The sequence below is a fragment of the Comamonas sp. MYb21 genome, assembly GCF_037479395.1.
In the GTDB taxonomy this organism is placed as follows: domain Bacteria; phylum Pseudomonadota; class Gammaproteobacteria; order Burkholderiales; family Burkholderiaceae_C; genus Comamonas.
The window spans coordinates 89137-146656 of record NZ_JBBGZC010000013.1; the positions used below are offsets into that span (position 1 = coordinate 89137).

A 57520-nucleotide genomic window follows, 5' to 3' on the forward strand; every position below is an offset into this window, starting at 1 on the left:
GGCCGCGCCGGGCGCCCGCGGGGGGGGGCGCGGGGGGGCCCGTCCCCCTCCCCTCCGCCGCGGGGGCCGCTCCGCCCCCCCCCCCCCGGCCCTTGCTGGTGGTGATCGATGATTGGCAGAACATGGGCGACATGCGCGCGGGCGCGGCGCTGCAGACCTTGCTGGATTTTGCGCCGCCCGCCTTGCGGCTGGTGATCGTCTCGCGCAGCATGCCCCAGCTGCGCCTGGCGCGCCTGCGCGACCAGGGCTTGCTCGAAGAGATCGGGCCTACCGAGCTGCGCTTTACCCTGGAAGAGGTGCAGCAGTTTCTGCAGGCCCGCCAGCCGCGCAGCACCAGCCCGGCCGTGGCGCGCCAGCTGCTCGAGGTAACCGCTGGCTGGGCCGCTGGCCTGCAGCTGCTGGCACTGCAGCCGCGCACGCCCGCGTCGCCGGTGCAGAACGCGCAGGACTTTACCGCCTACTTCAACCGCGAGGTGCTGTGCCGGGTCGACAAGGATGAGATCGATGCGATGACGCGGCTGGCTGCGGCGCGCAGCTTCAACCAGGCGCTGGCGATCACCATCGCTGGCGAGCCCGTCGGCCCCGCCTTGCTCGAGCGCCTGCAGCGCGAGAACCTGTTTGTGCTGCCGCTGCAAGATGCCGACAGCCAGGGCTGGTACCGCTTCCATCCGCTGTTTCGCGAGCTGCTGCTCACCCGCTTCCAATCGCTGCCGCAGGCCGAGCGCCAGCGCACCCACGCGGCCCTGGCGCAATGGCTGGGCGCCCGGCGCCACCTGCGCGATGCCGTGCACCATGCGGTCGAGGCAGGGGACATGGACCAGGCCGTGCACTGGGTGGAGCGCTGGGCGCGCGAGCTGTTTTTGAACGGCCAGCTGCAGCAGCTGGTGCGTGCGGTGTCCGAGCTGCCGCGCGCCACCGTCCATGCGCGTCCCGCGCTGCTGCTGTGGCTGGGCTGGACCCAGCTGTGCTACTACAAGCTCACCGCCTGCCATGAGACCTTGAATGCGCTGCGCGCGCAGCTGGGCGAGCGCGACCATGAAGGCCGCGCGCATTGCGTGCTGCTGGCCTTCTCGCTGGCCTTGCAGGAGGACGACCTGGGCACCGCGCAGGCCTTGCTGCCCGAGCTGATGTCCATCCAGCAGGGCGATGATGCCGTGCTGGTGGGCGGCAAGCGCAATCTGCTGGGCTGGATGTATGGGCACAGCGCCGAGTACGACAAGGCCCGCGAGGTGCTGCGCGGCTCGCCCCCGCTGCGCGACGACGGCTCGCCGCTGCTCGATTCGGCCTTTGGCCATTTGATGACCGAATCGCTGCGTGGTCTCTCGTGGCTGTATGCCGGCGATGTGCGCCAGGCCGAGCCGGTGCTGCGCGAGGCGCTCGCCCATGCCGAAAAGGCGCTGGGCCGCCACAGCGAGATGGCCTGCAATGCCGCCGCCTACCTGGCGGCCGTGCTGTATGAGACCAATGAGCTCGACGAGCTGCGCCAGCTGCTCGATGGCCGGCTGGACACCACCGAGCGCGTGGTACTGCCCGATGCGCTGGTGACCGTGGCCCTGGTCTGCGCGCGCCTGAGCCGGCTGGACGGCAACCCGCTCGAAGCGATCGAGGGGCTGGCGCGGATCGAAGAAATCGCGCAGCGCCGCTCGCTGGACCGGCTGCTGGCCTTTGCGATGGGCGAGCGCGTGCGCTGCCTGCTGCAGATGCGCGACAGGGAAGGCGCGCGCCAGATGCTGCGCCAGATTGAGCTGCTGGCCCAGCGCCATGCCGATGCCCGCAGCCCCGTGAGCCTGCGCATCACCGGCATGGCCCGCTACACGCAGGCGCTGTACCACGAGGCCAACCTCGACGACCGTGCTGCGCTGGAGGCGCTGGGCGAGCGCGGCAAGGACGACAGCGCGCTCTTGCAGCGGCGCGACCGCTGCGCCACCTTGGTGCTGCGCGCCCTGCTGCTGAGCCGCCTGGGGCACCAGGACCAGGCGCTGGAGGTCATGCGCGATGCCTTGCTGCAGGGCCAGCAGTTGGGCCTGGTGCGCAGCATTCTGGACTTGGGCGAACCCGCGCTGGTGCTGGCCGGGGCCTGTGCCCAGGCCTTTGGCGCCTCCGATCCCTTGCTCGCGTTTTATGTGGAGCGGCTGCAGCAGCAATCGCAGCGCTACCGTGCCCAGCCGCAGCCCGCCGATGCGGGGCTGAGCGAGCCTCTGTCCGAGCGGGAGCTGGAGATCCTGCGGGCGCTTGCGCACAGCATGTCGAACAAGCGCATTGCCCAGGTGCTGGGCATCTCGCCCGAGACCGTCAAATGGCATCTGCGCAATGTCTACGGCAAGCTCAAGGTGGTGGGGCGCGATGATGCCGTGGCCCGCGCGCGCGACCTGGGCCTGGTGCAGGGCTGATCGCCAACAACGCAGGGGGAAACCCGAGCCACCCACATCGGGTGGGGGCAGGGTGGGGCGGCTGGCCCCATGATGGCTAAAAATAGCAAAGACAGGAGACAAGCCATGTTCATGCCCCATCGCCAGGCGGATTGCGCACCTGACCCCCTCTGCAGCCTCTGCAGCATCGCTGTAGTGCTACGCCGTCCTGCGCGCAGCTAAGCGCCCGTTTCTCCAACGTCAACACCGCGATGCCGTCTGCGGACGGCCGGGGCGCAGCTTTGCCTGCACGCCATTGCAACCCACCCAAACTCCTTGCTCGATGACCTCCTCCAGCACCCCCTCTAGCCACCCGCAAGCCTTTGACCCAGCCCGCCTGGACGATTTTCTGCGCGCGCAGTTGCCAGGCTTGCAGGGCGAGATGGCGCTGCAGGCGATTGGCGGCGGGCAGTCCAACCCGACCTTCTTTGTGAGCTATGGCAGCCGGCACATGGTGCTGCGCAAAAAGCCCGCTGGCGAGGTATTGCCATCGGCCCATGCGGTGGACCGCGAGTACCGCGTGATGAAGGCGCTGGCAGACACGGCGCTGCCCGTGCCGCAGATGCTGCTCTACCACGCGGGCAGCGATGTGGTCGGAACGCCCTTCTACTTGATGGAAAAGGTCGAGGGGCGCGTCTTCAACGACAACGCGATCGCCGGCATGCGCCCGGCCGAGCGCCGCGCGATCTACCTGGCGATGGCCGACACCCTGGCTACCCTGCATGCGGTGGACTGGCGCGCCGCCGGCCTGGAGGGCTTTGGCAAGGAGGGCGGTTTTTTTGAGCGGCAGTTGCACCGCTGGCAAAAGCAGTGGGATCTGTCGCGCATTGCGCCCAACCCGGCCATTGATGAGTTGTTGGCCTGGCTGGGCGCCAACCGCCCCAGCGATGACGAAACCACGCTGACCCATGGTGATTTCAAGCTCAACAACCTGCTGTTCCACCCCACCGAAGCCAAGGTGGTCGCGGTGCTGGACTGGGAGCTGTCCACCCTGGGCCATCCGCTGGCCGATGTGGCCTTCAACACCGTGGCCTGGCGCACCCTGCCCGAGGAGTTTGGCGGGCTGCGCGGGCTGGATCTGGCAGCGCTGGGTATTCCGTCCGAGTCCGACTACCTGGCGCATTTCTACCAGCGCGCCGGCCGCAGCGATCCGGCCCGCCAGGCCGCGCCTTTCCACTGGGCCTTTGCGTTCATGCGCTGGGCCGTCATCTTTGAAGGCATTGCCGCCCGCGCCGCGCGGGGCAATGCGGTGGCCGACAACGCCTCGGAGGTGGGCGCCATGGCCCAGGCCCTGGCCCGGCGCGGGCTGGAGGCCATCGATGCCCCAGCGGCGGTGTTTTGAATTTTTACCGAGGAGAAGCTCTTGAACTTCCAGTACCCCGAGGACACGCAGCAGATGCAGCGCACGCTGCGCCAGTTCATGGAACGCCATGTGCTGCCCCGCTACCACGACTACGAGCGCATCGCCGCCACCGGCGCCTACCCGACTGAAGTGGTTGAGCCGCTCAAGCAGCTGGCGCGCGAGGCTGGCTTGTGGAACCTTTTTCTGCCCGGTCTGCGCGACGATGAGCCCGGCACCCGCATGAGCAATATGCAGTACAGCCCGCTGGCCGAAATCATCGGCCGGGTCTACTGGTCGGCCGAGGTGTTCAACTGCAATGCGCCCGATACCGGCAACACCGAGCTGCTGCACCTGTTTGCCACGCCCGAGCAGCACGAGCGCTGGCTCAAGCCTTTGCTCGACGGCAGCATCCGCTCCTGCTTCTCGATGACCGAGCCCGATGTAGCCTCGTCCGATGCCACCAATATCTGCACCACCATCCGCCGCGAAGGCGATGAGTACGTGATCAACGGCCGCAAGTGGTTCACCACCGGCGCGCTGCACCCCAACTGCAAGTTCGCCATCGTCATGGGGGTGAGCGACGAGAGCCCCGATGCGCCCCGCCACCAGCGGCATTCGATGGTCATCGTGCCGCTGGACACGCCGGGCCTGAACATCGTGCGCAACGTGGCGATCATGCACCACCATGCCCCCGAAGGGCACTGCGAGGTGACCTATACCGATGTGCGCGTGCCTGTCAGCAACCTGCTGGGCGAGGAGCACAGCGGCTTTGCGCTGGCCCAGGCGCGCCTGGGCCCCGGCCGCGTGCACCACTGCATGCGCACCATTGGCCAGTGTGAGCTGGCGGTCGAGATGATGTGCGAGCGCGCACTCACCCGCCGCGCCTTTGGCAAGCACCTGAGCGATTACGCCAATGTGCAGGACTGGATCGCCCAGTCCCGCGTCGAGATCGACCAGGCGCGGCTGCTGGTGCTGCAGGCGGCCTGGAAGATGGACATGTTCGGCAACAAGGCGGCGCACGTCGATGTGTCGGCCATCAAGCTGGTGGCGGCGCAGCTGCAGACCCGTGTGCTGGACCGCGCCATCCAGGTGTTCGGCGCCATGGGCATCACGCCCGATACCCCCCTGTCCTACCTCTGGTCCTGGGGCCGGGCGATGCGCTTTTTTGACGGACCGGACGAGGTCCATCTGCGCGCCATTGCCCGCGCCGAGCTGGCCCGCGCACGCGACAACCTGGGCGCCACCGCCGCCTTCTACAGCACCAGCCATTGAAAAGCTTGCGATGACCTATCCCGACCAGAAACCCGACGGCAGCGTGCTGCACTGGCGCAGTGGCGCCGTGGCCCATATCCGCTTCAACCGCCCGCAGGCGCTCAACGCCATTGACCGTGGCATGGCCGCCGCCTTTCACGAGGCCTGCCAGGACATTGCCGCCGACCCGCAGGTGCGTGCCGTGCTCATCACAGGCGAAGGCCGGGCCTTTATGGCCGGTGGCGACCTCGATGAAATGCGCGCCGATCCGCAGCAGGCTGCTGCGCAGCTGATTGCTGGCATGCATGGCGGCATCCGCCTGCTGACGGCCTTGCAGGCGCCCGTGGTCTGCGCCGTGCAGGGCGCGGTGGCGGGGGGCGGCCTAGGCTTGATGCTGGCCTGCGACCTGGCTATTGCCGCTGAGGGCACGCGCTTTGGCGTGGCCTATCCGCTGATAGGCGCAAGCTGCGACTGCTCTACCTCCTGGGGCCTGCCGCGCGTGCTGGGCCTGCGCAAGGCGATGGAGCTGGCGCTGCTGGGCGACAACCTGGAGGCCGCCGAGGCCCTGCACCTGGGCCTCGTCAACCGCGTGGTCGCCAAGGACAGCCTGGCTGCCGAGGCCGAGGCCCTCGTGCAGCGCCTGGCCCAGGGACCGACCCATGCGCTGGGCCATATGAAGCAGCTGCTGCGCAGCGCCCTGGAGCGCGGCCTCGACGCCCACCTCGACCAGGAAGCGGAGAGCTTTACCCAGTGCGCCGGCACGGCCGATTTTCAGGAAGGCATCAGCGCCTTCCGCGAGAAGCGCGCAGCGCAGTTTCAAGGCCGTTGAGCCGTTGATTGATCCACCCATTCATGAACGCAAGCCACAGGCATCCTATGAAGACACGTATTACGCAATTGCTGGGCATCCGCTACCCCATCATCCAGGGCGGCATGCAGTGGGTGGGCACGGCGGAGCTGGCGTCGGCCGTCTCTAACGCCGGCGGCCTGGGCGTGCTGACGGCGCTGACCCAGCCGACTCCCGAGGCGCTGGCGCGCGAGATCGCCCGCTGCCGCGAGATGACGGACCAGCCCTTTGGCGTGAACCTGACGATTCTGCCGTCGGCCAAGCCGCCCCCCTATGAGGCCTACCTGGATGCGGTCATCGACAGCGGTGTGCGCGTGCTGGAGACCGCTGGCAACAGCCCCGTTGCCTTTATCGAAAAAGCCAAGCGCGGCCATATGCGCATCGTGCACAAATGCACCAGCGTGCGCCATGCGCTGTCGGCCGAGCGCAATGGGGTCGATGCCGTCAGCATCGATGGCTTTGAATGCGCCGGCCACCCGGGCGAGGACGATGTGGCCGGCCTGGTGCTGATCCCGCTGGCCGCCCGGGCGCTGCGCATTCCGGTGATCGCATCGGGCGGCATTGCCGATGGGCGCGGGCTGGCCGCTGCGCTGGCCTTGGGCGCCGAGGGTGTGAACATGGGCACGCGCTTTTGCGCGACGGTCGAGGCACCGATCCACGACGACATCAAGCGCGCGCTGGTCAACGCTGGCGAGCGCGATACCCAGCTGATCTTCCGCACATTCCGCAACACCGGCCGGGTGCTGAAAAACGCGATCTCGGACCAGGTGGTGGCCACCGAGCGCCGGCCCGGCGGCTGCGAGTTTGCCGAGATCCACCCGCTGGTCGCCGGCCAAAGAGGCCGTGCCGCGCTGCACAGCGGCGACGTCGATGGCGGCCTGGTCTGGGCCGGCCAGGTGGTAGGCCTGGTGAACGATGTGCCCAGCTGCGAAGTGCTGGTGCAGCGCATGGTGGCCGAGTGCCAGGAGGCGCTGGCCAGCGCCGCGCGCCGCGCTGGCATGCCCGAGGCAGCCGTGCTGCAGGAGGCTTGATGACTATGACCGCGTCCACCCCCGCCACTACAACCACCACCCCCATCCCCACAGCCACCCCCCAGCTGCGGCTGGAAACCCATTACGACCAGCGTGAGATGCGCTGCTTTGCCGAGCGGCCCAACGATGTCATCCGCATGTGGCTGCAGGCCGCCCGGCGCCAACCTGAGGCCGAGTCCCTGGTCTGCGGCGCGCAGCGCCTGAGCTGGGCGCAGCTGCAAGACCAGGTGCTGCGCGTAGCGGCCGCTCTGCGGGCACGCGGTGTGGCCAAGGGCGACCGCGTGGCGCTGCTGCTGGGCAATGGCCCCGAGTTTGTGATTGCCTCCTACGCCACGATGGCCATCGGTGCGGTGGTGGTGCCGCTGAGCATCCGCGACCAATCGGCCGGCATTGGCTACATCCTGCGCGACTGCGAGGCGGTGGTGCTGGTCCATGACGCAGCGCTGGGCGCTGTGGTGGCCGGCATGGGCGAGACGCCGGCGCTGCGGCACCAGGTGGTGGTGGGCGGCGCGCCCGATGCCGCCCAGGCCTTTGCGCAGCTGCTGGCCCATGCGCCGCTGCCGCAGTGCGAGGCGCTGGATGAGGAAGACCTGGCCATGCTGGTCTACACCTCGGGCACCACCGGTTTCCCCAAGGGGGCGATGCTGACGCACCTGGGCATTGTGCATACCATCCTGCACTACGCGCAGGCGCTGGGTCTGGATGCCTCGGTGCGGGGCTGCGCGGTAGTGCCGCTCAGCCATGTCACCGGCCTGGTGGCGCTGATGGCGGTGACCCTGGGCCTGGGCGGCACCCTGGTGGTGGTGCCGCATTTCAAGGCGGCCGATATGCTGCCGCTGGCCGCCCGGGAGCGCATCAGCTTCACGATCATGGTGCCGGCGATGTACCAGCTATTGCTGCTGCAGGAGAACTACCGCCAGCATGACCTGTCGCACTGGACCGTGGGCGGCTTTGGCGGCGCGCCGATGCCGCCCGAGACCATAGACCGGCTGGCGCAGTGGCTGCCGGGGCTGCGCCTGTCCAACTGCTATGGCGCGACCGAGACCACATCGCCCGTAGCGGTGATGCCCGCGCAGCTGACGCGCACGCACCTGGCCAGCGTAGGCCTGGCGCTGCCTTGCGCCGATATTGCGGTGATGGACGACGATGGCCGACCCTTGCCGGCCGATGAGGTGGGCGAGCTCTGGCTCAAGGGCCCGATGGTGGCCAAGGGCTACTGGAACAACCTACAGGCCACGCAGGAGAACTTTGTGGCTGGCTACTGGCGCAGCGGCGATGTGGGCCGCATGGACGCGCAGGGCTTTGTCTATGTGATGGACCGGCGCAAGGACATGCTCAACCGGGGCGGCTACAAGATCTTCAGCGTGGAGGTGGAGAACGCCTTGTGCGAACACCCCGATGTGCTGGAGGCCGCCGTCGTGGCCAAACCCTGCCCGGTACTGGGCGAGCGCGTGCATGTGTTTGTGACCCTGCGCGACGACAAGTACACCGAGGCCGAGGCGCTGCGCCGCTTTTGCGCAGAACGCCTGGCCGACTACAAGGTGCCCGAGAGCTTTACCGTCAGCCATAGCCTGCTGCCGCGCAATGCCAACGGCAAGCTGCTCAAGCGCGTGCTGCGCCAAGAGCTGCTGGCCGCCCAGGCTTGAAGGAGGGCGCCCGCATGCCAAACGATGCCGCCACCCTGGAAACCCTGCAGCCGGGCATTGCCTTGCTGCGCCTGACGCGCGCCGCGCGCCTCAATGCGCTGAGCCTGCCCGATCTGCAGTTTCTGCATGCGCTGCTCGATACCTGCCTGGCGGATGCGAGCCTGCGCGTGCTGGTCATCAGCGGCGAGGGGAAGGGCTTTTGCGCCGGGCTGAACCTCAAATCCTTGCTGGATGAGAACGGGCAGCTGCCGGCCACCGTGCGCGAGAACATGGACTTGCAACAGCGCTTTGCCGGCCTGGTGCAGCGCCTGCGCGATACCAGCGTGGCGGTGATCGCCGCTGTCAACGGCGTGGCAGTCGGCGCGGGCATGGCGCTGGCCTTGGCCGCCGATGTGCGCTTTGCCGCGCAGCAGGCGGCCTTCCATGTGGGCGCCATCAAGATCGGCATCACCGCCGGTGAATGCGGCATCAGCTACCACCTGCCGCGCCTCATTGGTGCCGGGCGTGCCTTTGAGCTGATGCTGAGCGGCCGGCCCGTCGCTGCGGACGAGGCGCTGCGCATAGGCCTGGTGAGCGAGGTGCTGCCTGCTGCCGAGCTGCTGGAGCGGGCCTTGCAGTGCGCGCGCCAGATCGCCGCCCATGCGCCGTATGCCACCGCCCACACCAAGCGCCTGATGTGGCAGAACCTGGATGCCTCGAGCCTGGCCGCAGCCATCGAGCTGGAGAACCATGCCCAGGTGCTGGGTCTGATGACCGAGGATTTCCAGGAAGCCGTCCAGGCCTTTTTGCACAAGCGCAGCCCCGTGTTCACGGGGCGCTAAGGAGGGGATATGAACGATTTGCGGAACCCGCTCGCCCAAGACCATGATGGCCTGCAGGTGCCCCTCTGCCAGAGCGTGGACGATCTGCAGGCGCTGACTGTCACCGAGCTGTATGTCAGCCCTTGGGTGGAGGTGGACCAGCGCCGCATCGACCGCTTTGCCGAGGCGACCGGGGATTTTCAGTGGCTGCATGTAGACCCGGCGCGCGCGGCGCAGGAGTCCGGCTTTGGCGGCACGATTGCGCATGGCTTTCTCACGCTGTCGCTGCTCGGCAAGCACTACGAGGACTTTATGCCCGGGCTGCTGCCGTTTTGCGACCTGGGCATCAACTACGGCCTGAACCGGGTGCGCTTTATGCAGCCAGTGCGGGCAGGCAGCCGGGTGCGCAGCCGCTTTGTGTTGACCGACGTCAGCCGGGTCACCGGTGGTGTGCAGATGCTCTTTAACGCCACGGTAGAGCTGGAGGGCCAGAGCAAACCTGCCTGTGTGGCCGAGTCGGTGGTACGGCGGATGTTCAAGCAAGGAGGCGCGCGATGAAGGCTGTCGTCTGCGAACAGTTTGGCCCGCCATCGGTGCTGCAGCTGCGCGATCTGCCTGCGCTGCAGCCCGCGCCCGGCGAGGTGGTCGTCGCCGTCAAGGCGGCCGGCATCAACTACCCCGACACCCTCATCATCGAAGACCGCTACCAGTTCAAGCCCAGCCTGCCCTTCAGCCCCGGGGGCGAATTTGCTGGCGTGGTGGACGGGGTAGGTGCCGAGGTGCAGGGCGTGCGCCAAGGCCAGGCGGTGATCGGCTTTGTCGGCTGGGGCGCGTTTGCGCAGCAGATCTGCGTGCAGCCTGCTGCGCTCTTCCCCATGCCGGCCGGCCTGCCGTTTGAGGTGGCGGGCTCCCTCTTGATGACCTATGGCACGGCCTACCACGCGCTGCGCGACCGGGCAGACCTGGCAGCGGGCGAGACGGTGCTGGTGCTGGGCGCAGCAGGCGGTGTGGGCATTGCCTGCATTGAGCTGGCCAAAGCCCTGGGCGCAAGGGTGATTGCGGCAGCCTCGTCGCCGCAGAAACTGGCCGCCTGCCGCGCGCATGGCGCGGATGAAACCATCGACTACGAACGCGAGGACCTGCGCGAGCGGCTCAAGGCCATCACCGGTGGGCGGGGCGTGGATGTGGTCTGCGATGTGGTGGGCGGGCGCTTCAGCGAGCCGGCCCTGCGCAGCACCGCCTGGCGCGGGCGCTTTCTGGTGCTGGGCTTTGCTGGGGGTGAGATTCCGCGCATTGCACTCAATCTGCCGCTGCTCAAAGGCTGCGCCATCGTGGGCGTGTTCTGGGGCGACTACCTGCAGCGCGAGCGCGCCCAGGTGGTGGCCGACATTGAGGCGCTGGCCGAGCTTTACACCCAGGGGCGGCTGCGGCCGCTGATTTCCCAGCGTTTCTCGCTGGAGGAAACGCCTGCTGCGCTGGAGGCCGTGCGCCAGCGCCAGGCCATTGGCAAAGGAGTCGTCGTGCCCTAGCACCTACCCACCCCAGCATTTCCCGGTTTCCGTCTTGAACACCGGTGCCACGAGACAAGGGGGCAATAAAGCCCTCGGCGCCGATGTGAACCCCGGGGTGGCCCTTTGAACAGGTTCTCAGGGGGCTGCCCTTATCCAAACCACCTTTCCGAATGGATGAATCATGACGAATGCGAACACCTTGAGCGCTGATATAGCAGCGCAGGCCAGCGAGAGCGGAGCACCCGCCGATGCCAAACGCGCAGCGGTTTCGGGTTTTGTGGGCACCTTGATCGAGTACTACGATTTCAGCCTCTATGGCTATATGGCGGTGGTGATTGCGCCGCTGTTCTTCCCCAGCGGCGACCCCACGGTATCGCTGCTGGCCGCACTGGCGGTGTTTGGCACGGCCTACTTTGTGCGGCCGCTGGGCGGCATTGTGTTTGGCCATATCGGCGACAAGTACGGCCGCAAGACGGCGCTGCTGGGCACCCTCATTTGCATGGGCATTGGCAGCACCTTGATGGGGCTGCTGCCCACCTTTGAGCAGATGGGCTACTTCGCCACCGCCTTGCTGGTGCTGGTGCGGCTGCTGCAAGGCTTCTCGGCCGGTGGCGAAGTAGGGGGCTCGGCCACCTTTATCTCGGAGTCGTCACCCCCGCACATGAAGGCCACCTTTGGCGCCTTCACGCCGATGGGATCGACAGGCGGCTTTGCCGTGGCAGCGGCGGTGGCCGGTGCGGTCACCGCGCTCACCACGCCCGAGCAGATGAGCGCCTGGGGCTGGCGCATTCCCTTTTTGCTGGCGCTGCCCTTGACCCTGCTGTGCATCTGGGCCCGCACGCGCGTGCGCGAAACCTATGAGGGCAAGCCCGAGAAAAAGGAGCATTCGCCCATTGGCGCCGTCTTCCGCCTGCAAACCAAGGCCTTGCTGCAATCGACCGCGATCAGCGCCGCCACCAATGGCACGGCCTACATCGGCCTCACCTACATGAGCATCCACCTGGTCAAGCAGCTGGGCTACCCTGCTGGCAATGTGTACTGGGTCGCCACCTTGGCCATTGGCCTGTCGGCGCTGCTGATGCCGCTGGGCGGCTACATCGGTGACCGCATCGGCCTGCGCCGCCTGATGCTCGTGGGCCTGATCGGCTACATCATCCTGACCTACCCGATGATGGGCCTGATGGAGCGCAGCCTGATGGTTGCCGCCTGGGCCTATGTGGTGCTGATGCTCAACACCGTCGCCACCCAGGTCAGCGCCTACACCTTGCTACCCTTGTTGTTCCAGCCCCAGTACCGCTACACGGGAGTTGCCACGGGCTGGAATTTTGGCGTGATCATCGCGGGCGGCACCGCCCCCTATGTGGCTGTGAAGCTGGTGCAGATGACGGAGAACAAGCAGTCGCCCGCGTATTTTGTGATTGCGGCGGCCATCATTGGCTTGATTGGCGTGCTATCGATCCGCCGCGATGCAGCGCGTTCGGTGACCTGAGGATTGGACGCGCCAGTCCTGCGCCGAAGGGACGGTCACCGCCATCTGGCGGTGCTTGGCAGAGGGAGGGGGCGGGGCGGCCGCTCAACTCGCTTCAGTCTGCTTGGGGCGCGGGTGCTGCGATCGCTGTTGCGGTCGCCGCCGCAGCTTGCAGCTTGGCCAGGTGGCGCTTTCTCAGGCTGTCCGGGGTCTGGTCGCACAGCTGCTGGGTGGCGGCTTGCAAGGTGGGCAACAGCACGCAGGCGCCCGGCGAACTGCGGAAGGCCGTCTCCTGGACCTGGTGGACATAGTCCAGTTCGCCATCGCCTTTCTTGACGGTGTAGCGGAACTGGAATTGCGTGACGGCGGGCTTGTCCGCCAGCGAGCCGAGCACGGCCCCCAGTATCCCGACCGCCAGGTTGACCCCGACGGAGTAGTTGTGTCCACCGCGAATGGCGCGGTCAATATAGGCGGCGCTGGCGACGGCGCTGCCAATGGCCGCGCCCGCATGCGTGCCCGGTGTGGATTCATCGACCCCTTGCACATCAATGATGGTGCCGAACTCTGCGGCGGCGAAGTAGTCGATGCTGTAGTTCGCTTCCAGCAGCTGGCGCTCCGGCGCAGCCAGGTCATCCCATACCAGGCGCGACAGCTGCAGGGTGGGGCGCGGTGCCAGCAGGTACTTGTCCGATGGGCCCAGCGACACATCCTTGGACTGGTAGACGCTGGGCGCCAATTCGCCCTTGAGGTAGGCCCGGTACTCGCCCAGTGCCATCGTGCGCGAGCCACTGTGGATCCGCTCCACGGTCAGGTTGTCCCGGTTGACCGAGCAGACCAGCGGATCGCCATCAGAGACCATCGCGACATTCACCGCCCACTGGTCCGACAGATGCTGGTTGCCATCGTTCTTGGCGTCAGTGGCATTCGGAAACTCAGCCAGGCAAATCGCTGCATATTTCTCAAAATTCCGGGCGGCTTCGCGGCGCGAGGTCTCCACATCCTGGTAGATCTTCAGCTGCTCATCCTGGGACATGCGTCCCTGGTAGGCATAAGGCGTGCATCCCCCCAGCAGGACAAGGCTGGCCGCTGCGATCGCAATCTGCGTGGTGTTCATGTGCTATTTGTTATTTGCTAGTGGTTATTCGTTTGAATTCTTAGCGCGCAAAAGTCACGGGCATCGTTGCCTGGCCCGGTCACTGAGATACACCAAATAATCATTGAATAAAAACGAACTTGGTCCTGAGGAACAGGAGTGCTGTGCCCCATCCTAGCAGTATTTTTATTACATAAGCTTACGTTAATGCGGCTAGAGCAGCAGTTATCCAGCTGCAAAACGCCGCTATGCAGCCGTCTTTCTCGCTGGATGCCTTATGCGCCGCACAGCGCCGCCACCAACAGCCCCAGCGTGGCACTGCGGGGTGCGCCCTTGCGCAGCACCAGCTCATAGGGCTCGCTGCGCGATTGCAGGGTCAGATCGATGATGCCGACCAGGCCATTGCGCGAGAAGTAGGTCGCGATGTCGTCGGAGACCAGGGCCACCAGGTCGTTGTTGCGGCCGAGCATGGTGACGGTGGCCAGCGCCGAGGTGGTTTCGATCAGGTGCGAGGGGAAGTGCAGCCCCGCTTCGTGGAACTCGCGCTCGAGCAAGCGGCGCATGGGCATGCGGGCGCGGTAGACCAGCCAGCGGCTGTCCTGCAGGTCCTGCAACTGCACGGCCTTGGCGCCCATCGCAGGGTGGCGCACGCTGGCAATCACCGACAGCGACTCCTGCTTGATGAACAGCGACTCATAGACCTCGGGCGTGCGGCTGACCGAGGAGCGGCAGATGGCCGCATGGATCTGGCCGCGCTCGATCATGCCCAGCAGGGTTGCGCTGGTGTCCTCGATGATCTCCACCGACATATGCGGCTGGCGCGCGAGCACGTTCGACAGCGCATCGGACAGCAGCGGCACCGCGCCCATGATGGTGCCAATCGCCAGGTGGCCGCCCACGCCGCTGGCGATGGCATCGAGCTCAAAGCGCAGCTGGTTGATGTCCGACTGGATCAGGCGGGCAAAACGCAGCGCGCAGTGCCCGGCCTCTGTCGGGATTAACCCTCGGTTGGTGCGCTCGAACAGGTCCACCTGCAAGGTCGACTCCAGCTCGCGCAGCGCCTTGCTGGCGCCCGGCTGCGTGAGGCCGACTTTGTCCGCAGCGCCAAGCAGGGAGCCACTTTCCTCGATGGCGATGAGCAGGCGCAGCTGCTTGGCATGCAGGCGCGACATGACGGAATTGAGGCTGGGGATGCCGCTGGCCATGAGTAAAAGTTATATCGGTATGGGAAGCCGTCAGTGTACCGAATGGGCTGCGCTGCCTAGACTTCGGGCCTTCTGATAGCAATGGATATAACTGGTAAAACGTTATGGCTCTGATCAACTATGTGACCGAAGTGCGCTTTGGCGCCGGTGTGCTGGCGGAACTGAAGGATGTGTGCGAGAAGCTGGGTATTACCAATCCTTTGATCGTGACCGACAAAGGGGTGGAGGCGGCCGGCATCATCGACCAGGTCAAAGAGGCGCTGGGCGCGGCCCGTTTTGGCCTGTTCAATGGCACGCCGCCCAACCCGTCGGAGACGGCCGTGCGCGCCGGCGTCGAGGCGCTCAATAACAGCGCCTGCGACGGCATCGTCGCCGTGGGTGGCGGCTCATCGATTGACCTGGCCAAGGCGGTGGCAGTATCGGCCCGCCATGCAGGGCCGCTGCGCCAGTTTGCGCTGATCGAGGGCGGCGCGCTCAAGATCACTGCCGCCACCTTGCCCATCATTGCGGTGCCCACCACGGCGGGCACTGGCAGCGAAGTAGGGCGCGGCGCCATCATCATCCTGGACGATGGCCGCAAGGTCGGCATCCTCTCGCCCCATGTGATCCCGAAGGTCGCCATCTGCGACCCCAACCTGACCCTGGGCCTGCCCGCAGGCCTGACGGCCGCCACCGGCATGGATGCGATTGCGCACTGCATCGAGACCTTTCTGGCGCCCGCCTTCAACCCCCCGGCCGATGGCATTGCGCTCGATGGCCTCTGGCGCGCCTGGCGCCATATCGAGGTGGCCTTCCGTGACCCCGCCGATGTGGAGGCGCGCAGCAACATGATGAGTGCCTCGCTGCAAGGCGCGCTGGCCTTCCAGAAGGGCCTGGGCTGCGTGCACAGCCTCAGCCATTCGCTGGGCGGCATCAACCCCAAGCTGCACCACGGCACGCTCAACGCCATCCTGCTGCCAGCGGTGATCCGCTTCAACCGGGGCGCAGAGTCGGTGGTGCGTGAGGACAAGATCGCACGCCTGGCGCAGGCCATGGGCCTGGCCGATGGCGTGTCGGTGGAGGAGGCCCTGGTCACCAAGTCCCGCGCACTGCAGCTGCCCACTGGCTTGGCCGAACTGGGTGTAACTGAGGATCTGTTTGAGCGCATCGTCAAGGGCGCGCTGGCAGACCACAGCCACCGCACCAACCCGCGTGAGGCGAGCGCAGACGACTATGCCGAGATGCTGCGCCAGTCGATGTAATCCGGCAGTTTCAAAAAACAGACGCAAGCCCGGCCCGCCGCCGCAATGGACGGCTGGTCGCAGGCTTGCGCACAGGCAGACATTCATAAATCAACAACCCGAGGTGGAGACATGAGCAGCAGCTCTCTGAATCACACGGCCACGATGGCCGACAAGGAAACCATGGTTCCGGATGCGGAACGCCGGCGCGCGCTGATTGGCAGCGCGGTGGGCAGCACCATCGAGTGGTACGACTATTTCCTCTACGGAACCATGTCGTCCATCATCTTTGCCAAGCAGTTCTTCCCCAGCGACAACGCGCTGGTCAGCCAGATGCTGTCGCTGGCCACGTTTGCACTGGCCTTCCTGATCCGCCCGATTGGCGGCGTGATCTTCTCCCACATCGGCGACCGCATTGGCCGCAAGAAGACCTTGGCGATGACCTTGTCGATGATGGGCCTGTCGACCGTGCTGATGGGCCTGCTGCCCAACTATGCGCAAATCGGCATATTGGCCCCCATCCTGCTGACCGTTTTGCGTTTGATGCAAGGCCTGGCGCTGGGCGGCGAGTGGGGCGGTGGCGTGCTGCTGGCGGTCGAATACTCGCCGCGCAAGAAGCGCGGGTTCTACGGCGCGGTGCCGCAGACTGGCGCAGTGCTGGGCCTGGCGCTGGGCAATATCATCACCTCGCTGCTGAGCGCAAGCATGAGCGAAGAGGCCTTCCTGTCCTGGGGCTGGCGCATTCCGTTTGTGGGCTCCATCGTACTGGTGATGGTGGGCATGTGGATCCGCAATGCGGTGGGCGAGACGCCATCGTTCAAGAAAATCCAGGCTAGCCGCAGCAGCGCGCCCATTCCGATCAAGCAGACCCTGCAGTTCCACTGGCGCCAAGTGCTGATCGCCATCGGCGCCAAGGTGGTCGAGACCTCGACCTTCTTCCTCTACGCCACCTTCACCATCTCGTACATGATGGACCACGGCTTTGCCCGCTCGACGATCCTCAATATCGTGCTGGTCTGCGCGCTGATCGCCTTCCCCTGCATGCTGTTCTTCGGGCACCTGTCGGACAAGATCGGCCGCAAGAAGGTCTTTATCGGCGGCAGCATCGCCTTCATGCTCTGGATCTTCCCGTACTTCTGGCTGCTCGATCAAAAGTCCGTCTGGGCAGCGGCGCTGGCCGTCGGTGTGGGCCTGGGCATCATCTGGTCCAGCTATGGCGCGATGATCGGCACCCTGCTGGCCGAAGCCTTCCCGCCTGACATCCGCTACACCGGCATGTCGCTGGGCTACCAGATTGGTGCGGCCCTGGTAGGCGGCCCGATGCCGCTGATCGCCACCGCGCTGATCGCTTACTACAGCGGCAGCTATGTGCCGGTCGTCATCTTCCTGGTGCTCTGTGCGCTGGTCTCCATCGTCGCCGTGGGTATTGCCCGCGATCGCAGCGGCCTGCCGCTGGACGAGTGATGGCCTGAATACTGGCCTGATAGGCCGGACCTGCCGCAGCGCTGCTGGCCTGCGGTGGGTCTTGCCATGCTGGGCGGCCCTAGCACTCGCATTCATCTTTCCCCCATTCAACCTTTTGAGGAAACCCTCCATGCAGATCACTGGAGATATGGTCATCGGCTACCGCAGCCTGCGCGGCAGCAGCGGCAGCAAACGCGCCTTCAATCCCACACTGAACGCCCCCATCGCCGAGCCCGAGTTTGGCCTGGGTGGCAACAACGAGGTCGAGCTGGCCGCCAGCCTGGCCGCTGCCGCCTTCGACCCTTACCGCAACCTGCCCTTGGCGCAGCGCGCTGCCTTTTTGGAGGCGATTGCCGAAGAAATCCTGCAGCTGGGTGATGGGCTGATTGAGCGCGCCCATGCGGAAAGCGGCCTGCCGATTGCCCGCTTGACGGGCGAGCGCGGCCGCACGGTGGGCCAGTTGCGCCTGTTTGCCCAGGTCGTGCGCGACGGCCATTTTTTGCGCGCCACCATCGACACCGCCCAGCCCGAGCGTCAGCCGCTGCCCCGTGCCGATCTGCGCTTGGCCAAGATCCCACTGGGCCCGGTGGCAGTGTTTGGTGCCAGCAATTTTCCGCTGGCGTTTTCGGTAGCGGGTGGCGATACCGCATCGGCCTTGGCCGCTGGCGCGCCGGTGATCGTGAAGGCGCACAGCGCACATCTGGGCACCTCGGAGATGGTGGCACGGGCGGTGCAAAAGGCCGCGCAGCGCCAGGGCATGCCCGAGGGCGTTTTCTCGCTGCTGGTGGGTGCCGGCCGTGAACTGGGCGAGGCCCTGGTGGCCCACCCCGCGATCAAGGCCGTCGGCTTTACCGGCTCGCGCCAAGGTGGCCTGGCGCTCTTGCGCATCGCCAACAACCGCGCGGAGCCCGTCCCTGTGTACGCCGAGATGAGCAGCATCAACCCCGTCTTCTTGCTGCCCCAGGCGCTGGCTGCGCGGCCCGAGGCCCTGGCCCAGGGCTTTGCCGATTCGCTGGCGATGGGGGCCGGGCAGTTCTGCACCAACCCCGGCCTGGTGTTGGCCATCGACAGCCCTGCGCTCACGACCTTTATCAGCGCAGCGGCCTCGGCCATCCGCGCCAAGGGCGCGCAAACCATGCTGACCGCCGGCATCCACCAGGCCTATGAGGCCGGCCGAGCGCAGGTGCAAGCCGCTGCCGGCGTGGAGCAGCTGGCCACCGGCGTGGCCGCGGACCATGCCAACGCCGCGCAGGCCGCGCTGTATGTGACCAGCGCCCAGACCTTGTTGGCAAACGAGGCCTTGCAGTCAGAGATGTTTGGCCCCGCCTCCATCGTCGTCAAAGCCAGCAGTGTGGACGAATTGCTGCAGGTTGCACAACAGCTGGAAGGCCAGCTCACCGCCACCTTGCACCTGGAGCAGGGCGACCACGACAGCGCCCGCGCGCTGCTGCCGGTGCTGGAGCGCCAATGCGGCCGCATCCTCGTCAATGGCTTCCCCACCGGCGTGGAAGTGAGCCACGCCATGGTCCACGGCGGCCCCTTCCCCGCCACCTCCAACGCCATGTACACCTCCGTCGGTGCCAGCGCCATCGACCGCTTTTTGCGCCCGGTCTGCTACCAGGATCTGCCCGATGCGCTGCGGCCGGTGGCTTTGCAAAATGACAATGCGTTGGGGCTGTGGCGCTTGGTGGATGGGCAGCCTAGCCAGGGGGCTGTTGGCTGAGGAGGGATTTTTGGGGAGCGGTGAGGGCTCTCGTTAGCCGCAAGCCAGGCGTTCCATGGCATTCCACCGCATATGGGGGCGCCTGGCTTGTGCGGAGGCAGGACGCATCACTGCTTGCGCCTATTGGAAGTTGTGAGAACCGCTTGGTGCTTCGGCTTTTTGCAGTTGCGCCAGCTGGATTACGCATATGAATCCAAAAAAAGCGGGCCGAGTCTTTGCGCGCGGGGAGCCCCTGCGTAGCGGCATCCGCACATCGGTGAAGACAAACGCCTGAAGTAGGGGTTCCCGGAAGCCCTTTGCGTTTCTCGGTATCGTTGGGCGCACGCGCTGGGTGGGACTATTTATACTCGGACGTTGGTACGGTCGTCCCGTTTCAAACCTGGCGCCTTTCAGGCGCCATCAGTGATCAGACTATGCCGTAGGCATTGCGGTTGGCACGGCGCTGCAGCGCACAACATCTAGCACCATGACCATCCCAGCTCACGTTCTCTCGATGTGGTCCGCATACTCTTTGGAGCAAGGCGGAATCCAGGACGAAAGGTTCTACGAAGCCTTCGGCTTTGGCGACTCTCCGTCAATGGCTGATGAACTCGGGCAGCTCGTGCTGGCAGGCACCAAGCGCGCCACTGCCGGATCCGTCTGGTCCTACGAGTCATCTGGCAAAGGTGTGCCCAAGCCCGGTGACTTGAGCGTCGTAACCGACTCCAATGACATCCCGCTGTGCATCATCGAGACGGTTCAGGTCGATATCGTGCCGTTTAGCGCTGTTACTGAGGAATTTGCGGCCACGGAGGGAGAAGGGGATGGCTCTCTGGCCTACTGGCGTGAAGCGCATTTTGCGTACTTCAGCAGAGAATGCGAAAGCGCAGGCCGGGCGTTCAACGACGACATGCTGCTGGCCTGCGAGCGATTCCGCGTGGTCTATCCACCAGTGGCACGCAGCACGGCCTGAGCCTCTGCTCAAACGGCGTGCACAGGTTGGCCCTCTGCTTCACATCTGGCTCATCCCCCATCCGAAACAATCTCCGTCTCTGGTGTGCCAAAGCGGTCCAGCGGGATGTGCGTCTGGATGCCGGCTGCCATGGCTTTCATTCGATCGGGGCCAGGCCTAGCTTACGGTAGAGGGGAGGTGCGGAGAGCGCTGCGGCTCACCACGCGCACCCGCACGCCTTGGGGGCGCAGCCCGGTCGACGTGAGTCACCGACGGTGGCATGTGAATAAGCGCTGCCGACCCAAGCATCCGCGCGAGCTGGCGCGGCCTGTAGCTCAGTCCTCGCCGGGACGCGGATAGCCTGCATCAGCCCAACGTTGCGCAGACGCTCGGCTGAGGCCATGGTCCGGCCTGACGCGAACCTTGGCCAATTCACTGCCATCCTCTGCGGTGGCGGTGAGGGTCGCGGAGGGATTGTCCTCGTCGGGCTCAATATCGAGAGAGACAGTCACGCGCGATCCATTCACCAAGATCTGGATGTCCTTGTGCAGCTGGGCCGCCAGGTGCTGCTCATGCCGCCGCATGACTTCGTGGGCAGTCTTGACGAGGGTGTTGAAGGCGGAAACGTCAAGCGGCTTGGGATTTTTCTTGTCGCGGCCCATCGTCCATGGGCCTACGAGGCTTGGCTCGGCCTGGCCGTCCTGGGTCATGGCAACCGCCCAGCCATCGTCGTCTTCGTTCTTGATGACGCGGGCCTCCCAGCCGTTGTGGTGCCAAAGGCGGTCTTCGAAGACGGAGGCAGCTTCTTGTTCGAGCTCTTCGGACATTTTTGGGCCTTTGTGAAAACTATCAAGGGCAAAATTCTACTGTCTATGCATACAGTTTTGCGTGCTTGGGTCTTTTCTGAAGGGAGTCGGCTTCAGAAGAGACCATCGCGCCGGCGCCTGCGGCCCCCATCTCACATCTGGCTCATCCCACCATCCGCAATAATTTCCGTCCCCACAATGAACCCCGATTCCTTGGACACCAGGTGCAGCACCGTCGCGGCGATTTCTTCTGGCGTTCCAAAGCGGCCCAGCGGAATCTGCGTCTGGATGCCGGCGGCCATGGCCTTGGCTTGGTCGGGTGCCAGGCCCAGCTTGCCGTAGAGCGGGGTGCTGACGGGGCCGGGGCTCACCACATTCACGCGCACGCCTTGGGGCAGCAGCTCGGCCGACAAGGTCTTGGCCAGGGAGATCAGTGCGGCCTTGCTGGCGGCGTAGACGCTGGAGTTGGGCATGCCGATATGGGCGTTGATCGAGCCGTTCAGCACAATCGATCCGCCGCGCGTCATCAGCGCTGCCAGGCGTTGGATGAGGAAGTAGGGGCCTTTGACATTGGTGTCAAAGCTGCTGTCCCACAGCGCTTCGTCGATCTGCGGCAGCGGGCCGAACTTGGCCACGCCGGCGTTGATGAACACGCCATCGATCAAGCCCATCTGCGTTTGCAACTCGGCCACCAGTGCGGCTTGGGCTGATACGTCACCGGCTTCGCTGACCAGGGCCAGCGCGTTGGGGCCCAATTCGGCCTTGACGCGGGCCAGGCTGTCGGCATCGCGGCCGGTGATCGCTACCCGGGCGCCTTCACGGGCAAAGGCAATGGCGGCTGCAGCGCCGATGCCACTGCTGCCACCGGTGACCAAGATATTCTTTCCTTCAAAGCGGTTCATGGTGTTTCCTTCAGTTGTTTCGTTGATGTCTTACTGGGCTATCCGCCCTGGTGCAGGGCCGATGAATGAAGTATCTGACGATGGGTGGCGCTACAGACACCAGGATTTCGATGAACTCGTGCAAAAATATCGAACATGTTGAGTCTCGAAGATTTGCAACTTCTCGAAGCGGTGCGTGCCACCGGCAGCCTGTCGCGCGCAGCCGAGCGCCTGGGCAAGGCCGCGTCCACCGTGTCCTATGCCGCGCGCCAGCTGGAAGAGCGGCTGGATGCCCTGCTGTTTGACCGTGCGGGCTACCGCATCGCGCTCACGCCAGCGGGCTTGCTGCTGGTGGAGCAGGGCGCCCAGCTGCACGCCCAGGCGCGGCGGCTGACGGAGCGGGTCAAGCAGGTGGCGCGGGGCTGGGAGTCGGAGCTGCGCATCGTGACCGACGAGCTGGCCAATACCGAGGCGCTGCTGCCGCTGATAGCAGACTTTGATGCGCTCAACAGCGGCGTGCGCCTGCGCATTGCCCATGAGGTGCTGGGCGGCACCTGGGAGGCTCTGCTGGACCAGCGCGCCGACTTGGTGGTGGCTGCGACGAACGAGCCGCCCGCGATGGCGCATCTGCAATGGTTTGAGCTGGCGCAGCTCGAATGGGTGTTTGCCGTCTCGCCGCGCCACCCCTTGGCACGCGAGGCACAAGACGGACAACCCCTGTCGGTGGAGGCCATCGCCGCGCACCGCTCGGTCGTCGTGGCCGATACCTCGCGCCTGGCTGTTGCCCGCAGCTACGGCGTGCAGACGCACCAGGAGCGCCTGGCCATGCCCAGCATGCGCGCCAAGATCGCTGCCCAGGTCGCAGGCTTGGGCGTTGGCTGGCTACCGCTGGAGAAGGTGCGCGATCATCTGGCCGACGGCAGCCTGGTGGCCCTGGCCACGCAAGACCCGCGCGAACCCAATCTGCTGTTTGTCGGCTGGCATTCGCACCGCACGGGGCCCGCGCTGCAGTGGTGGGTGGAGAAGCTCCGCGATCCGCGCCTGGTGCCGCCCTTGCTGCATGTGAACTTTTGACTGCTTTCGTCCGCAGCTGACGAAAAACAAGCTCAGCTCTTTTTACGCGCGGCGCGTTTGCGCAGCCAGATCAACACCCCCGTCACGCTGAGCATCGCCACACCTGCTCCCGTCACGGTAATCAGCAGCTTGTAGGCCAGGCCGCCCACGCTGGCCATATGCAGGTTGCTGATCCAGGTGATCAAGGTATCCGCGCCGGCAGTGCCGGTCGGGAACCAGGTGGCGACCAGAGCGCCGCTGTCGCCGTCCATAAACAAACGGGTGCTGCCGCCTTCATCCTTGATGTCCAGGCTGCTGCGCACGTCATAGCGGTACAGGCCTACTCGTGGATCATAGGCAAAGGAGCTTTCTGCCAGCACTTGGAATTTTTGTTGTTGGGCCAGTTGCTGCATCAGGCTGTGGGCCTGCGCGTGTGCGGCTTGCCAGCCCAGCGCGGGTTGCCACAGCGGCGTTTTGCGCCGGGGCAGTTCGGCGGTGCTGGGCTGTTGTGCGCTGAAGGCCCGCAGCATCGGGTCATGCCACTGCGGCAAATTGAGCGCAAAGCTGCTCCAGGCCAGCACGAAGAGCAGCGGCCACAGCCACAGGCCGCCCGCGCGGTGCAGGTCGAAGGTGGCACGCCAGCGGCTTTGCATGTCCAGCTTCCAGGCCCGCGCCCAGCGTCCCAGCCAGGGGCGTTTTGCATTCTTGGCGCTGGCGGGCAGGGTCAAGCAAAAGCCGATGACGCTATCGACCATCCAGAGCAGCGACACCAGGCCCAGCAACCAGGTGCCCACCGCACCGAGGGCCAGCGAGTAATGCAGCTGGTACAGAAACGGCATCAGGTTGCGCCAGGTCTGCGTGATATCGCCCCAGCGCCGTTCGCCCAGGATCTTGCCGCTGGTGGGGTCGACGAAGACCTCGTCGTTCTCCAGCGGCGCTTTGCCTGGACGCGGGCGCAGCAAAAACACCAGCGCATGGCCGGGCTCCTGTGCCAGCGGCACGCGCAGGGCCAGGGCATGGGGGTACTGCGCCTGCACCATGTCGCGCAGCGCCAGTGCGTCGATGGGCCGGGTGCTGGGGTCTGCGCTCGTGGTCCTTAACCACTGTGGGTTGATCGCGGCATCCAGGTCGCTGTTCCACACCAGCAGGCTGCCGGTCAGCCCGGCCACGACCAGGAAGGCCGCCAGGCTCAGACCGGCAATCCGGTGGGCCAGGACCAACCAGCCCCGCAGCGAGGCTTTGCGCCGAGACATCACCAGCGGTAGGTCAGGTTGGCGCTGGCCTGGCGTTCGTCACCGTAGTGGCAGATGGCGAACTCGCATTGGGTGAATTTCTTGTCCATCAGGTTGCTCACGTTGACGCTGAGATCCCAATGCGCGTCAAAGCGGTAGCCCAGCAGCGCATCAACCACGGTGTAGGCGGGCATGCCGGTGGCAATGCCTGATGCGCGGGTGCTGCCCTTGTAGCGCGCGCCTGCAGCCAGGCGCAGCTGTGGCAGGCCCCAGGATGCAAAGTTGTAGTCAGCCCAAAGAGCGGCCTGGTGGTAGGGGGTGTCTTCGCTGCGCTGGCCGATCTCGCTGGCGATGGTGCTGCGCGTGATCTTGGCATCGGTATAGGCATAGGAGGCGATCAGGCTGAGCGCCCGCGATACCTCGGTCTTGGCTTCCAGCTCCAGGCCGCGTGAGCGGACCTGTCCCGTCTGGCGGTAGCTGTTCTCACCGGCATCGAACTTCAGCACATTGTCTTGCACCAGCTGGTAGATAGCGGCGCTGAGCAGGGTGCGGCTGCCTTCGGGCTGGTAGCGCAGGCCGGCTTCGTACTGCTTGCCCGTGGTGGGGCGGAAGCTCATGCCCGAGACTTCAGACACCGACACCGGGAAGAAGGATTCGCTGTAGCTCAGGTACGGTGCCAGCCCGTTGGGCACCTTGTAGACCACACCCATCCGCCAGGTGTTGGCGCCGTCTCTTTGCTTGGCATTGCTGCCGTCGCGGTGCGCGGTCTGGTCCTGCTGTGCCCAGTCGCGGCGCAGGCCGGCCAGCACGGTCCAGCGGTCGTTCAGGCTGATCTGGTCTTGCAGGTAGAGGCCGGCTTGCGTGGTTTTGCGGCGCGAGCCACGGTCCAGCGCCGGATCGCGGTTCACGTTGACCGGCTGGCCATAGTTGTAGCTGCCGAGGTTGATGGACGAGGTATTGGCGCGGAAGTTCTCCGAGTCATAGTCCATGCGGTAGAGGTCCAGGCCTAGCAGCAGCTTGTGGTCTGCACCCAGCAGTGGGCGGTTGAACTCCATGCGGGTGTCCGAGACCAGGCCCTTGGCATGTTCGCGCCGGTCGCTGTACTGGCGGCGCAGCACGCCGGTGGAGGCAGCCTCGGCAATGGCCGCCGCGCTGGTCTGGGCCTGCAGGTAGTTCCAGGTCACCTTAGATTCAAAGAAGCGCAGGCTGTGGTGCAGGCGGGTGTCTGTGTTCAGCGCGTGGCTCAGCTCATAGCCCAAGGTGAACATCTCGCCCTTCATCTTGTCGTAGTCGGGCTCGCCAATGAAGTCGCCCCGGCCAATGAAATGGGGGCCCTGGCCCACGCCTTCCACCAGTTGGTAGGGCAAGGGTGCAGAGAAGCGCGTATTGGTCTTTTGGTAGAACGACAGCAAGGTGAGCGAGGTGTCCGCGCTGGGCCGCCAGGTGAGGGCGGGCGCAATGTACAGCTTGTCATCCGGAATGTAGCGATCTGCGGTACGGCTGTCGCGGCCGAGCATGGTCAGCCGGTAGTCCAAGGTGTCACTGCCGGCCACGGGGCCGCTGAAATCTGCCGTCAGCTGGCGGCGGTTGTGGTTGCCCAGCTGCAGGCCCAGCTCCCGGATGGGCTCGGACGTGGGGCGCTTGCTGACCGCGTTGACCACGCCACCGGGTGACAGCTGCCCATAAAGCACCGACGCCGCGCCGCGCAGCACCTCCACCCGTTCCAAACCATAGGGCTCCTGGATGCCGTCGTAGGAGTTGCTTTGCAGGCGCAGGCCATCGCGCATCGAGCCACTGTTGGCGGACTCCACATCCATGCCACGGATGCGGAAACGGTCGGCCGTGCGGCTGAAGCTGGTGGGCTGGGTGGTCACGCCCGGGGTGTAGTTCAGTGCCTGGGACAAGGTCTCGGCCTGGCGGCTGCGCAGTTCGTCATTCGTGATGACCGACACCGACTGCGGCGTATCGATGATGGCCGTGTCCGTCTTGCTGCCCGCCGTGGCGCGCCGCGCCACATAACCCGACACGGGGCCGTTCGCACGTTCCGTATCCAATGCTGCGCTGACCGTTACCGCAGGCAAGGTGACGGTGTCCTGCGCTACCGGTGGCTGCGGGCGGATGGAGACCGTGCCCGGCCCACTGCGCACGGACACCAAGCCACTGCCCGCCAGTGCGCGGTCGATGGCCTGCTGCAAGCTAAGGCCGCTGGGCACGGCGGGCGCGGTTTTGCCTTGCAGCAGCGCGGCATCGGCCCCAATGGCGATGCCCGTTTGCCGAGAGATGGCATTGAGCGTCAGCGCCAAAGCCTGCGCCGGCACAGCGGTCTGCAGGCTTTGCTCGCTAGCAGGCGCCTGGGCCCAGGCGGCGGGCGCCATGCCAAACGCGGTCAGGGTCGCGGCCGCCGTCAGCGCGGCGAAGGCCAACGGGGATAGAGCAAAGGAACGCGCGCTGCGCGCTGCCAGAGAGGGTCGGGTCATGAGAAGCTGCTTCCAGTGGAGGGTTTCCAGCAGAAGACCAACGAAGGGCTTCAACCCTGACAAAAATTCCAAAAAATATTTGTAACGGTGCCAACCGGCCCCAACCGGCGTTTAACAGGCGCTGCGCAAGGGCGCCGTCAGCGCAGCTCCACGCTCACATCGCCTGCGCCATTGCGCAGCACGCGCACCGGCAGCATGTCCGGTAGGCCCGTCAAAAAGGCCTGGGGCTGGCGCAAAGGGAAGCTCCCCGACAGCCGCAATTGCCGCAGCTGCGGATGGCTGCCCAACCGCAGCGGGCGTGCCAGGTAGTCGTTCCATTGGTCCAGCACCTGGTCCAGAGGCGTGTTGTGGAACACCAGCCAGCCGCTGCGCCAGGCGCCCACGCTGTCGGCAGGTACCTGCAAGCGGGGTCCCAGGCCGCGCTGGTCGGCCGCAATCGCGTCGCCAGCCGTCAGCGTGACGGGAGGCGCGGCCTTCATGTCCATGGCCGCACCAGGGCGCTCGGCAGGCCATACCGCCACCCGGCCTTCTGCCACGGCCACTCGCATTTGCTGCTCTCGCACGCCGACGCTGAACACCGTGCCCAAAACGCGCACGCCACCCCAGTCGGTGGTGACGCTGAAGGGACGGTCGGCGTCCGGGGCCACGCGGAAGCGCATTTCACCGCTCAGCAGCTGCACCTCGCGGCGATCGCGGTAGATGGCGATGCGCGTGTGCGTGTTCGGCGCGAGGCTGAGTTCCGAGCCATCGGGCAGGCTGAGGTCGCGCTGCTGCGCATGCGCGGTCTGCAACTCTTGCTCATACACCGGCCGCTGCCAGGCCCAGCGGCCACCGCCCCAAAGCACCGCCGTCAAGCCGCCCAGGCCCAGCAGACTCAAGGCATTGCGCCGCGCGCGACGGGGGTCCTGGCGCGAAGGGGGCGGCACATTGGCTTGCAGATGGCTGCCATCGGTGCTGGCCCAGAGGCGCTCGGCGGTCTCCAGTGCGGCCCGGCATTCGGGGGAGCCGGTACGCCAGTGCGCCGCCAGTTCCTGCTCGGCCGCCAGCGCTGCATCGCTGCTGCCCTTGTGGACGCGGCCGACCAGCAGCAAGGCTGCTTCCACCAGTTTGCGAGGGGGTTCAGAAGATGCCATGGTCTTGCCGTGCTTGCGTATTCAGGCGCGAGAGGGCGCATACGCTGCGCAATCCAGGATGCCGCGCATGACATGCCTTTCAATATTGGTTTCGGTCATGCCCAGGTGCTCACCGGCTTCCCGGTAGCTGTAGCCGTAGATGCGTACGAGGATGAACACATCGCGGCGTTTGCGCGGCATGGCTTCGAGCCGCTGCAAAAACAGGTTCAGCTGCTCACGGGCCATGGCCGCGCTTTCTGCCGAGGGCGCGCTGGTCGGTGCGACCAGGCTCAGCGCATCCAGCACACGCTGCTCGGCCAGCCTGCGCGTTGCACCGCTGGCTGCCAGGTTGCGCGCCGTCTTGTAGAGCAGGGCGCGCGCATCCAGCACCGTTCCACCAGAACGCTGCATCGCATAGATACGGGTATAGGCGCTTTGCACCAAGTCGGCGGCGACATCACCGTCACCTGCGCTGCGTGTGAAATACCGCAGCAGTTCTCTGTAGTAGCGCTCGGGCACGGACACACCTCAGCCGGAAGACAAGAAGAGAACTCCTGGCTTGGCTGAGACCGCCGGGGCGGATCTGTTGCTGGGGAGGAGAGAGCCGCGATTGTAACGGCTTTGTAAATGGTTGCTATTTAGCCCTGCGAGCTTGGGTGGAAATGCCGGGCTCGCCCTGCGTTGGGCATGCAAAACGCTGGGTTCTGAGGACCCAAGCCATCAAGGCTCGCGCAGCATCTGGGCGTATTTTCTGTAGCCCCATACCGCTGCAACGACCAGGCCAATGCCGATTCCCCAACCCACAGGCACCCCCAAGCCGAAAATCAGCAGAAACATCAAACCAACGCAGACCAGCGCAATCCACAGCAAGCTGACGACATCAAAATGCGCGACCGCCATGGCGTCATCGGCGATATCGCGCCTGGCATGGCCCCGCTTTTCGCGCTGGCGCCTGAACACAAACACATCGGCGAAAAACTCCGCAATGCCGGCGAGAAGATCGGTGACAAGGCTCATGGTGGAAGAGATTCCCTTGCGATGCTATGGGGGGATGGTGCAATCCGCAGATGGTTGGCCAACTGCTGCTGATCACGATCGCGAATGTAGCCGATAAACAAGAAGTCCGATGGGCTCGATGCGGGCCGTTGCACGAAGATGCGCCACGGATTTGTTCCAGGCTCGCATGGTTCTTGCCCATTTTCTCGCTGCGCGGCTTGCCAACTACCACCATCGCTCAAACGCTGCAACCGGTAGATGTTCTAGGCGGCCATGGCCACAATCGTTCTACCATTGTCTGGCGGCGGACAAACGCCACGCAGATTTCGTTGCAGATATTGACATCAGCTGCCAAGGTTGCCAGCGCAGATGTCCGGCAATAAAGCCCGAATCGATTCATTCCAGAGTCGATTCGGGCTTTTTTTCGTTCGTTTTTTGGTATTCCCGTTTTTCGGACCAGGCCTTTGGTTCGCTGGCGGAGCTTTGCCTACGCTGCTTTGAAACCCCTGCGCTGCGGCTGCCAGCCGGACAGGTCGCACTTTTTTCTCATTAACTTGGAGCACAGCCATGAGACACGGAGATATTTCGAGCAGCAATGATTGCGTAGGCGTAGCGGTGGTGAACTACAAGATGCCACGCCTGCATACCAAGGCCGAGGTACTGGACAACTGTCGCAAGATCGCCGACATGGTGGTGGGCATGAAGCGAGGGCTGCCGGGCATGGACTTGGTGGTGTTCCCCGAGTACTCCACGCACGGCATCATGTACGACTCCAAGGAGATGTACGAGACCGCCTCTGCCATTCCCGGTGAAGAGACGGCCATCTTTGCCGATGCCTGCCGCAAGGCCAATGTCTGGGGGATTTTCTCGCTCACCGGCGAGCGCCATGAGGAGCACCCCAACAAGGCGCCCTACAACACCCTGGTCCTCATGAACAACCAGGGCGAGATCGTGCAGAAATACCGCAAGATCATGCCCTGGGTGCCCATCGAAGGCTGGTATCCCGGCGACTGCACCTATGTCAGCGAAGGCCCCAAGGGGATGAAGATCAGCCTGATCATCTGCGACGATGGCAACTACCCGGAGATCTGGCGCGACTGTGCGATGCGCGGCGCCGAGCTGATCGTCCGCTGCCAAGGCTATATGTACCCGGCCAAGGAGCAGCAAATCCTGGTGTCCAAGGCCATGGCGTTCATGAACAACACCTACGTGGCCGTGGCCAATGCGGCGGGCTTTGACGGTGTCTACTCCTATTTTGGCCACTCCGCCATCATCGGTTTTGACGGCCGCACCTTGGGCGAGACCGGTGAAGAAGAAATGGGCATCCAGTATGCGGAGCTGTCCAAATCGCTGATCCGCGATGCACGCAAGAACGGTCAGTCGCAAAACCACCTCTTCAAACTGGTGCACCGTGGCTACACCGGCACCATCAATTCGGGCGATGGCGACAAGGGCGTTGCCGCCTGCCCCTACAGCTTCTACAGCCAGTGGGTCAACGACCCCGAAGGGACGCGGGAGATGGTCGAGTCGTTCACCCGCACGACGGTGGGCACCCCTGAATGCCCGATAGAAGGGATTCCGCACGAAGCGCCCCAGCACCGCTAAAGCCGCATCCCCAGTGGGCATGGCCGCCCGGTATCGAGCAGCCATGCCGTCCGATAAAAAACAAGGAGACAAACATGCTGGGTATCGCACTTTTTTTCATTGGCATGGTGCTGATCGTCAACGGTATGGGCCTGAGCGGCCGCATCGACGCGCGGGACTCTGCGTCTGTCAATCTGCTCGTGGGTCTGCTGGCCTTGTTCATCAATGCCGTTGGCATTCTTCGTGCAGACACGGACCCTGACTATTTCGCTGCCGCAGGCGGCCTGCTTTTTGCTTTCACCTACCTGTACCTGGCGGTGGTGCAGTGGTGGGCGCTCAAAGGCGTGGGCCTGGGTTGGTACTGCCTGTTTGTGGCGGTCAGTGCGCTGGCCTTTGCCGCCGCTGCCGGTGATATCCGCGTCATCGCCATGTGGCTGGTCTGGGCGAGTCTGTGGTTTTTCTTCTTTCTTGCGCTGGGGCTCGGCAAGCAGCTGCGCTTTCTGGCGGCCTACACGGTGCTGGTGGGCATTGTGACCTGCTGGATTCCGGGTTTGATGTTGTTGATGGGGAAATGGTGAACATGATGAATGCAAAAGACCCTCTGCATGCCGCCCGCGGCGATGACCCGCTGGCCGAGTACCGCCTGGCCCAAGAGCCGTTTTACCGGCCCGCCCGCAATGAGATCGCGCTGTACGAACAGGCCTACCGCCACCGCATGCCGCTGATTCTGAAAGGCCCAACGGGCTGCGGCAAGACGCGCTTTGTCGAGCGCATGGCCTGGGCGCTCCAGCGCCCGCTCATCACCCTGGCCTGCAACGAAGACATGACCGCCTCTGACCTGGTCGGCCGCTACCTGCTCGATGCCGATGGCACGGCCTGGCATGACGGGCCGCTCACCAGGGCGGTGCGCTACGGTGCCATCTGCTACCTCGATGAGGTGGTGGAGGCCAGGCAGGACACGACGGTCGTCATCCATCCGCTGACCGACGCGCGCCGCGTGCTTCCGCTCGACAAGAAAGGCGAAGTCGTGCATGCACATCCGGATTTTCAACTGGTGGTCTCCTACAACCCCGGCTACCAGAGCAGCGCCAAGGACATGAAGCCCTCGACGCGCCAGCGCTTTGCCGCCTTGGAGTTTGACTACCCCGATGCCGCCACCGAGGCAGACATCGTCGCGCACGAAGCGGGCATAGCGCCTGCGCTGGCCGAGCGTCTGGTCGCGCTGGCCCACAGCACGCGCGCGCTCAAACACCATGGCCTCGATGAAGGCGCTTCCACCCGCATGCTCATCTACGCCGGCTTGCTGATACGCGATGGCGTATCGCCCGCCGACAGTTGCGACATGACGATCACCCAGGCCTTGACGGATGACCCCGACAGCTGCCAAGCGCTGAAGCAACTCGTGCAAGCCAAATTTGCAAGCTAAAAAGCACAGCACCATGGCCCCATCATCCGCTTCCCGGCTCAGCGAGCGCGCCGCCGCAACCTGGATCGACGACGACACACGCAGTTTTGAACGCCTGGCCAGGTTCGCCTCCTGCCTGGCATTGAGCCGGGTGCAAGTCCATCCCTTGCAGGCTGCCAGTCCGCATCAAGAGGCGGGCGGGCTGCTGGGCGGCGCAGCGGCCAGGCCCACCTCAGCGCAGCGTGCCATTGTGTTTGCTGCAGACGAGGGGGCATCTTCAAGCGCTGCACGCTTGATGCTACCGCCGCTACTCGATCTGCCCGAGGCCGAGCGTGCCCACCGGCACACCGCCATGGTGGCGCATGCTGCGGCGCATCTGCTGCATTCGCCAGCGCGCCAGCCCAGCCAGGCCTTGAAGCCCATGGGCATGGTGCTGGTCTCGGCCATAGAAGACGCCCGCGCCGAACGCCTGTTGCTGCGCGACTACCCCGGCGCACGCCCTTGGTTCCAGGCGCATATCGCGCCCGAGCCCGAGGCGGAAAACCTGGGCTTTACCGCCTTTATGGCGCGGCTTGACCGGATCTTGTTGCAGGTGGACAGCGGTAGCGCCAACCACTGGGTGCACAAGGCGCAGCAGCTTTTTGAAGACACGGTGCACCGGCATGGACTGGAAGACTATGCGGCATTCCGAGCTATCGCCTCCATCCTCGCCAATGACCTTGGCCAGATGCGCGTGCGGATGGATCCACAGCACTACGCCGGGCCCACGCTCTACCGGGATGACAACAGCTACCTCTGGGCGCATCCCGAGTCGGAAGACAACCAGGACGAGGCCTTGCAGCTGCCCCAGACTACCGCGCAAATGCAAGCGGCACGCACAAGAAATACGCAAGAACCGCCCAAGCCGGCGCAAATGCCCCAGGCCGCCGAAGAATTGGAGATCGCCCGCTTTCACTACCCGGAATGGGACTACAGGAGCGAGCACATGAAGCCGGATTGGTGCCAGGTGGTCGAAAAACTCCCCGCCTGGCAGGGTCTGAGCGAGATCCGCAGTGCGCGCCTGTCCAGTGCCTCCAGGGTCGACAGTCTGGCGTTGCCCCATCCCCGCGTGCTCGACCGGCGCCATCGGCTTCGCCGCCAGTGGGAGGGCGATGCGCTGGACCTCAATGCGGCCATCGACGTGCAGGTGGACATGCGTATGCAGCTACGCCCTGACCCGCGCATTTTTATGCGCAGCGGCCAGGGCCCACGCCCCGCCAGCATGTTGGTGCTGCTGGACATCTCCGAATCGGTCAACGACATCGGGCCGCAGGGCCAGAGTCTGCTGGCATTGGAGAAGCAAGCCGCGCTGATGCTGGCCGAGGCGTGCTTGCGCAGCGCCGAACGTCTGGCCATCCATGCGTTCTCGTCCAACACCCGTGCCGAAGTCAACTACTACCGCTTGCTTGATTTTGGCGAGGTCTACAGCGGCGCCACGGCAGCCATGGTCCAAGCCCTGCGCGGGCGCTATTCGACGCGCATGGGCGCGGCCCTGCGCCATGCCAGCAGCCTGCTGCGCAACGAGCCCGAAGGGCAGCGCAGCCTGTTGGTGGTCACCGATGGCGCTCCGCACGACATCGATGTGCACGACAAGCGATACCTGATCGAAGATGCGCGGCATGCCGTTCAGGAGGCCAAGCGCGCAGGCGTGCGCGTTTGCTGTCTGGCTGTCGATGCACAGGCCGATGCCTATGTGCGCCAGATCTTCGGATGGCGGGGCTATGACATCGCGGATGACGCCGTGCAGCTGCTGCCGCGCTTGACCAGGATGGGCGCGCGCCTGGCCGCTGGGCGCTAGATGTGCAGGGCACTCCCCAGCCCTGCACCGATGAGACCGGCCAGCGCCTGCCGCTGCGCTAAGCTGGCTGGCACGCTTTATGCATTTATGCATTTACCCCGCATCCGCTCCAGTGCCCCAAGCATTGGAGTGGGATAGACCAGGAGACAGGTTTTGGCAAACAACGATCCCTTGCGTGTTGGCATTCTCTTTTCGGAAACGGGCACCACGTCCATCATTGGCCAGTCGCAACTGCAGGGCAGCTTGCTGGCCATCGACGAAATCAACAACGCCGGCGGCGTGCTCGGGCGTGAGCTGGTGGCCGTGCGCTATGACCCGGCGTCCAACCCTGCCGAGTACGCGCGCCTGGCCGAGCAGTTGATCATGCACGACCGCGTCAACACCATTTTTGGCTGCTATATGTCCAGCAGCCGCAAGGCCGTGCTGCCCGTCGTCGAGAAATGGAACAAGCTTTTGTTCTACCCCACGCTCTACGAAGGCTTCGAGTTCTCCGCGAACATCATCTACACCGGCGCCGCCCCCAACCAGAACAGCGTGCAGTTGGCCGATTTCATGACCAGCAGCTTTGGCGCGCGCGTGTACCTCATCGGCTCGGACTACATCTACCCCTACGAATCCAACCGCATACTGCGCGAGTTGGTCCTGCAGCACCCCGAGGGCGAAATCCTCGGTGAGCGCTACCTGCCACTGGCGGCCACCGAGCAGGACTACCAAGCCGTCATGGAAGATATCCGCCAGAAGCGCCCTGACTTCATCTTTTCCACGGTGGTCGGAGACTCCACCGCCCAGCTCTACCGCGCCTATGCCGATGCCGGCTTTAGCACCAAAGAAATGCCGATCTGCAGCCTCACCACCTCGGAGGCCGAGATCGGACAAATGGGCTTTGACATCGCAGCCGGCCACATCACGTCGGCACCTTATTTTCAGTCGATCCAATCGGCCGCCAACCAGCGCTGCCTGGCCCACCTCAAGCGGCTGTTCGGCGATGACTGCCGCCCCAATCTGTGCTGGGAAGCCTCCTATTTTCAGCTGCATATGTTTGCCAATGCCTTTCGCCGCTCGGGCAGCGACACCATCAGCGAGTTGCTGCCTTACCTGCTGGGCAGCGAGTTTGATGCCCCTCAGGGGCGTGTGCGCATCGATCCCGGAAACCACCACACCTGGGTCTACCCGCGCATTGGGCGGGCCAATGCGCAAGGGGAGTTCACCATACTGCGCGAGGCCAAACGCGCCGTATCGCCGGACCCCTATCTGGTCACCCATTCCTTGGGCGACTGGACGGCCAAGATCGAGGTCTGAGCGTGAACCCGCAGCAGCCCCGCGCCACCTCGCAGCACCTCAAAGAGCTGCGCCAACTCAAAATCATCCTGATGCACCCCGAGGATGCCGATGGCTTGCTGCTGGCCCAGCAGCTCCAGCGCATCGGCTGCCAGGTGCGCAGCGTCTGGCCACCGGTGCAGCAATTGCCGGACGACCCGGATATCGTCCTGTTGGCGGTACGCCCTGATTTTCTGCACCTGCTCATGGCCTGGGCGAGCGGTGAGCAGGCGCCTGCGCTGGTGGCGGTGGTGAACTATGAAAACCCCACCATTGTGTCTGCCGTGCTGGAGCTCAAGGCGCAGGCGATCCTGCCTTCGCCCATACGCTCCTTTGGCCTGCTCTCCACCTTGGTCGTCGCGCGCCAGATGCACAAGGAGCACCGGCAGATGCAGCAACATGTGCACAAACTGCAAAACAAGCTGCTGGGCCAACGCCGTGTGACCGACGCCAAAGCCATCCTCATTGCCACCCACCAGGTCAGTGAAGACCGCGCCTACGAAATGCTGCGTGAGCAGGCCATGAAAAAGCGCGTATCGGTCGAAGACATCGCCCAGGCCATCATCGGTGCGAGCGAATTGTTGGGGATGAAGGGCAAGCCCGAGTAGTGGCAGCAGCGGAGGATCCTCGGGCTGCTGCAGCGTTGCCTGGGCGCAGGGCATCAAGGCGCGGTTTATAACCTGCAGCAGCCAAGCCGCGCCAGATCTGCGCTGGGCCGATTACGGCAATCGCAGGCTACCTGGTTGACGCATACACACAGCCATTCTTCAACTGCCCTGATGGCGTGATGCGCTCATTTTTCATCACCCCCTCCAACAGCATCCCCGCGCTGGCGCAGGTCGCACGGCTGCCGGCGTTATCTTCATCGGTGCGCGCAAATACCCGCCGCGCTTTCAATTGTGTGAATGCCAAGTGCAGGACGGCCGTGACCGCCTCTTTCGCAAATCCGTTTCTGTGCACGCCACTGCGCATCCAAAAGCCAATTTCCATGCTGGGAATGTCCCAGCGGATCGTGTGCAGGCCCACGCTGCCGATCAATCGCTGCTCGTGGTCCCAGACCAGAAACGCCAGGCCAGTTCCGTTTTCGCGATCGCGCATGCTGGCCAGGCAAAAGTCTTCGGACGCCGATACCGACGGCTCATACAGTGCCCAAGGCAGCGAGGTGGGCCAAGCGCGCAGGCTGGCCAGGCTTTCTACGACGGCAGCATACACAGCCTTGCCATCGCCGGGGCCGGCTAGGCGCAAGGTAAGGCGGGGTGTTTGGATGGGGGTGTCGACACTGTCAGGGAACATGGGCGTTGTCATTGGCTTGCACAAAGCTTGTTAAAAGGCAGAGGCTGGCAGTGTACGACGCCCACAAAATGATCGAGTGGGTTTATTCAACAGAGCATGTAGTATCCAGGCGTCCGGCGCTTAAACGCTGGTTTGATGGCGCACATTCGTTAGACAAATTGGAATACCCACATGGACCAAAGCTTTCCAAATCGTTCGGTCAAACCTTTTCGCATGGGTCGAATCCCCAGCTACCCGGTCACAGGCGATCAACTGGTGGCCGATGCAGAAAATCGGCTCCAGAACCATGCAGATATTTTTGGCTGTGCGCTATTCCAGTCGCGCAACGACATTCTCTCCACGCTGGCTGCTCTGGTCGAGGACGAGGATTACCGCGCCAAATTTGGAAAGGTAAACAGCGAGCCCTTTGCCGCACTGGCCGAACTGTCTCCAGAATCCCAAGCCGCTGCCATGAAAATCGCGGAGCTGGCGATGAATCGCCTCATTGAATCCATGGTGGGCCAACTAGCCGCAGGCGCAAGAGCATTGCCTGGCGATTACTGCGTCAGCTACAAGCTGGAGGCGCAGCTGGAGAAAATCACGGGCGCTACCACCAACGGCGTCAAGCTGAAAAAAGTCGATAAATGCACGATCCTGGATGCGAACCAGAGTGTGTTGTCTGCATCCTTCAATCGCTGGCTGCAGCGCTTTGGCAAAACCACTGTTTGAGCGTTCGGCAGTGGAGATTTGGTTGGGCAGATAGGCGCATTACCCAGGTTTGGATGTTGCGACCACCGGCTGGAAGTGCTGCCAAGAGTAACTATTCACCATCGCCCCCACAGCCATCACCGCCGCTGCCATTGGCCCCCGCGTCATCCCGCGAGCCAGGCTTCGTGGGCACCGCCGGAAATGGCCGTTCACGCTTGGCGTCGCGCAAGGCTTTCTTGCCGAGCCGCCACTGGTCCCAGAGCAAGAACAGCACGACAGGGACAGCGAGCACAGCGAAAGCCGCGATAGCGAGATCCATCATCCACTCCGGTTGAAAACACGATGCGCAGCGCCTGGGGTCATCCCATCCATGCCCATTCTGCAGCGGGGAGAAAACCGCAGTGCTTCAGGGCCTAGCCGGCTTGCGTCCCATCCGCACCCTCAGCCTGCTGCCCCTGCACCAGCGCCCACAAAGCCTCCGCCGCCGGCGCCATCTCCGAGCGTTGGCGGTACAGGCGGATCTCCACCGGTACATTCCAGCGGTCATCACCTGCGGGCACCAGGCTGCCGCTGCGCAGCTCTTCAGTGATAAGGCTCTGGGGCAGCCAGGCGACGCCTCGGCCTTCCAGGGCCATGGTTTTGAGTAAGGCCGCGTGGTGGGCGGTAAAGACGACGGCGACGCCCTGCGCCATGCCGGGCTGGGGGGAGTGCACGGCGTCTGCGCCATCGGCAAACATGCCGCGCATGCGCGATCGCATGATGCGGCCCAGGCCCGAGGCTTCGCTGTAGGCGAGCACGGGCACAGCGCTGTCCTGGCCGATGCGGTGCAGCGGCTGGCCGGGGGCATCGGGCGCGGCAGCGCTGACCGGGCGCAGCAGGTCATCGGACAGGCGCAGCACGGGGTACTGGCCTTCGTCCAGGCGGCCGGGCACGGCGGCATGGCCGTGGCACAGCACAAACTGCACGCGGCGCTGCAGCATCAGGTCTTCGCAGGCGAGTGAGCTGTCGCTCATCGTCTGGATCGGGCCCATGCGCAGCTGCGCTTCCATGCCCACCAGCCAGCGCGGAAAGAAGGTGAGCGACAGCACATGGGTGGCGGCAAAGCGCAGGCTGGCGGCAGCCTGGTCGTGCGCGGCGCGGGCCTTGATGCGGGCGGCCTCCAGATTGGCCAGCACGTTTTGCAGCAGCGGCAGAAAGCGCTGGCCGGCGGGGGTGAGGGCGGCGGGGTGGGCACTGCGGTCAAACAGCTCCACGCCCACCCAGTCTTCCAGCGAGCGGATATGGCGGCTAAAGGCCGGCTGGGCAATGGCGCGGGCCTCGGCTGCGCGCGAGAAGTTGCCGGTATCGGCCAGTGCCATGAAGTCTTCGAGCCACTCCAGATCGAGCGGGCGGTTGCCGGGTCCCATGGGTTTCCTTGGAGCCTGCCTGGCTCATAGATACATGTATGCGTTTCGGGTATTGGACAGCAGAGGCAGCCTGCGAAATGATGAACACCGTTGACCACCCGCACCCCTAACGGAGACAAAAACATGCCTGCCATCGCGAATTATCGTGGAATTATTCCTGCCATCTCTTGCCCTTTCACCCCGGACCACCGCATCGACGAGCCCGCACTGCGCAAGCTCGCCTCCTGGCTGGCCGGCCACGATGGCGTGGTCGCGATCATGACCAATGGCCATACCGGCGAGGTGTTCTCGCTGACGCCCGCCGAGCGCGCTGAGGTGACGCGCATTGTGGCCGATGAGCTCAAAGGCCGCCTGCCGGTGATCTCGTCCATCGTTTGCGAAGGCCTGGCCGATGCGGCCGAGCACGCCCGCGCTGCGGTGGAAGCCGGTGCCGTGGCGCTGGATGTGATGCCCCCGCACCACTGGCTGCGCTTTGGCTTCACGTCCGGCCATGCGCTGCAGTATTTCGATGCCATCCACCAGGCCGCCCCCCATGCCGACCTGGTCTGCCATGTGTACCCAGCCTGGACGCGTGCCTCCTACTCGTCGCAACTGCTGGCCGATCTGGCGAAGCTGCCGTACCTGCAGGCCTTCAAGGTGGGACAGCGCGACATGAACAAATACGCCCGCGACATCCAGGCGATCCGCGAGGCTGATGCCTCCAAGGCCATCCTGACCTGCCACGACGAGTACCTGCTCGCCTCGATGGTGCAGGGCGTGGACGGCGCGCTGGTGGGCTTTGCGACGTTTATTCCGCAACTGATCATCGACCTGTGGAACGCCGTGAAGGCGGGCGACCTGAAGAAGGCGATGGAAGTGCAGGCCATCATCACCCCGCTCAAGGATGCCGTGTACGGCGGTGGCGAGCCCACCGGCGAGGCCCATGCCCGCATGAAGGGCGGCATGTACCTGGCTGGCGTGATCGATGACGCCACCGTGCGCCCACCGACTGAAGCGCCCAATGCCAAGGAAGTGGAGGCACTGCGCGCGGCCGTCAAGCAAGCCGGGCTGCTCAAGCGCTAAACCGCTGCAAGCACTGAATGGCCCAGGAGGCCCCCGTCTCCTGCGCCTTGGGGTCCTACATCTAAAAAAACCGACAGGAGACAAGACACCATGCAACGCCAACCATTTATCCGTACCGTGCTACGCAGCGCCATCGGTGCCGCCGCCCTGGCGCTGGCCGCCAGCGGCTTTGCGCAGACCTACCCGGCCAAGCCGGTGCGGGTCGTGATTCCCTTTCCGCCGGGCGGCACGCTCGATGCGGTGGGCCGCATGCTGGGGCAAAAGCTCGCCGACCAGTTGGGCCAGCCCTTTGTCATCGAGAACAAGCCCGGTGCCAGCGGTGTGATCGGCGGTGAGATGGTGGCCCGCGCGCCTGCCGATGGCTACACCTTGCTGTTCAGTGCATCCACGCATGTCACAGCCCCTCTGACGCTCAAGTCCGTGCCCTACAACGTCACGCAGGATTTTGTGCCGATTGCGCTGGTGGCCAAGGCCCCGCTGTCGGTGGCCATCAACAAGAACCTGCCGGTGACCGATATCAAGTCGCTCATCGCCTACGGCAAGGCCCACCCCGGCAAGATGACCTTTGCCGTGGGGTCGCTGGGCTCGGCCGGGCATCTGTCTACCGAGCTGCTCAAGCGCGCGGGCGGGCTGGACTACCTGATCGTTCCGTACAAGGGCACGGCACCGGCGTTCCAGGATTTGATTGGCGGGCAGATCGACGGCTTTATCGACCCCATCCTGGGATCCCTCCAGTACCACAAGGGCGGCATGCTGCGCGTGGTGGCGGTCACCTCGGCCGAGCGCGTGCCCAGCCTGCCTGATGTGCCTACCGTGGCAGAGACCATTCCCGGCTATGAGTTCTACAGCTGGTATGGCCTCTGGGCGCCTGCCAAGACGGCGCCCGCGCTGGTGCAGCGCCTCAACGCCGAGGTCAACAAGGCCCTGGTCGATATGGCGCCCAAGCTCAAGGAGCAAGGCCTGCTGCCCACGCCCGGCAGCGCCGAGGACTTTGTGAAATTCCAGCGCAGCGAGATCGAACGTGCGCAAAAGATAGTGAGCGAAGGAGGCATCCGTGCAGACTGAGCTGGGCCATGTCGTCGTGACCGGCGCGAGCAGCGGCATTGGCAGCGCCATTGCCCAGGCGTTGCTGGCGGCGGGCTGGCGCGTCACGGGGCTCGATGTGGCGCAGGCCACCATCGTGCATGGCAGCTATGCGCATGTGCCGGTCGATCTGACGGACGGCGCCGCCATTGCGCGCAGCGCTGCGGCTTTGCCCGCCGTGGATGCGCTGGTGCATGCCGCCGGCGTGCTGCGCGTGGGCGCGCTGGGCCAGCTGGACCATGACGGCGGCGCGCTGATGTGGCGCCTGCATGTGGATGCCGCTACGCGCCTGGCCGATGCCATCGTGCCCGGCATGGCCCAGCGCAGCCAAGGCCGGGTGGTGTTTATTGGCAGCCGGGTGGCGCAGGGCATGGCCGGGCGCGGCCAGTATGCGGCCACCAAGGCGGCCTTGATCGCGCTGGCGCGCAGCTGGGCGGCCGAGGTGGCTGCGCAGGGCGTGACCGTGAATGTGGTCTCGCCCGCAGCCACGGCGACCGGCATGTTGAACGACCCGGCCCGCGCCGGCAGTGCGCCGCGCCTGCCACCCCTTGGCCGCCTGATTGAGCCGGCCGAGATCGCGGCCCTGGTGGGCTTTCTTTTGTCTCCGGCGGCTGCCGCCATTACCGGGCAGGACATCGCCATCTGTGGTGGCTCGTCCCTGGCCCGCTGATATTTCATCCCCCCATTTTCACAACCGATGACCACCATGAAGATCGTCAACATCCTCGAATCCACCCGTCCCATCAAGTCGGACATCCGCAACGCCTACATCGACTTCTCCAAGATGACCTTGAGCCTTGTGGCTGTGGTTACCGATGTCATCCGCGATGGCAAGCCCGTCATTGGCTACGGCTTCAACTCCAACGGCCGCTACGGCCAGGGCGCGCTGATGCGCGACCGCTTTATCCCGCGCGTGCTGGAGGCCGAACCCGGCAGCCTGCTGGACGAGACCGGCGAGAACCTGGACCCGCACAAGGTCTGGGCCCGCATGATGATCAATGAAAAGCCCGGCGGCCATGGCGAGCGCTCGGTGGCGGTCGGCACCATCGACATGGCCGTCTGGGATGCCACCGCCAAGATCGCCGGCAAACCCTTGTTCCAGCTGCTGGCCGAGCGCTATGGCAATGGCACAGCCAACCCGCGCGTGTTTGTCTATGCCGCCGGTGGCTACTACTACCCCGGCAAGGGCCTGGATGGCCTCAAGAAGGAAATGGAAAGCTACCTGGCGCGCGGCTACTCGGTGGTCAAGATGAAGATTGGCGGCGCCACCCTGGCCGAGGACTGCGAGCGCATTGAATCGGTGCTGAAGATCCTGGGCCCGGGCCAGCAACTGGCGGTGGATGCCAATGGCCGCTTTGACCTGCAGACTGCCATCGACTACGGCAAGGCGCTGTCGCAGTACCCGCTGTTCTGGTACGAAGAGGCCGGTGATCCGCTGGACTTTGAACTGCAGGCCAAGCTCGGCGAGGTCTACAAAGGCCCCATGGCCACCGGTGAAAACCTGTTCTCGATGCAGGATGCCCGCAACCTGATCCGCCACGGCGGCATGCACAAGGACCGCGACTGGCTGCAGTTTGACTGCGCGCTGAGCTATGGCCTGGTGGAATACCTGCGCACCTTGGACATGCTCAAGGAATACGGCTGGTCGCCCAGCCGCTGCATTCCCCACGGCGGGCATCAGATGTCGCTGGCCATCGCCGCAGGCCTGGGCCTGGGTGGCAACGAGAGCTACCCGGACCTGTTCCAGCCCTATGGCGGCTTCCCCGATGGCGTGAAGGTGGACAACGGCTATGTCACCCTGCCAGCGCTGCCGGGCATTGGCTTTGAGGGCAAGTCCGATCTGATTGCGGAGATGCGGGCCCTGGCTTCCTGACCCGGTCTGGCCACAAGCGCTTGGTAATAGGGCGCTTGCGGCAATTATTTTGAGAATCGGCAAGCCGTCGCGCCAGGCGACGCTTGCGACTGCCTCCCCCAGCGGCGCCTTATAGGCGCCTTTGCGCCTCTGCTTGCCCAAAGCCGAGGCGTTTTCTTTTTGGGCCATGCCAGCTTGGGCCTGCGAAACGGCTGCTGAAAGCAGGGCGCCCTCGGCTGTTTCTCAGGCCTTTGATGCCGGCCAGCACCGCCCGCGCATCGGTCTCTCCAGCCCCATCCACCAGGGGCAAAAACACACAGCACCCAGCGACCAAGGGTTAGCACTGAAAGCCATTCAGGCTTTTGTTTGTACTATTTACCTGTCGGCAGGTATGTAGTCCAACACCAAGATCTGGACGGCCGGCCAAAGACACGGTTCATCGCAAAAAAAGAGCTGATCAAGGAGACAACGTGAAATCTTTTCGCCCGCATGCATTGCTTTTGTCGTTACTCGCGGCCTTGGCCGCACCGTCCGCTTCCTGGGCCCAGGTCAGTGATGACGTGGTCCGCATTGGTGTGATGGGGGACCAGACGGGCCCTTACTCGGGCAATGGCGGTCCCGGCCATGCGCTGGCCGTCAAGATGGCGGTCGAGGACTTTGGTGGCAAGGTGCTGGGCAAGCCCATCGAGGTGGTGGTGGCGGATGACCAGAACAAGCCCGACATTGGCCTGAGCATCACCCGCCGCTGGCTGGATGTGGAGAAGTTCGACACGATCGTCGGCAACTCCGCCTCGTCGATCGCGCTGACGGTGGCCCAGCTGATGAAGGAGCGCAGCAAGCCCTACCTGATCGCCGGCACCACGACGGCCGACTTGACCAACAAGGCCTGCTCGCCGATGAATTTCAACTTTGTCGCAGACTCCTACGCCATGCCCAAGGCAGGGGTGAAGGCGCTGATGAAGCAGGGCGTGAAGAGCTTCTACTTCATCGCGGTGGACTATGCCTTTGGCCAGGCCTACCTGGACGAGGCCACGCGCTTTATCAAAGAGGGCGGCGGCAAGGTGACCGGGGTCACGCGCCATCCGCTGGGAACGGCCGATTTCTCGTCCTACCTGCTGCAGGCGCAGGCCAGCGGTGCCGAGGCGATTGTCATCATCAACGCCGGGCTGGACCTGTCCAACGCCCTCAAGCAAGCGGCCGAGTACCGCATTGCGCGCGGTGGCCAGAAGGTAGCGGTGTTTGGCATGACGATCAACAGCGTCACCGCCATGGGCCTGGATGTGGCCCAGGGCCTGCAGCTGGCGCTGCCCTTCTACTGGGACCAGAACGACGAGACCCGGGCCTGGTCCAAGCGCTTCATGGCGCGCTACAACAACGGCGCGCCCACCTACCTGATGGCCGGCGCCTACAGCGCCACCATGCACTACCTGCAGGCGGTGCAGGCCGCCGGTACCGACGAGGGCAAGGCCGTGGCGGCCAAGATCCGCGAGCTGCCGGTCAACGATTTCTTCTCCAAGCAGGTCAAGGTGCGGGCCGATGGCCAGGTGCTGCGCCCACTTTATGCGGTGCAGGTCAAGACGCCGGCGGAGTCCAAGGCCAAGTTCGACTACTACAAGATCATTGGCACCATTGCGCCTGAAGAGGCCTGGCGCCCCGCCTCCGAAAGCGCCTGCGACCTGCTCAAGGGGCAGTGATGGGCCGTACTCTCGTCACCGGTGCCGCACGCGGCATAGGCCGCGCCATTGCGCTGCGCCTGGCCCAGGAAGCCCATGACCAGGGCGGCGACCAGGCCGGCCCAGCTCAGCTGACCCTGCTGGACCAGCATGCGGCCGAGCTCGATGCCGTGGCCGCCGAGCTGCAAGCGCTGGGCGCCCAGGTCCAGGTGCTGGCGGGTGATCTGTCGGGGCTGGACTTTGCCGCCCAGGCGGTGGCCGCTGCCGTACAGCACTGGGGCGGGTTGGATGGCCTGGTCAGCAATGCCGGCGCGGCCTTTCCCGGGGCCTTGAGCGACTACCCAGTCGCCGACTGGGACCGGACCTTTGCGCTCAATGCGCGGGCGCCGTTGCTGCTGGCCCAGGCGGCCCTGGCGCCACTGCGTGCCAGTGGCGGCAGCATCGTCGTCATCACCTCGGTATCGGCCAGCCATGCCACACCACCGCTGGGCGCCTACAGCGCCAGCAAGGCAGCCGCGCTGATGCTGGTGCGTCAGCTGGCGACCGAGTGGGGGCCGCTGGGTGTGCGCATCAATGCGCTCTCGCCCGGCTTGATCGCCACGCCCGGTACCGCGCTGGCCTATGCCGATCCGGCAGCCAAGGCCCAGCGCGAGCAGCGCGTGCCGCTGCGCCGCATCGGTGGGCCCGGCGATATCGCCGGTGCCGTCAGCTTCTTGCTGAGCGATGCGGCTGCGTACGTCAACGGCGCCGAGCTGGTGGTCGATGGCGGGCTGGCCCACACGATGATGGCTTCGCTGCCCCAACAGGCCTGGCAGGACCAGGCGGCCCAGCGCCGCTTGCCCCAGCCCGCTGCCGCAGGCTAGGCCGCAACGGGCCAGCCCATAGCAACAACGTATTTTGTGATGGAGACCTGCCGTGTCTATCTCTCAAAAATTCAAGCGTGCCGCCACCTGGGGCGTGCTCATCGGCGCCTGGGCCGGGGCCGTGGTGCAGGCGGCGGAGTTCCCTGACAAGCAGGTCACCATCGTCGTGCCCTATGCGGCCGGCGGTTTTACCGACCAGGTGGCCCGCGCCATTGCACCGGTGCTGGCTGAGAAATGGGGCAAGCCGGTGGTGATCGACAACCGCCCCGGCGGCGGCACCACCATTGGCACGGCCCTGGTCGCCCGGGCCCCTGCTGATGGCCATACCCTGCTGCTGAGCAGCCTGGGTTACCTGACCAACCCGCTGATGATGCCCCGTCTGCCCTATGACCCGCAGGACCTGAAACCTTTGATGATGGTGTCCGAGTCGCCCAGCGTGCTCTATGTGGGCAAGCAGGTGCCCGCCAACAACCTGGCCGAGTTCGCCAGCTATATGCGCGCCAACGATGGCAAGGTGGCCTTCGCCTCGTCGGGCGTGGGATCCAGCCCGCATATCTGTGCCGAGATGCTGGCTTCGGCCGTCGGCGCGCACATCATCCACGCGCCCTACCGGGGCAATGCCCCGGCCTTGAATGCCTTGATGGCCGGCGAGGTAGCGGCCTTGCTGGATGCACCCAGCGCAGTGAGCTACGTACAGGCCGGGCGCATGAAGGTGCTGGGCGTTGCCAGTGACAAACCCGTGCGCAGCGCACTGCCGCTGACCCCGTTCTCCCAGTCGTCTGCGCCTGAGCTCAAGCCCTACAGCTGCAGCAGCTTCTTTGGCTTCTTCATGCCCGCCAAGGTGCCCGCCGCACTGCAGCAGCGCATCTACCGCGATCTGCGCGCGGTGGTGGAAGTGCCCAGCGTGGCCGAGGGCGTCACCCGCCCCGGCGGCGAGCTGCACCTGCTCGGCCCCGAAGACTTCACGTCGTATCTGGATGCCCAGCGCCCGCGCTGGGCCGCCGTGATCCGAGAAAAACACATTACCCAGGAATGAGGGCAGGGGGCGCCCAGCCCTTGCCCGCCCCTTGTCGTTTGATTTGACCTTGAACCCGGAAACATGACAGCAACCACCGATCCCTATGCCGACTTTCGACAAACCCTGCGCGACTTTGCGCAGCAGCACTGCCCGCCCGCGCTGAAAGCCAAGGTCCGCGCCAACGAAAAGCTGGGCCGCGCCGAGATGAGCGAGTGGGCCAAGATCCTGCAGCGCAAGGGCTGGAGCGCGCCCAACTGGCCGATCGAGTGGGGCGGCACCGGCTGGGACATGCAGCAGCGCTACCTGTTTGAAGAAGTGATGGCGCAGGAAGACTGCCCGCCGCTCTACCACCATGGCATCGGCCACATCGGCCCGGTGATCATGCACTTTGGCACGCCCGCACAGAAGGAGCGCTACCTGCCGCGCATTGTGGACGGCAGCGAATGGTGGTGCCAGGGCTACTCCGAGCCCGGCGCCGGCTCCGACCTGGCCTCGCTGCGCACGGCAGCGGTGCGCGATGGCGATGACTATGTCATCAACGGCCAGAAGATCTGGACCTCCCATGCGCAGGAGGCCGACATGATGTACACCCTGGTGCGCACTTCCAAAGAGGGCAAGAAGCAGGCCGGCATCTCCTTGCTGCTGGTGCCGATGGACACGCCCGGCATCGAGGTGCGCCCCATCCCGACGATTGACCACTGGCACCATGTCAATGAGGTGTTCTTGCGCGATGTGCGCGTGCCCGTGGCCAACCTGATTGGCGAAGAGGGCGGCGGCTGGGCCTGCGCCAAGTTCCTGCTCGACCGCGAGCGCTTGTCGCCCGCCACTGTGCCGCGCCTGGTGCGCCTGCTCGAGCAGATCGAGCAGCCGCTGCGCGAGCGCGGCCGCACGCAGCAAGGCGCCAGCCAGCACATGCTGCTGGAGCGCTTGTTCCTGGCCCAAGCCGCCGTGGCCGGCGCCAAGGAGATGCTGATCAGCGCCATCGACGAAGAGATGCAGGGCACGCTGGCCTCGTCCAAGTCTTCGGCGCTCAAGTTGTTCTGCTCCGACCTGGCCCAGCAGATCATCGGCATCGCCTTTGACATGAGCCCCGATTACGCGGCGCGCCTGATTCCGAGCCTGCCCGAGGACAGCCCCGCCGATGTGGAGCTCAAGCGCGAGCTGATCCACACCTACCTCTTCTACCGCTCGCGCACGCTGGCCGGTGGTACCAGCGAAGTACAAAAAAACGTGATTGCACGCGATATCTTTGGAGCCTGACCCATGCCTTTTCAAGCCTCTCCCATGTTTCCGGGCGACCTGTACGACACAACGCTGCGGGTGGCTGCTGATGCCGCGGCGGTCAATGCCACGCTGACCGAGGCCCAGCCCTCCGACCAGGCCAGTGACAGCTGGCAGCAGTTTCTGGAACTCGGCTGGCAAGCCGTGCTGGTGCCCGAGGCCAGTGGCGGCGCGGGCTCGACCTTTTCCGATGTGGCCTCGATCGCAGAGGCCGCTGGCCGCTATGGCCTGACCACGCCGCTGGTCGCACGCTGCGCCGTGGTGCCAGCGGTGCTGGGCGCCATCCCCGGCCGTGACGATGTGGCCCAGATGCTGGGCCTGCTGGCCGCCGGCGAAGTCTCCATCGCCCCCGTGTTTGCGCATGACGGCAGCTGCAGCCTGACGGCGATGGTGGATGCCGAAGGCGTGCAACTGCAGGGCAGCCTGCGCGGCATTGACCTGAGCGAGCCGGCCAGCCATCTGCTCTTTCTGGCCCGCAGCGCTGCCGGCGAGGCTTTGCTGCTGCTGGCCAGCCGCGATCAGCTGGGCGGCAGCCTGCAAAGCTGGACCGGCCACGACGGCCGGCTGACGGCCGACCTGAGCCTGAAGGCCACGCGCCTGCCCGCCAGCGCCGTGCTGCAACGGGGCCGGGCGGCCGTCGCCGCTGCCGAGCGCGCCAATACCGTGGGCGCGCTGGTCTGCTGTGCGCAGATCGTCGGCGCCATTGGCGCGATGGTGGAGCAGACCATCGAGTACCTGAACACGCGCCAACAGTTTGGCGTGCAGCTTGCCACCTTCCAGGCACTGCGCCACCGTACGGTGGACATGTATGTGGCCTATGAGAGCGTGCGCGGCATGGTGCGCGAGCGCGTCGTGGCCTTTGACCTGGGCGACAGCGATGCGCATGCGGTGGCACTGCTCAAGCACTACCTGTCGATCGCGGCCCGCCAGGTGGGCGAGTCGGCGATCCAGCTGCACGGCGGCATTGGTATGTCGCGTGAGCTGCCTGCCGCCCGCCTGGCGATGCATGCGATTGGCTGCAGCCTGCAGTGGGGCGACCGCTACGAGCAGCTCGACAGCCTGGCAGCCGACATGGCCGCCGAGATCGCGGCTGAAGTGGCCGCTGAATCGGCACCCACCGCCGCCCGCGCCTGAGAGGACCCGCCATGAGCCACGCATCTTCGTCCCTTGACGCCTTGTTCCACCCCCGCTCGGTGGCGCTGGTCGGCGCCTCGTCCGATCCCGAGCGCATTGGCGGCCGCCCGCTGCGCTTTATGCGCGAAGCCGGCTTTGCCGCGCCCATCTACCCGGTCAACCGCAGCGGCGCGCTAATCCAGGGCCTGCAGTCCTACCAAAAGGTGTCGGATATTCCGTTCCCGGTCGACCAGGCCATCATCTGCGTGCCGGTGGCCGGGGTGGAAGAGGCCGTGCGCGATGCCATTGCCAAGGGCGTCAAGGCCATCCAGGTGATGACGGCCGGCTTTGCCGAGATTGACGCGGCCGGCCGCGCGCTGCAGGACCGCATTGTGGGCCTGTGCCGTGCTGCCGGTGTGCGCATGCTGGGCCCCAACTCGCTGGGCCTGCTGAATGTGCCGGCGCGCTTTTTCTCGACCTTCTCCACTTTTCTCAACGGCGCCCAGCCCCAGCCGGGCTCCATCTCGCTGGCCACGCAAAGCGGCGCTTTTGGCTCGGCCGCCTATGGCCTGGCCACCTTGCGCGGCCTGGGTTTCAGCAAGATCATCGCGACGGGCAATGAGGCCGATGTCGACGTGGCCGAGAGCATCGACTACCTGGCAGACGACCCGGACACCCGCATCATCTGCGCGGCGGTTGAATCCTGCCGTGACGGCAACCGCCTGCGCCGCGCCTTGCTCAAGGCGGCCCGCGCCGGCAAGCCGGTGCTGATCATGAAGGTGGGGCGTACCGAGCTGGGTGCCGCTGCTGCCTCCACCCACACCGGCTCGCTGGCCGGCAACGACAAGGTCTACGACACGGTGTTCCGCGAATGCGGCGCCCTGCGGCCCGAGTCCATCGAGGAGATGCTCGACATCGCCTACCTCTACACCGTCAGCGGCGTGCTGCCGGCCAATGACGAGTTGGGTGTTTTCACCGGCTCGGGTGGCATCGGCGTGCTGATGGCCGACGAGGCGGGCGCGCAGGGCATGGAGCTGCCACCCTTGCCCGCCCCCGCCCGCGAAGCCACTTTGGCGCTGCTGCCTTTTGCGGTGGCCGCCAACCCGCTGGACATGACGGCCCAGGTCACCTCGGTGGCCAGTGGCACCTCGCGCACCCTGGGCGTGATGCTGGAGCACACGCGTTATGGCGCGGTGCTGGGCTACCTGGCCCATGTGGGCCTGTCGCCCGAGCGCTTTGCCAGCACGCAGCAAGAGATTGCCGCACTGGCCGCGCAGCACCGCGAGCGCCTGACCATTCTGGTGATGCTGGCCTTGCCCCAGGTGCGCAGCGCGTTGGAAAAGCAGGGCGTGGCCGTGTTTGAAGACCCGACCCGCGCCGTGCGCGCCGTTGCCGGCCTGGCCAAGATCCGCCAGCGCTGGCAGGCGCTGTACCAGCTGCCAGGCAGCGCGCAACCCGCCGCACCCGCCTTGGCGCTGGACGATGTGCATACCGAAAGCGGCGCCAAGCGCGCGCTGGCGGCCGCCGGCCTGCCGGTGCCGCCCGAACACCTGTGCAGCAGTGCCGCACAAGCTGCCGCTGCCGCAGCGCAGGTGGGTTTCCCGGTGGTGGCCAAGATCGTCTCGCCCGATATCGCGCACAAGACCGAGGTCGGCGGCGTCATGCTCAACCTGCAGGATGCTGCTGCCGTCGAGCGCGCCTTTGCGACCTTGATGGACCGCGCCCGCACAGCGCGGCCCGACGCCCGGCTGGAGGGCGTGCTGATCGCCCCGATGCTGAGCGGTGGTGTGGAGGTGATCCTGGGCCTGCACCGCGACCCGACCTTTGGCCAGATGGTCATGTATGGCAGCGGCGGCACGGCGGTGGAGCTGTTCCAGGATGTGGCGCTGGCCTCGGCACCGCTCAGCACAGCCCGCGCCCAGGCGCTGGTCGATGCGGTGCGCTCCAGCCAACTGCTGCGCCGCTGGCGCGGCGGTCCGCAGTATGACGAGGCCGCGCTGGTGCAGGCGCTGTGCCGGCTGTCGGAGTTTGCGATGCAGCATGCTGACAGCATCCAGAGCGTGGACATCAACCCGCTGATGGTGCGCACCCAAGGAGCCATGTGCCTGGATGCGGTGATCGAGCTGCGCGTGCAGACGCAGCAGGGGGCACAGCCATGAGCAGCGAAGCCAGGCTGGCCCAGCTGGAGGCGCGGCTCCAGGCGCTCTGCGACCGCGAGGCGATCCGCGAAGCACTCTATTCGTACTGCCGGGGCATTGACCGGGGCGATGAAGCAGCGCTGCGCGCCGCCTACTGGCCCGATGCCACCGACCGCCATGGCGCCTACCAGGGCAGTGCGGAAGGCTTTATCCAGGCGGCGCTGCCCCAGCTGGCCAAGGGGCGCTACATCCACAACATCGCCAACCTGTCGATCCAGCTGAACGGCGATGCGGCTGCGGTGGAGGCGTATTTTCTGGCCTACCAGACCGACAGCGATGCCGCTGGCGCGCCGCGCGCCACCTTCTTGTGCGGCCGCTATGTCGATCTGTTCACCTGCCGCGCCACGGCCACGGCCGCGCGCGAGTGGCGGGTGGCCAAGCGCGTGGTGGTTTACGACTGGCAGGACATCTGGGCCGCGCCCACGCAGGACGAAGCCACGCGCTTTGGCCGGCGCCTGCCCATGGGTGCCAGGGCGCCTGACGACCCCTGGTACGCGTTGATGCGCGAGGTGGCCATGCCCGCTAGCCCATAGCCGCGCCGCTCACCGCGCTCCATCTGGCGGATCGCGTCCGCCCCCTCTGCCCCTGCGTTTGACTGCAGGGACTCCCTTTCTCACTGCACTGCATAGCGCGGTGGGGATCTGCTCGGTCTAAAAAAACAGCAAAGCGTTTTCACCGTGGTCGTGCATGGGGCCAGGCCCGACCACGTCTTTCCAAAACTACACCAGGAGACAAACCATGAAAGCCAACAAGCCCAGACTTCATCCGCTGCTCGCAGCACTCATCGCCACGACAGCGGCAGGGGGAGTAGCGGCGCAAACCGCGCAGACCCAGGAGCTCAAGCAGATTACCTCGCCGGCCGGGGGGCTGGCCTCGGGCGGCAGCAGCTCGGTACAGGTCTATGGCCTGATCGACAGCAGCGTGGCCAGCGTATCGATGCAGGGCCAGCGCGCCACCAAGCTGGAGAGCGGCCACATGATGGGCTCGCGCCTGGGCTTCAAGGGCAGCGAGGACCTGGGCGGCGGCCTGCGGGCCAACTTCCAGCTGGAGATGGGCATCAACACCTCCAACGGCGCGCAGCAGCAAAACCAGGGCTTTGGCGCCAAGGCCTTTGGCCGGGGTTCGCTCATCAGCCTAACCGGCAACTTTGGCGAACTGCGCATGGGCCGTACCTTGGCATCGCTGCCGACCGAGGTGCAGGCCGTCGGTGACCCCTTTGGCCTGGGCGGCGGCGGCAACCTGCAGGGCATCCAGCCATCGCCCGGCCGGCAGAACAACAACATCCTCTACCAAAGCCCCTCGATCGGCGGCTTTATCGGCAAGGCGGCCTATACCATCAGCGAGTACACGCGCCAGAGCATTGACATCGAGCACCGTGCCCACCAGTACACCCTGGCGTTGTTCTACAAGAACGACGCCTGGAGCGCAGCCGTATCGGCCACGCGCATGACCAACCCCACGGATGGATCGGCGACGCGTTATTTCAACTCGGCGCTGGCCTATGACTTCAAGGCCTTCAAGCTGTTTGGCTCGTTCGCCACCTTCAAGAACCCCGGCGCCGCCATCACGCCCACGGTGAACACCGGCCTGGACAACAGCGGCCAGCTCGCCGGCTTCCCCTCCGTGGGCTACTACGAAGGCCAGGACGACCGCAGCTTCTCGATCGGCGCCTCGGTCAAGCTCGGCCCAGGCACCTTGCTGCTCAACGCCATCGACCTGAACGACACCGGCCCGCTGAACCGCGATGCGCGCCAGTACGGCGTGGCCTATCTGTACCCCATGTCCAAGCGCACCACCTTGTACACGGACTACGGCTATGTGAAGAACAAGAACGGCGCCGGCTACACCTTGACCGGCGCGGTAACTGCTGCGGGCTTTACCAATAACGGCAACAGCAATGCCTACCGGGTGGGCATCATCCACAGCTTCTAAAGGCTGACATACGCAACAAGGCCCAGGCGTTTGCGGCGCCTGGGCCTTGTTTTATAGGTATCCCGTGTCTGGCTTAGCGAGCGGGATTGCTGGCGAGCAGCCCTTGGAAAATCATGTCAATGTACTGCTGCACCACCTGGCGGGCGCTGAGCCGCCCGGTGGGTGAGTGCCAGCGGGGCAGCTGGTTGAGTACGGCCAGCAGCATGCGGCTGGCAATGGTGGGGTCCACCTTCTGGAACACCTCGCTGTCAATGGCCTGCTTGATCGCATCGCGCAGCAGTTTTTCGTACTGGTCGCGCAGGGCCAGGTTCTCGGTGCGGGGCTTGGCATTGTCGCCAAACCAGAACATGTTGGAGCCGGCGATCCAGGAGTCGCGGTTGCGGTCCATGTAGTCGGCCGAGGACAGCATGAACTCGCGCACCTTGCCCTCGGGGCTGGCCACCTTGCCCATGGCCGTAGACACGTAGTTGACAAGGGTGCGCATGCCATCGACGAGGATGCTTTCGTAGAGCGCATCCTTGTTGGGGAAGTGGTAGTAGAGCGCCGCCTTGGTGATCTGGGCTTCGTCGGCAATGTCGCGCAGCGAGGTACCGTCAAAGCCCTTGCTGGCAAACAGCCGGACCGCTATCTCTATCAGTTGCTCTTTCCGGTCTTCCACACGCATGCGCGTGCTGCTGCCTTCTTCGGGGGCGTCGGAGGGTTTCGTCGTGTTTTTTTGCATAGTCACCAAAATTTGTTTGCCCTGATATCGGCCGGTAGACGGCCGATCCGCAACCGTAGGCTTGTGGCTTCTGGGCGGTGGCACCATCATAGTTCAACGAAAATCATCCATCCATCGGGCCCCGCCCGACGCTGTCTGGCGGCCGTTAAGGACCCTCTACAAAACTCCCTGCCGTGGTCTGAACGCGGACTCGGGCGATCCGCTGCGTTGTCTTCCTTGTGAATAGCTACGGCTATTCACTGCAAAAGACGCCTAGCGTCTCATCCCGATCCGCGGCCATCCCGCTTGGCGAGGGTTCTGCAGAGGATCCTTAAGGCTGTGCTGGCCGGGTTTTTTAGCCCTGGGCCAGCGGCAGCGATCGATGATTCTCGGCGCGTTGGACTGGGCGCTGTTAACAGCGCCCAGCAAACCGAAGGTTTGCCGTTGAGGCTAGGCGCCCCCGACTTGGCGTCCCCAGCTTGGCGCCCCCAGCTAGGCGCCCCCAGTTGAGCATCCCTGACACGGCGTCCTGACGCAGGCAGTGCGGATGCACGACAGGGTAGGGCGCGGCTCGCCAGGCGAGGACGTACCAAGGGCGGTGTAAGCGGCCCGTAATGGCGCTTAGCGGCCCTTGTAGACCGGCTCGCGCTTTTCCAAAAACGCCTGCTGCGCCTCGCGCGTGTCTTCCGTCTTGGACAGGGCCACGGTGTTGCCCTGCTCATAGCGGTAGGCATCACGGGTGGGCATCAACAAAGTCATGCGCGCAGCTTCCTTGGCCAGGCGCAAGGCGATAGGGCTCTTGGAGGCGATCTCGCGCGCCATCTCCATCGCATAGGGCATCAGCTGGTCGGCGGGCAGGCAGGCCTCGATCAGGCCCAGGCGGTACATCTCTTGCGCCGACACCTTCATGCCGGTAAAGAACATGCGGCGTGCGCGCGACTGGCTGAAATAGCGCTGCAAGAAGGTCACACCCCCCGCCAGGCCCACATTGATCTCAGGCATCGAGAAATAAGCGTCTTCCGAGGCCACCCAAATGTCCGAAGCCATCACCAGCCCAAAGCCAGCCCCCAGCGCCGGGCCGTTGATGGCCGCAATGATGGGCTTGGAGCATTCCATGATCGCGTTGTTCGATTCGCGCACCAGGCGGTTGTGGCGGCCATAGGCACCCGGCTCACCGGCCAGGTTGGGGCGCTCGCGAATGTCGGCACCGGCCGAGAACACCTTGCCCGTGCCCGTGAGCACGATGCAGGCCACATCGTCGCGGTCAGACAGCTCGTCAAACAGCTCCATGATCTCGTTGCGGAACTCCTTGTTCTGCGCGTTGACGGGCGGGCGGTTGAGGGTGACAACGGCAATCTTGTCCTTGATATCGACGATGAGCGTGTTGTAGGCCATGCAGGGTCTCCTGGTTGAATACTAGTAATTTACCGGTCGGCAAGTAAATATTAGCGAATAACGGCGGAGGGCTCAAGCGGGTTGGTACGGGGAGGGGGTGGGGGTGTCGCTCAGGTGATTGGGGAGGGGCGGAGGGGCAGTTCCTGAACGAAGCCCCGGTCGTCGGGTGTGGGTGCCTGAAGGATCTTGATTTCCTTGCACAGCTCGAACTTGGGATGACGCAGAATTTGCTCAACTTGGAAATGCAAGTGACTCATCCGAACGGCCGCGAAACTTCCGAAGGTGGAGGGACGCGGCTTGAAGTTCCAGTCTAAAAATTAATGAGCGATGCCTTGGGTTTAGGCCAGTTTGAAGTGAGGTCTCGCAGAACCTGATCGACCCAAGCTTCATCCTGCGCTGCCGCCGCTCCTACATAACCCGTTCCTTCAGTCCATGTCTCGAATCTAAAAGCTAGGCCGTCAATATTATCCATAGCGACTTGATCTGATATGTATGCGATCCCGTGTCTAGAGACACGTAGCTGACGGTGTCGAAAGTCATCCCGTGAACCAAGCATCCGCGCTACCCGCTTCGCGGTAAGCTGCTTCTCATCATTGAGGTCGATGGTGAACCCTTGCCCCTCGGGAAGCATCTCGCCATCTTGGCGGGCAAAGGCGTGGTCAGCGACCAAGGCGATGGCTGAAAGGAGTCGCGCGAGGCCTCTTAGAACTTCAATGCTCGAAGCACCACGGATGCCGTCGCCTAGAACAGTAAGCATGTCGTCGCCGTCGTGATCTCCATATTGCTCATGCCATTGGAATACCGCTGCAGAGCGTAGGTCTTCCCGAGTGAACGTAATACCCGGCCATTCCTCATATCCTCGGTCACACAGACGATAGACATCATCATTCCAGCGACCATGGTCTCTCACAAAGACGTACGGGAGTTTGCCGCCAATGACGGGAAAAATCTCGTGTCGAGAGTCTGCGGACTCAAGCTGAGCAATGCTTTCGAGAGCCTGTGCCCATCTCATCAATTCACTAATCGAGTGATAGAACCAGGAACCTGCTTGATGAAGGCGGAATGGAAGCCGCGGGAGTGGGCGATTTAGGTCTTGCCAAGATGGCGGCGTAAAGCTTAGGGACACTGCATTGGCAACCGACTTGCCTGCTGCACTTGCTGCATTCCAGTCGCGATACCCCAGTTCGTGGGCTGCCTGATCTAGCGCGTGGCCATACTTCAGTGAAATACCGTTTGCTTTAGCCAGCGTTTGAAGTTCATTCGCGCGCGACTTGCAGGCGCGCACAACATCGATAGGAGAAGATTTCATGATGGTCAATCCAATCCCGGGGCGCTTAAAAGACGTGGTTTGCATTACGTCGGCACCGGGTGGTTAACCAGTGGACGAGAAGAGGCTAGGACAGATTCACCATACCCATTGGGCGCAAACGGCAGGGCTGTCACCCTATGTAGCTCATTATAGGGGCCTGAGGCGAAGTTGTGACATTGGACCGCGTGCCGCCCCTCAACCTGGCTGACAGAGGTCTATGGCATGCGGCGAAGAGTACAACTGCAGGTCTCCGCATGCCGACGTCTGATGCCATCGGAGCGACTGAGGTAGTGGTTTTGGCACGGTACGACAAGTTACACTGGTCCCTCCGGCTATCGGTCAAGACACGTGAGCACCACCAAAAAGGGCGACGAACTCGAGATTGCGGTTTTCAATTTCCTAAAAGAGGAAATTGAATCAAACCGGTTTCCAGTCAAGAAGGAATTCTGCCGTCTGCATAGACAAAAGGGTTATTTTTCACGGGATCGAGGGTCTCACATCTTCTTTGATGTTTCTGTCGAGGTCTGGCTTCCGGACGCAGAAGACTATTCGATGTTGTTCCTCTTCGAATGCAAGAACTATGGGCATGCGGTACCCGTCAACGATGCAGAGGAGTTCTATGTGAAGGCTTTGCAGGTAGGGGCGACAGGCACAAAGCCTATCCTCGTCTCTACCAATGCACTGCAGTCCGGAGCACTGAACTTCTGTAGTTCGAAGCGTATTGGGGTTATGCGGTACTTCAGCAAAGAAGACCTTAAATGGGTACTTCGGAGGTCCGCTTCAGTTGGGTTTGCCCCCTCGGATTCGCAGTCCGATGCGGAAATTATGGCTGGACTGACACTGACCGACTACCATAGTTCAGTGTTTGAACTATTTATGCAGTCGCCCATAAGAAGGACCAATAGCCTTGCTGAATTCTTGCACGATCTTGCCTTTCTGAGCATAGAGGACAGAAATCTGGCTAATGATATTAGTAATCCGTTACCTCGTCGTGGTAGCATTGTGCGATATCTTAGTGTTGGAGAGTTAGAATGCCGAGCTTCGGCGGCACTATGCGAAGCAGGCATCAATTCGAGTTATGTCGATTTAAGCGAACTGTGTTCTCGACTCCCTGCCGCCAAAGAAATTCGTATCGAACATAGACCAGCGACCGAATCAAGTGTTCTTCAAAATACGCTTGCGCGTATCTCATTTAATCCGCCGCTTATCGAGATATTCACCGAACCAAATTCTCACGCTGGGCGAGATCGCTTTACGCTGGCACATGAGTTAGGTCATTTTCTGTTGGGGCATGGTGCTTATCTTAAGGGTGAGCAATACGATGACACGGATCAGCCAGAGGCGGGTAAAACTATTGATGGCGACAACGATGTTAGACGTCTGGAATACCAGGCGAATTACTTTGCAGCATGTCTGCTAATGCCGCGTGATCGCTTTATAGAGGTATTCTCTGCTCAATTGCACCGATTTGATGTACGTAACAAAGAGCTGGGTGTACTGTATGTTGACTCGCAGAAGTGCAACCTCGACACATATTTCTCGGTAACCAACCGCCTCATGACAGTTTTCGGAGCATCTCGGGCTGCTATCAGTATCCGGCTCGCCGGACTTGGGTTGCTTCGTGATGTTCGCGATGACCTTGCTGGAACTTAGGTGCGTGCGTTATTTGGGCAAGGGCATAAGGAGTCCATAGAATTTTGATTCGCAACGGTGAATCGATATGGAGTAGTGTCTCCGGGTGGTAGTGATTAGTCGAATTAATTACTCACCCCCATTATGATTTCCCTATGTTCCAACCTACCTACTGCTCTGTCATGTTTATACGCCATGATAACGATCTTCCCTGACGGACTCCTGTGCAACCAATACGCTTTTGCCCATGCCAAGTAGCTTCTCCTACGGAAAACTCAACGACAAGCTGGTTCATATCAGAGACTTAAAGCCGGAGACACATCGAGGACTTGCGTGTAACTGCGTTTGTCCCGAGTGTGGCCGTCGGCTACAAGCACATATGG

At 64.3% G+C, this 57520-nt stretch carries 51 protein-coding genes; 36 read left to right on the plus strand and 15 right to left on the minus strand.

Features of this window, described 5'->3' with window-relative positions:
* The first annotated feature begins 98 nt into the window (after positions 1-98).
* The 10 genes from WH367_RS19445 (at position 99) to WH367_RS19490 (ending at position 12325) form a co-directional block, all read left to right on the plus strand.
* Positions 99-2390 carry a LuxR C-terminal-related transcriptional regulator gene (locus WH367_RS19445; protein WP_339537310.1) on the plus strand — a complete coding sequence of 764 codons (2292 nt, stop codon included), beginning with the start codon at positions 99-101 and terminating at the stop codon, positions 2388-2390.
* Positions 2391-2691: 301 nt separating this feature from the next.
* Entirely contained in the window at positions 2692-3750 is a 1059-nt protein-coding gene (locus tag WH367_RS19450; protein WP_339537311.1) for a phosphotransferase family protein, read from the plus strand.
* 21 nt (positions 3751-3771) lie between these two features.
* The gene (locus WH367_RS19455; protein ID WP_339537312.1) at positions 3772-5022 is read left to right on the plus strand and encodes an acyl-CoA dehydrogenase family protein; all 1251 of its coding nucleotides are present in this window, start codon (positions 3772-3774) and stop codon (positions 5020-5022) included.
* Between the two features lie 10 nt (positions 5023-5032).
* Positions 5033-5830, plus strand: a complete 798-nt coding sequence (locus tag WH367_RS19460; RefSeq protein WP_339537313.1) for an enoyl-CoA hydratase/isomerase family protein — start codon at positions 5033-5035, stop codon at positions 5828-5830.
* A gap of 47 nt (positions 5831-5877) precedes the next feature.
* Positions 5878-6879, plus strand: coding sequence for an NAD(P)H-dependent flavin oxidoreductase (locus WH367_RS19465; protein ID WP_339537314.1), 1002 nt, complete (start codon positions 5878-5880; stop codon positions 6877-6879).
* Positions 6879-8525, plus strand: a complete 1647-nt coding sequence (locus tag WH367_RS19470; RefSeq protein ID WP_339537315.1) for a class I adenylate-forming enzyme family protein — start codon at positions 6879-6881, stop codon at positions 8523-8525. Before WH367_RS19465 ends, WH367_RS19470 begins: the two co-directional genes overlap by 1 nt.
* A gap of 14 nt (positions 8526-8539) precedes the next feature.
* Positions 8540-9346 carry an enoyl-CoA hydratase/isomerase family protein gene (locus tag WH367_RS19475; RefSeq protein ID WP_339537317.1) on the plus strand — a complete coding sequence of 269 codons (807 nt, stop codon included), beginning with the start codon at positions 8540-8542 and terminating at the stop codon, positions 9344-9346.
* Positions 9347-9355: 9 nt separating this feature from the next.
* Positions 9356-9883 carry a MaoC family dehydratase gene (locus tag WH367_RS19480; RefSeq protein ID WP_339537319.1) on the plus strand — a complete coding sequence of 176 codons (528 nt, stop codon included), beginning with the start codon at positions 9356-9358 and terminating at the stop codon, positions 9881-9883.
* Positions 9880-10854 carry an NADPH:quinone oxidoreductase family protein gene (locus WH367_RS19485; protein ID WP_339537320.1) on the plus strand — a complete coding sequence of 325 codons (975 nt, stop codon included), beginning with the start codon at positions 9880-9882 and terminating at the stop codon, positions 10852-10854. Before WH367_RS19480 ends, WH367_RS19485 begins: the two co-directional genes overlap by 4 nt.
* Before the next feature lie 163 nt (positions 10855-11017).
* Positions 11018-12325, plus strand: coding sequence for an MFS transporter (locus WH367_RS19490; protein WP_339537321.1), 1308 nt, complete (start codon positions 11018-11020; stop codon positions 12323-12325).
* 94 nt (positions 12326-12419) lie between these two features.
* On the opposite strand, the gene WH367_RS19495 is transcribed toward WH367_RS19490, so the two are convergent.
* On the minus strand, positions 12420-13418 hold the full coding sequence (locus tag WH367_RS19495; RefSeq protein ID WP_339537322.1) for a hypothetical protein: 999 nt from the start codon (positions 13416-13418) through the stop codon (positions 12420-12422).
* A 254-nt stretch (positions 13419-13672) separates the two neighbouring features.
* Entirely contained in the window at positions 13673-14602 is a 930-nt protein-coding gene (locus WH367_RS19500; protein ID WP_445228132.1) for a LysR family transcriptional regulator, read from the minus strand.
* Between the two features lie 104 nt (positions 14603-14706).
* Here WH367_RS19500 and WH367_RS19505 point away from each other — a divergent pair, with 104 nt between their 5' ends.
* The 4 genes from WH367_RS19505 to WH367_RS19520 all read left to right on the plus strand — a co-directional run bounded on the left by WH367_RS19505 (position 14707) and on the right by WH367_RS19520 (position 19961).
* Positions 14707-15843, plus strand: coding sequence for an iron-containing alcohol dehydrogenase (locus tag WH367_RS19505; RefSeq protein ID WP_339537323.1), 1137 nt, complete (start codon positions 14707-14709; stop codon positions 15841-15843).
* Between the two features lie 111 nt (positions 15844-15954).
* A complete protein-coding gene (locus tag WH367_RS19510; RefSeq protein ID WP_339537324.1) occupies positions 15955-17286 on the plus strand; it encodes an MFS transporter in 1332 nt (443 codons plus the stop codon).
* A gap of 130 nt (positions 17287-17416) precedes the next feature.
* Positions 17417-19009: an aldehyde dehydrogenase (NADP(+)) gene (locus WH367_RS19515; protein WP_339537325.1), complete on the plus strand. Its 1593-nt coding sequence runs from the start codon at positions 17417-17419 to the stop codon at positions 19007-19009.
* A gap of 466 nt (positions 19010-19475) precedes the next feature.
* Positions 19476-19961, plus strand: coding sequence for an ASCH domain-containing protein (locus WH367_RS19520; RefSeq protein ID WP_339537326.1), 486 nt, complete (start codon positions 19476-19478; stop codon positions 19959-19961).
* A 314-nt stretch (positions 19962-20275) separates the two neighbouring features.
* Here the strand turns inward: WH367_RS19520 and WH367_RS19525 are convergent, their stop codons facing one another.
* Together WH367_RS19525 and WH367_RS19530 are read right to left on the minus strand one after the other, a co-directional pair.
* Positions 20276-20767 carry a hypothetical protein gene (locus WH367_RS19525; RefSeq protein ID WP_339537327.1) on the minus strand — a complete coding sequence of 164 codons (492 nt, stop codon included), beginning with the start codon at positions 20765-20767 and terminating at the stop codon, positions 20276-20278.
* A 131-nt stretch (positions 20768-20898) separates the two neighbouring features.
* The gene (locus tag WH367_RS19530) at positions 20899-21648 is read right to left on the minus strand and encodes an SDR family oxidoreductase (protein ID WP_339537328.1); all 750 of its coding nucleotides are present in this window, start codon (positions 21646-21648) and stop codon (positions 20899-20901) included.
* A gap of 135 nt (positions 21649-21783) precedes the next feature.
* On the opposite strand from WH367_RS19530, the gene WH367_RS19535 reads away from it, so the two are divergent.
* The gene (locus WH367_RS19535; RefSeq protein WP_339537329.1) at positions 21784-22701 is read left to right on the plus strand and encodes a LysR family transcriptional regulator; all 918 of its coding nucleotides are present in this window, start codon (positions 21784-21786) and stop codon (positions 22699-22701) included.
* 32 nt (positions 22702-22733) lie between these two features.
* Here WH367_RS19535 and WH367_RS19540 read toward each other — a convergent pair whose 3' ends face one another.
* The 5 genes from WH367_RS19540 to WH367_RS19560 form a co-directional block, all read right to left on the minus strand.
* Positions 22734-23933, minus strand: coding sequence for a PepSY-associated TM helix domain-containing protein (locus WH367_RS19540; protein ID WP_339537330.1), 1200 nt, complete (start codon positions 23931-23933; stop codon positions 22734-22736).
* Positions 23933-26389, minus strand: coding sequence for a TonB-dependent siderophore receptor (locus WH367_RS19545; protein WP_339537331.1), 2457 nt, complete (start codon positions 26387-26389; stop codon positions 23933-23935). Before WH367_RS19545 ends, WH367_RS19540 begins: the two co-directional genes overlap by 1 nt.
* 137 nt (positions 26390-26526) lie before the next feature.
* Positions 26527-27522: a FecR family protein gene (locus WH367_RS19550; protein WP_339537332.1), complete on the minus strand. Its 996-nt coding sequence runs from the start codon at positions 27520-27522 to the stop codon at positions 26527-26529.
* Positions 27523-27543: 21 nt separating this feature from the next.
* Positions 27544-28026 carry an RNA polymerase sigma factor gene (locus tag WH367_RS19555; protein WP_339517701.1) on the minus strand — a complete coding sequence of 161 codons (483 nt, stop codon included), beginning with the start codon at positions 28024-28026 and terminating at the stop codon, positions 27544-27546.
* A gap of 195 nt (positions 28027-28221) precedes the next feature.
* Complete coding sequence (locus WH367_RS19560) at positions 28222-28518, minus strand: hypothetical protein (protein ID WP_339537333.1); 297 nt, start codon at positions 28516-28518, stop codon at positions 28222-28224.
* A gap of 50 nt (positions 28519-28568) precedes the next feature.
* Here WH367_RS19560 and WH367_RS19565 point away from each other — a divergent pair, with 50 nt between their 5' ends.
* The 7 genes from WH367_RS19565 to WH367_RS19595 all read left to right on the plus strand — a co-directional run bounded on the left by WH367_RS19565 (position 28569) and on the right by WH367_RS19595 (position 35248).
* Entirely contained in the window at positions 28569-28880 is a 312-nt protein-coding gene (locus WH367_RS19565) for a hypothetical protein (protein WP_339537334.1), read from the plus strand.
* A 184-nt stretch (positions 28881-29064) separates the two neighbouring features.
* On the plus strand, positions 29065-30102 hold the full coding sequence (locus WH367_RS19570) for an aliphatic amidase (protein WP_116925108.1): 1038 nt from the start codon (positions 29065-29067) through the stop codon (positions 30100-30102).
* A gap of 74 nt (positions 30103-30176) precedes the next feature.
* Complete coding sequence (locus WH367_RS19575; protein ID WP_339537335.1) at positions 30177-30659, plus strand: AmiS/UreI family transporter; 483 nt, start codon at positions 30177-30179, stop codon at positions 30657-30659.
* A gap of 5 nt (positions 30660-30664) precedes the next feature.
* Entirely contained in the window at positions 30665-31507 is an 843-nt protein-coding gene (locus WH367_RS19580) for an AAA family ATPase (protein WP_043340687.1), read from the plus strand.
* A 13-nt stretch (positions 31508-31520) separates the two neighbouring features.
* Positions 31521-33323, plus strand: a complete 1803-nt coding sequence (locus WH367_RS19585; RefSeq protein ID WP_339537336.1) for a nitric oxide reductase activation protein NorD — start codon at positions 31521-31523, stop codon at positions 33321-33323.
* A 153-nt stretch (positions 33324-33476) separates the two neighbouring features.
* Positions 33477-34622, plus strand: a complete 1146-nt coding sequence (locus WH367_RS19590; RefSeq protein WP_339537337.1) for a transporter substrate-binding domain-containing protein — start codon at positions 33477-33479, stop codon at positions 34620-34622.
* A gap of 2 nt (positions 34623-34624) precedes the next feature.
* The gene (locus WH367_RS19595) at positions 34625-35248 is read left to right on the plus strand and encodes an ANTAR domain-containing response regulator (protein ID WP_339537338.1); all 624 of its coding nucleotides are present in this window, start codon (positions 34625-34627) and stop codon (positions 35246-35248) included.
* A 127-nt stretch (positions 35249-35375) separates the two neighbouring features.
* Here the strand turns inward: WH367_RS19595 and WH367_RS19600 are convergent, their stop codons facing one another.
* Positions 35376-35933, minus strand: a complete 558-nt coding sequence (locus WH367_RS19600; RefSeq protein ID WP_339537339.1) for a GNAT family N-acetyltransferase — start codon at positions 35931-35933, stop codon at positions 35376-35378.
* Between the two features lie 171 nt (positions 35934-36104).
* Between WH367_RS19600 and WH367_RS19605 the strand changes: the two genes are divergently transcribed.
* Positions 36105-36641 (plus strand): hypothetical protein, encoded by a 537-nt coding sequence (locus WH367_RS19605; protein ID WP_339537340.1) that lies wholly within the window; start codon positions 36105-36107, stop codon positions 36639-36641.
* Between the two features lie 91 nt (positions 36642-36732).
* Here the strand turns inward: WH367_RS19605 and WH367_RS19610 are convergent, their stop codons facing one another.
* Positions 36733-36939 (minus strand): hypothetical protein, encoded by a 207-nt coding sequence (locus WH367_RS19610; protein ID WP_339537341.1) that lies wholly within the window; start codon positions 36937-36939, stop codon positions 36733-36735.
* A gap of 94 nt (positions 36940-37033) precedes the next feature.
* Positions 37034-38026, minus strand: a complete 993-nt coding sequence (locus WH367_RS19615; protein ID WP_339537342.1) for a LysR family transcriptional regulator — start codon at positions 38024-38026, stop codon at positions 37034-37036.
* Between the two features lie 123 nt (positions 38027-38149).
* Between WH367_RS19615 and WH367_RS19620 the strand changes: the two genes are divergently transcribed.
* The 12 genes from WH367_RS19620 to WH367_RS19675 all read left to right on the plus strand — a co-directional run bounded on the left by WH367_RS19620 (position 38150) and on the right by WH367_RS19675 (position 52101).
* A complete protein-coding gene (locus WH367_RS19620; protein WP_339537343.1) occupies positions 38150-39088 on the plus strand; it encodes a dihydrodipicolinate synthase family protein in 939 nt (312 codons plus the stop codon).
* Between the two features lie 90 nt (positions 39089-39178).
* Positions 39179-40153, plus strand: coding sequence for a Bug family tripartite tricarboxylate transporter substrate binding protein (locus WH367_RS19625; RefSeq protein ID WP_339537344.1), 975 nt, complete (start codon positions 39179-39181; stop codon positions 40151-40153).
* Complete coding sequence (locus WH367_RS19630) at positions 40143-40841, plus strand: SDR family NAD(P)-dependent oxidoreductase (RefSeq protein WP_339537345.1); 699 nt, start codon at positions 40143-40145, stop codon at positions 40839-40841. Before WH367_RS19625 ends, WH367_RS19630 begins: the two co-directional genes overlap by 11 nt.
* Positions 40842-40877: 36 nt before the next feature.
* Complete coding sequence (locus WH367_RS19635; RefSeq protein ID WP_339537382.1) at positions 40878-42044, plus strand: mandelate racemase/muconate lactonizing enzyme family protein; 1167 nt, start codon at positions 40878-40880, stop codon at positions 42042-42044.
* A 449-nt stretch (positions 42045-42493) separates the two neighbouring features.
* Entirely contained in the window at positions 42494-43717 is a 1224-nt protein-coding gene (locus WH367_RS19640) for an ABC transporter substrate-binding protein (protein WP_339537346.1), read from the plus strand.
* Positions 43717-44559 (plus strand): SDR family NAD(P)-dependent oxidoreductase, encoded by an 843-nt coding sequence (locus WH367_RS19645; RefSeq protein WP_339537347.1) that lies wholly within the window; start codon positions 43717-43719, stop codon positions 44557-44559. The genes WH367_RS19640 and WH367_RS19645 overlap by 1 nt, the downstream gene beginning before the upstream one ends.
* A 52-nt stretch (positions 44560-44611) precedes the next feature.
* Complete coding sequence (locus WH367_RS19650) at positions 44612-45595, plus strand: Bug family tripartite tricarboxylate transporter substrate binding protein (RefSeq protein WP_339537348.1); 984 nt, start codon at positions 44612-44614, stop codon at positions 45593-45595.
* Between the two features lie 63 nt (positions 45596-45658).
* Positions 45659-46837 (plus strand): acyl-CoA dehydrogenase family protein, encoded by a 1179-nt coding sequence (locus WH367_RS19655; RefSeq protein WP_339537349.1) that lies wholly within the window; start codon positions 45659-45661, stop codon positions 46835-46837.
* A gap of 3 nt (positions 46838-46840) precedes the next feature.
* The gene (locus tag WH367_RS19660; protein ID WP_339537350.1) at positions 46841-47992 is read left to right on the plus strand and encodes an acyl-CoA dehydrogenase family protein; all 1152 of its coding nucleotides are present in this window, start codon (positions 46841-46843) and stop codon (positions 47990-47992) included.
* An 11-nt stretch (positions 47993-48003) separates the two neighbouring features.
* A complete protein-coding gene (locus WH367_RS19665) occupies positions 48004-50130 on the plus strand; it encodes an acetate--CoA ligase family protein (protein WP_339537351.1) in 2127 nt (708 codons plus the stop codon).
* Positions 50127-50702 carry a nuclear transport factor 2 family protein gene (locus WH367_RS19670; protein ID WP_339537352.1) on the plus strand — a complete coding sequence of 192 codons (576 nt, stop codon included), beginning with the start codon at positions 50127-50129 and terminating at the stop codon, positions 50700-50702. The genes WH367_RS19665 and WH367_RS19670 overlap by 4 nt, the downstream gene beginning before the upstream one ends.
* Positions 50703-50907: 205 nt before the next feature.
* The gene (locus WH367_RS19675) at positions 50908-52101 is read left to right on the plus strand and encodes a porin (RefSeq protein ID WP_339537353.1); all 1194 of its coding nucleotides are present in this window, start codon (positions 50908-50910) and stop codon (positions 52099-52101) included.
* A gap of 73 nt (positions 52102-52174) precedes the next feature.
* Here the strand turns inward: WH367_RS19675 and WH367_RS19680 are convergent, their stop codons facing one another.
* The 3 genes from WH367_RS19680 to WH367_RS19690 all read right to left on the minus strand — a co-directional run bounded on the left by WH367_RS19680 (position 52175) and on the right by WH367_RS19690 (position 55505).
* Positions 52175-52822 (minus strand): TetR/AcrR family transcriptional regulator, encoded by a 648-nt coding sequence (locus tag WH367_RS19680; RefSeq protein WP_339537383.1) that lies wholly within the window; start codon positions 52820-52822, stop codon positions 52175-52177.
* 600 nt (positions 52823-53422) lie between these two features.
* Positions 53423-54196: an enoyl-CoA hydratase/isomerase family protein gene (locus tag WH367_RS19685; protein ID WP_021028139.1), complete on the minus strand. Its 774-nt coding sequence runs from the start codon at positions 54194-54196 to the stop codon at positions 53423-53425.
* A gap of 310 nt (positions 54197-54506) precedes the next feature.
* Positions 54507-55505 (minus strand): glyoxalase superfamily protein, encoded by a 999-nt coding sequence (locus WH367_RS19690; RefSeq protein ID WP_339537354.1) that lies wholly within the window; start codon positions 55503-55505, stop codon positions 54507-54509.
* Positions 55506-55853: 348 nt separating this feature from the next.
* Between WH367_RS19690 and WH367_RS19695 the strand changes: the two genes are divergently transcribed.
* Positions 55854-57158: an ImmA/IrrE family metallo-endopeptidase gene (locus tag WH367_RS19695; RefSeq protein ID WP_339537355.1), complete on the plus strand. Its 1305-nt coding sequence runs from the start codon at positions 55854-55856 to the stop codon at positions 57156-57158.
* The last annotated feature ends 362 nt before the right edge of the window (positions 57159-57520 follow it).

Excerpts from the sequence above, each read along its gene's own strand:
- WH367_RS19545 (WP_339537331.1), bottom strand. The coding sequence starts at position 26,389 with ATGACCCGACCCTCTCTGGCAGCGCGCAGCGCGCGTTCCTTTGCTCTA.
- WH367_RS19660 (WP_339537350.1), top strand. The coding sequence starts at position 46,841 with ATGCCTTTTCAAGCCTCTCCCATGTTTCCGGGCGACCTGTACGACACA.
- WH367_RS19610 (WP_339537341.1), bottom strand. The coding sequence starts at position 36,939 with ATGGATCTCGCTATCGCGGCTTTCGCTGTGCTCGCTGTCCCTGTCGTG.
- WH367_RS19475 (WP_339537317.1), top strand. The coding sequence starts at position 8,540 with ATGCCAAACGATGCCGCCACCCTGGAAACCCTGCAGCCGGGCATTGCC.
- WH367_RS19645 (WP_339537347.1), top strand. The coding sequence starts at position 43,717 with ATGGGCCGTACTCTCGTCACCGGTGCCGCACGCGGCATAGGCCGCGCC.
- WH367_RS19670 (WP_339537352.1), top strand. The coding sequence starts at position 50,127 with ATGAGCAGCGAAGCCAGGCTGGCCCAGCTGGAGGCGCGGCTCCAGGCG.
- WH367_RS19490 (WP_339537321.1), top strand. The coding sequence starts at position 11,018 with ATGACGAATGCGAACACCTTGAGCGCTGATATAGCAGCGCAGGCCAGC.
- WH367_RS19625 (WP_339537344.1), top strand. The coding sequence starts at position 39,179 with ATGCAACGCCAACCATTTATCCGTACCGTGCTACGCAGCGCCATCGGT.
- WH367_RS19465 (WP_339537314.1), top strand. The coding sequence starts at position 5,878 with ATGAAGACACGTATTACGCAATTGCTGGGCATCCGCTACCCCATCATC.
- WH367_RS19500 (WP_445228132.1), bottom strand. The coding sequence starts at position 14,602 with ATGGCCAGCGGCATCCCCAGCCTCAATTCCGTCATGTCGCGCCTGCAT.
- WH367_RS19550 (WP_339537332.1), bottom strand. The coding sequence starts at position 27,522 with ATGGCATCTTCTGAACCCCCTCGCAAACTGGTGGAAGCAGCCTTGCTG.
- WH367_RS19635 (WP_339537382.1), top strand. The coding sequence starts at position 40,878 with ATGAAGATCGTCAACATCCTCGAATCCACCCGTCCCATCAAGTCGGAC.
- WH367_RS19450 (WP_339537311.1), top strand. The coding sequence starts at position 2,692 with ATGACCTCCTCCAGCACCCCCTCTAGCCACCCGCAAGCCTTTGACCCA.
- WH367_RS19480 (WP_339537319.1), top strand. The coding sequence starts at position 9,356 with ATGAACGATTTGCGGAACCCGCTCGCCCAAGACCATGATGGCCTGCAG.
- WH367_RS19605 (WP_339537340.1), top strand. The coding sequence starts at position 36,105 with ATGGACCAAAGCTTTCCAAATCGTTCGGTCAAACCTTTTCGCATGGGT.
- WH367_RS19685 (WP_021028139.1), bottom strand. The coding sequence starts at position 54,196 with ATGGCCTACAACACGCTCATCGTCGATATCAAGGACAAGATTGCCGTT.
- WH367_RS19540 (WP_339537330.1), bottom strand. The coding sequence starts at position 23,933 with ATGTCTCGGCGCAAAGCCTCGCTGCGGGGCTGGTTGGTCCTGGCCCAC.
- WH367_RS19515 (WP_339537325.1), top strand. The coding sequence starts at position 17,417 with ATGCAGATCACTGGAGATATGGTCATCGGCTACCGCAGCCTGCGCGGC.
- WH367_RS19600 (WP_339537339.1), bottom strand. The coding sequence starts at position 35,933 with ATGTTCCCTGACAGTGTCGACACCCCCATCCAAACACCCCGCCTTACC.
- WH367_RS19615 (WP_339537342.1), bottom strand. The coding sequence starts at position 38,026 with ATGGGACCCGGCAACCGCCCGCTCGATCTGGAGTGGCTCGAAGACTTC.
- WH367_RS19680 (WP_339537383.1), bottom strand. The coding sequence starts at position 52,822 with ATGCAAAAAAACACGACGAAACCCTCCGACGCCCCCGAAGAAGGCAGC.
- WH367_RS19510 (WP_339537324.1), top strand. The coding sequence starts at position 15,955 with ATGAGCAGCAGCTCTCTGAATCACACGGCCACGATGGCCGACAAGGAA.
- WH367_RS19565 (WP_339537334.1), top strand. The coding sequence starts at position 28,569 with ATGGTTGGCCAACTGCTGCTGATCACGATCGCGAATGTAGCCGATAAA.
- WH367_RS19460 (WP_339537313.1), top strand. The coding sequence starts at position 5,033 with ATGACCTATCCCGACCAGAAACCCGACGGCAGCGTGCTGCACTGGCGC.
- WH367_RS19570 (WP_116925108.1), top strand. The coding sequence starts at position 29,065 with ATGAGACACGGAGATATTTCGAGCAGCAATGATTGCGTAGGCGTAGCG.
- WH367_RS19655 (WP_339537349.1), top strand. The coding sequence starts at position 45,659 with ATGACAGCAACCACCGATCCCTATGCCGACTTTCGACAAACCCTGCGC.
- WH367_RS19585 (WP_339537336.1), top strand. The coding sequence starts at position 31,521 with ATGGCCCCATCATCCGCTTCCCGGCTCAGCGAGCGCGCCGCCGCAACC.
- WH367_RS19620 (WP_339537343.1), top strand. The coding sequence starts at position 38,150 with ATGCCTGCCATCGCGAATTATCGTGGAATTATTCCTGCCATCTCTTGC.
- WH367_RS19520 (WP_339537326.1), top strand. The coding sequence starts at position 19,476 with ATGACCATCCCAGCTCACGTTCTCTCGATGTGGTCCGCATACTCTTTG.
- WH367_RS19535 (WP_339537329.1), top strand. The coding sequence starts at position 21,784 with ATGTTGAGTCTCGAAGATTTGCAACTTCTCGAAGCGGTGCGTGCCACC.
- WH367_RS19470 (WP_339537315.1), top strand. The coding sequence starts at position 6,879 with ATGACTATGACCGCGTCCACCCCCGCCACTACAACCACCACCCCCATC.
- WH367_RS19580 (WP_043340687.1), top strand. The coding sequence starts at position 30,665 with ATGAATGCAAAAGACCCTCTGCATGCCGCCCGCGGCGATGACCCGCTG.
- WH367_RS19530 (WP_339537328.1), bottom strand. The coding sequence starts at position 21,648 with ATGAACCGCTTTGAAGGAAAGAATATCTTGGTCACCGGTGGCAGCAGT.
- WH367_RS19675 (WP_339537353.1), top strand. The coding sequence starts at position 50,908 with ATGAAAGCCAACAAGCCCAGACTTCATCCGCTGCTCGCAGCACTCATC.
- WH367_RS19665 (WP_339537351.1), top strand. The coding sequence starts at position 48,004 with ATGAGCCACGCATCTTCGTCCCTTGACGCCTTGTTCCACCCCCGCTCG.
- WH367_RS19575 (WP_339537335.1), top strand. The coding sequence starts at position 30,177 with ATGCTGGGTATCGCACTTTTTTTCATTGGCATGGTGCTGATCGTCAAC.
- WH367_RS19485 (WP_339537320.1), top strand. The coding sequence starts at position 9,880 with ATGAAGGCTGTCGTCTGCGAACAGTTTGGCCCGCCATCGGTGCTGCAG.
- WH367_RS19505 (WP_339537323.1), top strand. The coding sequence starts at position 14,707 with ATGGCTCTGATCAACTATGTGACCGAAGTGCGCTTTGGCGCCGGTGTG.
- WH367_RS19525 (WP_339537327.1), bottom strand. The coding sequence starts at position 20,767 with ATGTCCGAAGAGCTCGAACAAGAAGCTGCCTCCGTCTTCGAAGACCGC.
- WH367_RS19495 (WP_339537322.1), bottom strand. The coding sequence starts at position 13,418 with ATGAACACCACGCAGATTGCGATCGCAGCGGCCAGCCTTGTCCTGCTG.
- WH367_RS19560 (WP_339537333.1), bottom strand. The coding sequence starts at position 28,518 with ATGAGCCTTGTCACCGATCTTCTCGCCGGCATTGCGGAGTTTTTCGCC.
- WH367_RS19690 (WP_339537354.1), bottom strand. The coding sequence starts at position 55,505 with ATGAAATCTTCTCCTATCGATGTTGTGCGCGCCTGCAAGTCGCGCGCG.